Below are 54,645 nucleotides of genomic sequence, written 5' to 3'. Positions count from 1 at the left end.
GCCACCGGGGACGATCTGGCCGAATATCTCAAGCACAACGAGTTCAACACCGACAGCCTGCTGGCCTTTTTCAAGGACGCCTTCGGGGTCGAAACCTACACCGCCTCGGCGGGGACGACCCACAGTTTCGTGCCCGACGTCCTGGGTGGCGGCATCCGGTGGGACAACCGGATCAACTGGGATAGTGAGGTCGTACCGGGCCAGAATGCCCTTGATAGTGTCGATTTGCGCGGCAACTTCGTCAACTATGCGGCCAATTCCACGCTCAAGGACCTTACCTTTGGCGATGGTGGCGAGTTGACCCTGTTCAGTGGCAAACTGACGGTCGAGGGCCAGACCTTTGTCGGCACCGGCATGGCAGAAGTGAACGTCGTGAATGCGGGTCAGTTCTGGACCAATGGCGTGGCCGAGGATGGCAGCCTGGTGGTCGACATCGATGCCGGACGCTTTGCCAATACCGGCGAGATCACGGGCGGTGTGTCCTTTGACGTCTCGGGCGGCGATGCAATTCTCGCCACCGGTGGGGCCTCCACCACGCTGGGAGCCGAAGATACGCTGAACATTGAGGGCACGGACGCCGATGTGGGCTTTGACGGGGACACCGGCGAGACAGCCGTGTTGCGTCTGTCCGAAGGGTCGAACCTGAGCTTTACCGCTGATGAAAACGGGCTTGAGACCATAGAAGAGTTCCGCTCCGGCGCCTTTGGCGATGCACCGAACGTGCAATCGGGGATCAATCTGGGTCTGAGCGATCTGCAGATCGATGTCACGGCCCTGTCGGGTGAGGCCTCTGAACATGTGCTGATCAGCGTGGACGAGCTGATTGGTGGCTTTGGCGGGATCGAGCTGATCGGGCTGGATGCCACACGCGATGCCGAGGTCGTCATCGACTATGAAACAGACACTGTTTCGCTGCGACTGAACGCTGTTGGCGAGGGCACGGGCCTGACCAACGTGACCACGCTGGGCGACGAAAACGACGCCCAGGCCAGTGCCGCCCTGTGGGAAGCGCTGACCAGCGGTCATGGCACCTTTGACGAAACCGCCCCCACCCTGGTCGCGGATGAAGACGAAGTGCTGGAGCTCAACGCGGCCTGAGGCCTGAACATGCTGCTTTAAGGATCGTTTGCAGCACTTCTTGTTCCGTCAGGCGAGGCTTGTTATGCGACGCCCATTGCCAAGCTTATTGATGGGCCGTTTTTGATGAGCGTTATGACGCATTTCTTTCCACCCCCCGCGTCTATGGGAACGGGGCGGGAAAAGGCGGTCACGTGGCGCTTTTTCTGGCCTGTGCTGCTGGTGGGTTTTGCCCTGCGCCTGGTCTTTGCACAGTGGGCCGACCTGCCGCTGCATCCCGACGAGACATATCAGTATCATGAACAGGCCTATCGGCTGGTCCATGGCTATGGGCTGATCCCGTGGGAATACGTGTTTGGCATCCGCTCCTGGCTGATCCCCTTATGTCTGGCAGGGCTGTTGGTGGTGGCCGATGCGCTGGGGCTGGACCAGCCCCATGAATACGCCTTTTTCCTCAAGACGGTCCTGTGCCTGATCAGCCTGTCCCTGCCCATTGCCATGTACCGCCTGACACAAGTGCTGTGGAACGAACAGGCCGCGATCCTGAGCCTGCTGCTGGGCTGTTTCTGGCATCATTTCCTTTATGTCGCACACAAGCCGATGCCGGGCATATTGGCGATGTATGGTCTGCTTTGGCTGGTGTTGTGGATGGTGCGCCCGCAAACGCGCGCGCGCATGTTTGCCTTCGGGCTCATGCTGGGGCTGGTTTTTGCGCTGCGCTACCAGCTGGTGCCGGTGCTGGGACTTTTGTGGTTGATCGCGCTTTACCGACTGCGCGGAGGCGCGCTGGGGCTGATGCTGCTGGGCAACGCGCTGGCATTGATGCTGGCGGGGATGCTCGACTGGGTCTTCTGGGGCGGGTTTTTGTCCTCGTTCATCGACAATTTCCGCCTGAATTTCCTTTATGACATCGCCTCGAACTTCGGCGAGCAGGAGGTGCTGTTCTATGCCAAGCGCCTGATCCTTGAGAGCGGCGGGCTCTTTGCCATCGGTCTGATCGGGGTGGCGCTGCTGTGGGGTCGGATCTGGCCTGTGGCCGTGGCCATGGCGATTGGGGTGCTGGCCTTTCACATCCCGGCCCATAAAGAGCTGCGCTTTGTGCTCTGGATCATGCCGCTGGCGCTGATCGGGGGGGCGGTTCTGGCCAGCTGGCCGGGCCTGCGCGGTGTGCGCGGGTCTGTTGCCGCACCCGTTTTGCTGTGCCTTTGGGCCGGGGTGGTGACGGTCGGGTTTTCGGCGCGCTATCTCGGGGTTGTGCCCTGGCAGACCCCCTTGCGGGATGGGGCGGCGGTGATGCATGCGCTTGGGCGCACGCCGGATGTGACCGGGGTTGCGTTCCAAACGCCGTCTTTGCCGTGGTGGCACACGCCGGGCTATTATGCCCTTGGCAAACCTGTGCCGCTGTACCTTTGGGGCTGGGACCCGGACCTGGCGGAGGCCACGCAGTGGGCGCGATCTTCTCATATCGTCACTGAGGCAGGCGGGGCGGCGCCTGACGGCTACAGCCAGATCAGCCGTCATGGCACCTTTACCTTGTGGCAAAGCGAGACGCCCAAGGACGCAGTCGGCCTTGAGGGTTTCCCGCTCAAAACACCTCTCTACCCGGCCCCGATTCCGTCCGATTACCAGACAATCGGACAACGCACCCCGTTGATGTTAGAGGGTTGGTGACATGAACCTGCCTAGCATCACCTCCAAGCGGCCCTTGTTTCGCCATAAAAATCACGACACAGGCAGCATAGATATTTTGAACTCCACGAGCCTTTCTTCCTTATGACCCAGACCCTGGCCTCTTCCCTTTCTGAATTTGCAGATATCCGGTTTACCACCGGCATTTCGATCATCATCCCGACCTATAAAGAGGTCGAGAATATTCCCCATATTCTGGAGCGTATCGACCAGCTGCGCCGCGCCCATGATCTGACGCTTGAGGTGCTGTTTCTGGATGACAACAGCCAGGATGGCAGTGCCGAAGCGGTGGCAGCGGCGGGCTATGACTGGGCGCGCATCATCGTGCGCACCAAAGACCGCGGGCTGAGCCCGGCGGTGATCGACGGCTTTGCCGCGGCGCAATACCCGGTGCTGGTGTGCATGGATTGCGACCTCAGCCATCCGCCCGAAAAGGTGCCGCAGATGATCCTGGCCCTGAACACTGGCCAGCAGATGGTGATTGGCTCGCGCTATGTGCCGGGGGCCTCGACGGATGACGACTGGGGATTTCTGCGCTGGCTCAATTCGGTGGTGGCCACGCTGCTGGCGCGGCCCCTGACCTCGGTACGCGACCCTATGTCGGGCTTTTTTGCCATGCGCAAAGGCGATTTCGACAGCGTGAACGACCTCAACCCGGTGGGCTACAAGATCGCGCTGGAGCTGGTTGTGAAATGCGGGTTCGAAAACGTCGGCGAGGTGCCGATCCATTTCACCGACCGCATACATGGCGAAAGCAAGCTGACCTTCAAGGAGCAGCTCAAGTATATCAAACACCTGCGCAGGCTCTATCTGCACCGTTTTGCCAATGCGATGTATCTGGCGCAGTTCCTGGTGGTTGGCGCCTCGGGCGTGGTGGTCAACCTTGCGGTGCTCAGCCTGCTGCTCGTGATGGGCCTGCCTGAAACGGTCTGTCTGGCCGGCGGGATCGGGGTCAGCGTGCTGACGAATTTCCTGCTCAATCGCCGCTTTACCTTTTCCTATGCGCGCCATGGGCACTTAGGCAAACAGTTCCTCGGCTTTCTCGGGGCCTCGGCCGTGGGGGCAGGGGTCAGCTTTGTCATGTCGGTCTTTCTGCGCAGCCAGATCACCGACGGGCTCAGCTATGGCTTGCATCTTGCGGCCCTCGGGGGCATCGCGTCGGGCATGATCTTCAACTATCTCGGGAACCGGTTTCTGGTCTTTCGCAAGACGCACATTCGCAAATGACGTGTCTGCGGGGGCCATTGTGCACTGAAGGCGGCTTATGAGGATAACCTTTCTTCATCCCACGGTGAACCTGTCCGGCGGTATCCGGGTGGTGGCAACCCATGCGCAGGCGCTGGCCGCGCGCGGGCACGAGGTGCAGCATTTTTCCGTGGCCCCACGCCGCCCCGGGGCGGTGCATCAGCTCAAGTCCCTGCTGCATGGTCGGGGCCTGATCCCCTGGAGCGGGGATATGCCGCCCTCGCATCTGGATGGAACGGGGGTGGCCCATACCATGCTGGACACCCCCACCATCACCGCCGATCAACTGCCCGATGCGGATGTGGTGGTGGCCACGTGGTGGGAAACCGCGGAATGGGTTGCAGCGCTGCCGGCCTCAAAGGGGGCCAAGGCCTATCTGCTGCAGGATTACGAAATGTTCGACCACCTGCCCCGCGACCGGGTGGCGGCGACCTTTCAGGCCCCTCTGCACCGCATTGCGGTCTCGGATTATATCCGGCGCATGCTGCGGGATCATCACGGAGTAGAAGGCATTGATCTGGTGCCCAATGCGGTCGATCTGGATCATTTCACAGCGCCCGAGCGGTCCAAGACGGACGGGCTGACCGTTGGCGTGGTCTATACCGAACGCCCGCGCAAGAATATCGGGCTGGCCATCGCGGCCCTGAGCGAGGCGCGTACGCGCCTGCCGCATCTGCAGGCCGTCGCCTTTGGCTCGCTTGCCCCGGTAGCGGATCTGGCGCTGCCATCCTGGGTGCGCTATCACCGCGCGCCCTCCGAACAGGACATTCCGGGGATCTATGCCAGCGCGGATGTGTGGCTTTTTACCAGTGATAGTGAAGGTTTCGGCCTGCCGCTGCTGGAAGCCATGGCCTGCCGCACCCCGGTGATCGCCACTGCCGCCGGGGCCGCGCCCGAGCTGATCAACGCCCGCAACGGGATGCTTGTGCCATCGGATGCCACTGCCTTTGCCGATGCCCTGCAGCGGTTCGAGGCGATGCCAAAGGACGCGTGGGCCGGGTTCTCGCAGGCCGCTTATGACACCGTGCACGGTTATACCTGGGAGGATGCCGCGGACCTGTTCGAGGCCGCCTTGCAGCGCGCCGTGACACAGGCCCCATCCCCGTCCGTCACCGCAGGGCCCGTCGCATGATTGACGCCCCTTACACGCTGTTCACGCGCATCCCGCTGTATGCGGATGCGGACGGGGCGGTCCATGCGGATGATCTGTGGGCCAAGGACCTGGCCTGCCATCTGACCTATATTCAGGATTTCCGCATCTGTTGCCCGCTTTTGCCAATGGCTGCGTGCCCGGACAATGCGGTTGTGGTAACCGGGCTCAGTCAGGCTCAGGTCATTCCGGTGGCCCGCGATCGCGGCTGGCTGTCGGTCCTGCGCAACCTCGTGCCGAACTTTCTGCAAGTGCGCCGGGCGGTAAAACACAGCCGGATCGTGCATTCCGGCGGGGCAGGCTGGGCCTTTCCGCTGTCTTATTACGTGTTGTTGCTGCGCCCGTTCCTGACCTTTCAGTGGATCATGGTGATCGAATCTTCGTTCTGGATGAAGCCGGATCGCGGGCCTGTCAGCCTGCGCCAGAGACTGTCGCACATGCTCCACAGCCGTCTGGTGCGGGCCTGCGTGCGGGCGGCGGATGCCCATATCTTTACCCAAAGCTGGTATCGCGACCTGTTTCTGCCCCCCGAAGTGCCGGCCCATGTGGCCCCGGCCGTGTGGATCGATGCCGAGGATATTCTGGACACAGAGGCCCACGCCGCACGACAACCCAAGCGCAGCGACGGTCCCGCCCGGCTGATCTTTCCCGCGCGTCTGGTGCCTGAAAAGGGCGTAGAGACTGTTTTAAAGGCAATTGAGGCGTTCGAACGCCGCCATGAGGGACAGGATATTCCCGCACCGCTGTTGCAGGTCGATCTGATGGGGGCGGGTGCCTTGGCCGCGATGTGCCGCAACTTTGCCGACCAGCCGCGCCGCGCGGTGCAGGTGCGGTTTCTCGAACAGGTGGCCTATGGGCCGCCCTTCTTTGAGTTGATCGGTGAGTACGAGGCCCTGCTGGTGGCCAACCAGCAGCCCGAACAGCCGCGCATCATCTTTGACGCCTTCAGCCAGGCCTTGCCTGTTATTGCCACCCGCACGCCGGGGATCGAAACCTGTCTGGAGCAGGATCGCACCGGGTGGCTCTTTGATGTCGACGACAGTGCAGCATTGGCTGATCTTTTCGAGCGTGCGATTGCGCAGCCCCAGGTTTTGGCGGATATGGGGGCGTGGGCCTGCGACGCGGTGTCGACGTGGACCCATGCCCGTATGCATCAGAACAGAGAAGTCTTTTTGAAAACGCGTCTCAATCTTGCCGCACAGGAAAACTGTTGATCGGATGCCAAGAAATTACCTGATTTTCACTTTAGGCCCCGATGACATCATCACGCCCGACCTGTGCCATGGTCCGGTGTCACGAGGCCCTGAGCACAGAACAATAATGGAAACCCATGTCTAAACCTGTTCGCATCGCTGTTGTCGGTCTTGGCAAAATGGGGCTGTCCCATTTCTCGCTGGTCCACGCCCATCCCGATACCGAAACCCTGGCCTGTGATGCGTCCGGGTTCATGGTCGATGTGCTGTCCAAGAACACGCCCGCGACCTTTCACAAGGATTACGACCGCATGCTGGCCGAAGAGGCGCTGGATGCGGTGGTGATCGCCACGCCCAGCCGGGCCCATGCCCCGATGGTGCGTGCCGCCCTCGAAAAGGGCATCCATGTCTTTTGTGAAAAGCCGTTTTGCCTCGATTGGCAGGACGCCGTGGCGCTGGCGGATCTGGCCGAACAAAAGGGGCTGATCAATCAGGTCGGCTATCACTATCGCCATGTGGGCGCCTTCCAAGAGATGAAGCGCATCATCGACAGCGGCGCGCTTGGGCGCATCACCCATGTGATGGCCGAGGCCTATGGCCCCGTGGTCCTGCGCCCCAAACGTCAAAGCTGGCGCACCACCAAATCCGAAGGCGGCGGGTGCCTTTATGATTATGCCGCCCACCCGCTGAACCTGCTCAACTGGTTCTTTGGGGTGCCTGCACAGGTGACCGGGTCGGTGCTGACCTCGATCTTTTCCGAAGGCACCGATGACGAGGTGATGTCGACCTTGCGGTTTGAAAACGGGCCCACGGCGCAATTGTCGGTGAACTGGTCTGATGAAAGCCACCGCAAGATGTCGACCAAGATTTCGATGATCGGCACCAATGGCCGCATCTTTGCCGACCGGCAGGAATGCCAGTTGTATTTGCGCGCGCCCTCGGAGGCGCTGCCGCAATATTCCAAGGGCTGGAACGTCAAATACACCACCGAACTCACGCAAGAGAGCTGGTTCTATCTGCGCGGCGAGGAATATTCCAACCAGATCGACGATTTCATCTCAGCCGTGCGCGACGCCAAAACCCGCGCAACAGAGAATGATTTCCGCTCGGCGGCGGCCACGGATCAGAGCATCGCGATGATCCTGGAAAACAGCGACACCGGCATTCCCGTGGGCGAGGCCCCCAGGGTCAGCCCCGTTGCCACCCCCCAGAAACGCAGCTGGTTTGGCCGCGCAGGAGCATGACGATGGATAAACTTCTGTTCGGCGACAACCAGTTCTTTGGCATCAACCACATGTCCGAGGAAAAGGCCCGCGCGCAAGCGATGCGGTTTCAGGACACGTCGGCCATCATGGATGTGCTCGACATCGCCTATGATGCGGGCATTCGCAGTTTCATGTGCACCACCCACGATCGCATCGCCGAGATCGCGCAGATCGTGCGTGACAACCCGGACCGCTATGCCGATTTCCAGTTCTACCCCTGCATGCCTTATGCCCACAAATACGCCAATGCCGTGACCGATCACGGCATGATCGGTGCGGTGCAGCATTTCATGCCCGAGGGGGGTTTGCTCAAAACCGCGCTCAAGGGCGGGGCGGCGCTGGCCACCAAGGATGTGGACGGGATCGCCAAGATCCTGATCGATGCCGAGATGAAGATGTTTGCAGGCCTCAAGACGCCGGTGATCTTCATGCAGAACGTGTTCACCGACCTGCTGCTTGGCATGGGGTTCACCGGCGCGCTGAAGGTGTTTCACGACCATATCCTTGAGACCTATGACGCCGAGCCGGCCTTTATCACCATGAACATGCCGATGCTGGTCGAGGCCCTTGAGGCCGAGGGGATCACCAACCCTATCGTGTGTTCCAACATCAACAAGATCGGGTTCCGGATGTGCGGCGGGCTTGAGGCCTATACCGACATGATGGCATCTGGCCGGGTGCGCGCGATTGCGATGTCGGTCTATGCCTCGGGGGCTATCCCTCCGGCCGAGGCCATCGAATGGGTGTCGGGCCTGCCGGGCCTGAAATCCATCGTCTTTGGCGCCTCAAGCCGGGGCAACATCATCGGCACCCGCGATCTGGTGGCCCAGCATATGGGTGGACTGCAACATGCCTGACGGAAGCAACATGACCAAAGCCAACGCCTCGATCAAAACTGCGCCCCGCGTCAGGATGCTCAACGCCTATGTCCACGATATCTCGATGGACGAGCTGGTGGCCGACTTTGACGAAGGGCTGTTGCTGACGCTGCATGTGGACATGGCCATGAAACTGCAGCAGGACCCCGAATTTCACGCCATCATCGACCAGTTCGACGTGATCACCTGTGACAGCCAGATCATGTATTTCGCCACCAAGTTCCTGGGCACTCCGGTGCAGGAGCGGGTGTCGGGGTCGGATTACTTCCCCAGGTTCTACATGCACCACAAGGACAATCCCGACATGACCCTGTTCATGCTGGGCGGCAAGCCGGGGATCGCCGAACGCGCGCAAAAGAACGTCAATGCCAAGGTGGGGCGCGACTTTATCGTGGGCACCTATGCGCCCTCGTTTGATTTCGAAAACACGCCGGGCGAGATCGACGCGATGATCGATGCGGTCAATGCCTCGGGCGCGACGGCCCTGCTGGTGGGGCTCGGCGGCGGGCGGCAGGAAAAGTTCATCATCAAGTACCGCGACCGGATGCCGGGGGTAAAGCTGTGGCTGCCTCTGGGCGGGACCATCGATTACGAAAGCGGTACCTTTGAACGTCCACCCAAGTGGATCACCGAGTCCGGGTTCGAGTGGCTTTATCGCCTAGTCAAGGAACCACGTGCCCGTTTCCATCGCTATGTCGTGCACGAGCCCCCGTTCCTGTGGGCGATACTCAAGCAGCGGCTGGGGTGGTATCGCGACCCGTTCGGGTAGGGCTTCGGCTGTCAGGGTCGGGCGCGGCGTGATGTGGCGCGCGATCTCGGGTGCGATATAGGACGCCCCATAATTCGACAGGTGATCGTCGTCGTAATAGAACGCCTTTTGATCAAGCGCGCCCACGCATCTTCCCGCGATAAAGGTGTCACACAGGATCGCGTCCGGTTTCACCCGGAACAGGTTGGGGTGATCCGGGATCGCATCGAAATTGGCAATCACGCTGTGATTGCGCGCCTTGAAACTGTCATGGCTGACCGACAGGTCGATCTCCTGCCCCGAGAAAAACAGGGTCTTGGCCACAAAGGCAGGCACGTCCCAGCCCTGTTCGGGCACCGGGTACAGCAGGATCACCTTTTTCCCAGCCGCCAGCAGGTCGGTGACTTGCCGCGCATAAAGGCGCAGCACATCTGCGCGCCGCTCGGCCTCGGGGTAGGGGCCGGGGGCGCGGTCGCTCAGCCCTGCGGGGTAGTAGGTGTCATGTTCCACCCCACCTTCGCCATTGTCATAGCCGTCGCCTTCGAAATAGATGGTGAACCGTCCGGTCAGCACGACATATTCAAGGGCCGGGTCCGCATAGACGGCGGCAAAGGCATCCGCGTTGAACCCCGCGCAGCGATAGTCATTCTTGTGGGTCAGCACATGCAGCCCTTCGATGGGCGGGCAGCCATTGTACCACATGTGTTTGAGGCCCACGTTTTGCGCATCAAGTACGGTATGCAGCGGATAGGCCACCGCGTCGGAATGGGAATCCCCCATCAACACGCCGCGTATGTCGTCCCTGTTCCCCAAAATGCAGGCATTATCAGGCTCTACATAGTGGTTTGGACCTGAAAAACACCTCGCCCGGAACGGGTTGTCGTCATGGGTGAAGGCGGCGAGTGCCGCGACCTGATCGGGGATGCGCGGCCCCTTGAAGCCGTCGCTGTGATAGCCCGCCGCGCCCACCAGAATGCAGGCGGCCATGCCGGTTGCGCTCAGGCGGAACACGGCGGCGCGTCCGATCTGCCGGGGCGCGCGAAACGGCGCCTCGATATAGCGCCAGCTGAGCCAGGCCAGACCAATCGTCACCGCACACAGCGCCAGCATCGTGCCCTCGGACAGGGGCGTGAGGTTGCGATAGCGCGCAAAGACAAAGAGCGGCTGGTGCCAGAGATAGGCGCTGTAGCTGATCAGCCCCAGCCCTACGATCCATTTGAAGCTGAGCAGGTGGTGAACCAGCGTGCCCCGCGTGGCAAAAAGGATGATCAGCGCCGTGCCCAGCGTGGGCAGCAGCGCATAAAGGCCCGGCCAGGGCGTTGTGGTGTCATAGGCAAAAACCGCGAATGAGATGCACCCCAGCCCAAGGGCCGCGGCCCCCTGATGCAGCGCCGCAGGCAGGGGGATGCGACCGCGTTGCAGGTAAAAGGCGCAGAAACTGCCCATCAACAGCTCCCAGGCGCGGGTGGGCAAGAGGTAAAAGGCAGAACTGGGCTTGTGATAGGCCCCCCATTGGGCAAGCGCGAGGCTGAGCACAAAGACGGCAATCAGAACCCCCAGCATGTTCCGCCGCCCCCAGCGCCACAGCACGTAAAGGGCGGGGGGGAAGAAGATATAGAACTGCTCCTCAACCGCGAGGCTCCAGGTGTGCAAAAGCGGCTTGAGCTCGGCTGCCGTGTCGAAATAGCCCGCCTCTTTCCAGAACAGGATGTTGGAGGAAAACAGCGCCGTGGCGGCAAGGCTTTCGGAGAAATCGAGCATGTCCTTGGGCATCAGCGTGACCCAGGCGATGGCGGCTGAGACCGCCAGAACCACGAAAAGTGCAGGCAGGATGCGCCGCGCGCGCCGCTCGTAAAACTGCATCAGGCTGAAGCGCCCGGCATCGATGTCGGTGATCAGGATCGTGGTGATCAGATAGCCGCTGATCACAAAGAACACATCGACCCCGACAAAGCCGCCGCTGAAAATGGAAAACCCTGCATGAAACAGGATGACCGGGGCCACGGCAATGGCGCGCAGGCCATCTATTTCAGCACGGTATTTCACGCTTTGCATTCCATCCGATGTCGATGCCCCAGGCGCCGACCCATGGGCGGCAACAGGGCCTTTGCATCGGAAAATGCGGGCTTATGGTTAACTAAGGTTTAAAGACGGGGAAAAGGCGCAGGCCGGCTCAGAACCCAAGGGCGCGGGACAGGCCCCGGCGTTGGGCCAGTGCAAAGACGATCAGTGGCCCCGCGACACCGATGGCAACACTCAGCACCATGTGCAGGGTGATATCCGTCACACCGATCAGCAGCAGCACCTCGCGCAGGGCCGCCGAAAAGAACGTGTGCAGCAAAAAGATCGCCATGGTCGCCCGCCCCATGCGGGACAAAAGGGCATGGAGGGGGCGTGGCAACCGGTGACTGCCCGCACAGAGAAAGACCATCAGCAGACTCATCCCCAGGGAAAACAGGATCGACGGAATATGGCCGGTGATCGAGACCGAGATCACAAGGCCAAAGCCGATCAGCAGGGCGATGCCCGCCACAAGGGGCAGGGGGCCGGTTTGCGGAATGCGGTTGAGATGATCCCCCAGGGCGATCCCGGCAATGAAATAGGGCAGCATCACCATCGCCCCTCCGACCCAGGGCCAGGACCCGTCAGGCAGCATGAAGACAAGCTCCGACAGCCAGATGCTGGCGAGGAAAAGCAGTCCCAAAACAGGGAGTTTCCGCTCTGGCCGGGTGCGCAACGGGCGCAGGGCGTAAAGCGCAAGCTGCATCAGCAGCAAGGCCCACAGGAACCAGAAATGCCACCGGCCCGGGATCGGCAGCACCCACAGATCATCCAGCGTCGCAGGGGTGTTCGCCAAGGGGCCTGCCGCCAGCTTGACCAGCACAAAGACATAGGTCCACAACAGGATCGGATAGAGCAGGCGCATGAGCTTGGTGGTGACAAACACACCCGGCGCTGCACTGAGACCGCGCATGTAGAAAAGCCCGGAAATCATGAAGAACAGCGGCATGTGAAAACTGTAGATGCCGCGATCGAGACCGGAAAACGTGGCCTCGTCCAGCAGATCGGCCCCGAACAACCCGCGCCAGCTGTGCCCGATCACCACCAGCAGAATGGCCGCCCCGCGCAGCACGTCGACCCACTCAAGGCGCGCCGCGGCCGAGCTGTCAGTCTGGAGGGAGGTGGAAACCATGTTCAGTGCATCTGACCGGTGTGGTGTGAAAACAAGTTGGGGCCGCGATCGGCCGGGCGGGCCCGCCTAGAACCCGATGTGGCGCAGCTTGCCCCCGATCTTGCGATAGAGCGCCGGGGGCAACACATCCTGGATAAAGGCGCGCCGCGCGATCACCTTGTCGGCCTGATCCACCGAGCCGGGGCGGGGCTTGAACAGGGTGGTGTGTTCCTTGCGCGTGTCGTCCCATGTGGCGGTGTAGTAATAAAGCGCGATGGACTGGCGCGGCTCGCCCTTGGGGTGATTGACCGGTTCGGGATTGCCATGGAACGTGTCCGACCCGGTCGAGAAACAGACCATGCGATTGAAGGTGGGTACAAAGCTCGCCATTTTCTGCGTCATCTGCTTGTCCCAGATTTCAAAGGACCCGCCCCAGTCTTCCTGCCAGTCGCGGTTGAGATAGATCAGCACGTTCAGGCGCCGCTCGACCCGCATCTGCTTGTGCACGTTGAAATCGGCATGGATGTCCAGATGCCCGCCATTCAGTGTCCGGTGGATGCCCGCCCCGTTGAAATAGGGATCGGGGATCAGGTTATCGATGCCGGTCATCTCCTGCAGGAACAGCAGGAAGGGGCGCGAGTTCAGCGCGTAAAACAGGTTCTTGGTATAGGTCGGCAGACGCTCGGGAATGTAGGAGGATTTGAGGTTCTCCTGCGCGCGGCTGAAGCTGGCCTCGGCGTCCGGCAGGGTCGCAATGTCCTTGATCACGCCGTTGATCACATCCTCGGGCAGAAAGTTGTCGATGCAGATGTGATGATAGGGTTCGCCGCTTTGATATTTTTCCGCATAGCTTGCACCCAGTGACTTGGCCGTGGCCGTGTCGGTCAGCAGCGTTTCGGGATCAATGGTGTAGGCGAAGGAGGTCATCACAATATCCTTTCAGAATGCGTGCCGCACCATACCCGCATTTGCGGCAGGGTGGGGGCGATATGGGGTTCGTCTTCAAAATGCGGTTCAACTGTGCGCCCGGGATCACAGGTCAAGCGCGGCGCGCACCGCAGCCCCTGCATCGCGGGACACCGCCACATAATCATGGGCGGGCAGACCCGCGGACAAGGGTGACAATGCGACCCTGAACAGGCGTTTTGGTAAGGCAAAGAGATCATAGTCCAAATCGAGCAGGGCCTGCAGCGCAGGCGACAGGCCCGTGACGGGATCGGGGCTGTTTTCCTCAAAGACAATGACCTTGGGCCGGGTCCTGCTCAGCAGATCGCGCGCGCCTTCGATCACCTGCGCTTCAAAGCCTTCGACATCCATCTTGATGAAATCGATCCGGGTCAGCCCGATCTCGGCAGCATAGTCATCCAGGGCGCGCACCGGCACCTTGACCAGTTCGACCCCCGGACGGGCAGCCATCTGCTGCGTGAGTGAGGCCGAGCCTGCATTGTGGCCGGGCACGGCCAGTTCCAGCGTCGCCGTTTCGGTGCCCAGACCGATGGGATGCAGCGTGATCGGGGTGCCGGGATTGAGCGCCAGCGTGCGGCGAAAGTAATCCTGCATGCGCGGTTGGGGATCAAAGGCATGGACATGGCCCTGCGCGCCGACACGAGCCGCAAGGCGCAGGCTGACCAGCCCGAGATTGCTGCCGATATCCAGCGTCACGTCGCCAGGCTGGACAACCCGGTCGATGACCCAGGACACCTTGGGGTCCAGATCGCCCACATAGCGCATCGCGCGCCCGACATAATCCCCCGAGGGCACAACGGCCTTGCCTCCCACCAGCGACACTTCGGCATCCGACCCCCCTGCGGGGTCCAGCCAGCGGAAAAAGGCGGCATTGGCCAGCGGTCCGCAGCCCGATTTCAGCGGGTAAAGACGACCCATGCGGCGGGCAAGAGGCTCGATCATGCGCTTTTAGACCTTTGTCACTGTGTCCATCGCCAGCCCGCGGCGGGCGATGGCGTTGCGGGTGTCCACTACCGGGCAGCTAAGCGTCAGCAATTGCGGGTAATCCACCGCGTCATGATCCGTCGCGATCAGCACCGCGTCATACTGACCGGCCTCCAACGTGGCGGGGTCCGTGGCGGGGCGGGCGAGAAACTGTTTGTATTCGCGCATGGGCGGGATTTCAGGCACATGCGGGTCGATGAAATCGACCTGGCTGCCCGCGTCATCGAGCAATTCCAGCAGCTTCATCGACGGGCTTTCGCGCATGTCAGAGACGTTTTTCTTGTAGGCCACCCCCACCAGCAGGATGCGCGCCTGGCTCAGCCCCTTGCCGGAGGTGCGGTCCACGATCTCGCGCAGGCGCGCGACCACATGCTGGGGCATGTCGGTGTTGATCTCACCGGCCAGTTCGATGAACCGCGTCGGCACGCCATGTTCGCGCGCCTTCCAGGTCAAATAAAACGGATCGATCGGAATGCAGTGTCCGCCCAGACCGGGACCGGGATAGAACGGCATGTAGCCAAAGGGCTTGGTGGCAGCCCCGTCGATGACATCCCAGACGTCGATATCCATCTTGTCGTAGATCAGCTTGAGCTCGTTCACGAGGGCGATGTTGACGGCGCGAAAGATGTTTTCGGTGATCTTGACCGCTTCGGCGGTTTGCGTGGTGGGCACACGCACCACCTCGTCCACGATATTGGCATAAAGGGCTTCGACCAGATCACCTGCCATCTCGCCTGAGCCTGCCACGATCTTGGGGATCGAGCGGGTGTTGAAATGGGCGTTGCCCGGGTCTTCGCGCTCGGGTGAAAAGCCAAGGAAGATCTCGCGGCCCAGTTCCAGACCGGAGGAGGCAAGGATCGGGCCCAGCACCTCTTCGGTGGTGCCGGGGAAGGTGGTGGATTCCAGCACCACCAGCGTGTCTGCGGTGATGTATTTGGCAATCTTGGCGGTGGTGTCCTCGACATAAGAGAGGTCCGGTTCGCGTTGTTTGGTCAGCGGGGTCGGCACGCAGATGATGATCACCTGACACTCGGCCATGCGCGCGAAATCCGTGGTCCACTCAAACCGCCCGGTGGGGGCAAGCTCGGCCAGTGCCTCGCTGCTGACCGCGCCGATATAGCTGTCGGCGGCATCGAGGCGATCCATTTTCGAGGTGTCGACGTCAAAGCCCGTCACGGGGAAGCCGCGCTGTGCGGCCGTCACCGCCAGCGGCAGGCCGACATACCCCAGTCCCACGACGCCGATCCGGGCTTTGTAATTGGAAATATCGTCCTTGATCGACATCCGTCTTCCTTCAAAAATTGCTCTTGGCCGCCTTATAGGGTGCGGGATGCCATGGGGCAGCTACTGTTTCAATGCGTCATGTGTGTGATGGAAATCAGGCAGAGTCCGGACGTGTCATTTCTTTCTCGGCGCGCTGGTAAAGTGCCGCGCGTTCGGCCACGTCCAGCTTGTGGGTGGACTGGATCGCCATGGCGCAGTGCTTGGGCTGCAGGCGCGCGCGCAGGGAATCGAAATCCACCGCCTCGCTTTCATCTGACGGCCAGTAGGAATTGCAGAACGACACATCCTCGGGGGCCAGCAGGTCGGGGGCGGCCAGAAAATCGGCAAAGATGCCGTAGATGTAATATTCCGACATGGTGTCGGCGGCAAAGATCACCTCGTGCAGCGGGCGGTCATGCACCTGTTCGATCCGCTCGACCATGGCATGGGTGACCGCACTGCTCCAGAGCACGCAATTCTCGATATAGTGGCCCAGATGGTGATCCGGCACCGGCACGTCGAGAAAGCGGCACGACGAGGCGACCCAGGGCTTGTGCCTGGGGTTCTTGGTTTCGCCCTCGGCCTTGAAGAAACGCACCTTGTCCCCTTTGAACGCGTCCTCGTGCTGCAGGACGCGGAAAAAGCTCACATCGCTGTCGATATGCATGGTCGCGTCCTCTTCGGCGCGGCGCGACATTTCGATCTTGATCAGCTGTTGCAGCATCCAGCCACGCACCACCGCATTTGACGGCGTCAGATAGACCGGGCGGCGCAGCCCGGCCTTGAGAAAGGCGAAATGGCGCAGCCACGTGGGCAGCTTGCGCAGCCGGACCGGCATGATGTCTTCCTGTGCGATGATCTCGCGCTGCGCCGTGCGGTAAGGGGCAAACTGCTTGAGGTCGGCGCCGGGCACGACCACGTAATGGCGGATGTCATCAGCAACATGCTCATCAACCGAGCGCGCCAGCAGCGCAAAAAGGTCGATATCCGTCGCCATCGAACAGGTCAGCAGACCAACACGCCGGCTGGAGGGGGAGGGGGCGTTCAAATCGTTCTCCGTCTGGTACATGGGGGGCGGTTTGAACGAAAAACCGGAGAGTTTTTCCCGCGAATGATCTGTCAGAACTTGTCTGTGCGCTGCATATCGAAGATAGCGATCACATGAAAGAAACAGATGCCAGTCGCGCCTATGTCGTGATTTCCCCCTGCCGCAACGAGGCCGACTTCATGCGTCGCACGCTCGACAGTATGGTCGCGCAAGCCGAACGCCCGCGCCTGTGGGTGATCGTCGATGATGGCTCGACCGATGCGACCCCGGACATTCTGGCTGAGTACATCGCGCAGCATGACTGGATCCGCGTTGTGCCCAAACCCGACCGCGGCCACCGCGCTGTCGGGCCCGGCGTGATCGAGGCGTTTTACGCTGGATTAGAGACGGTATCGCTGTCGGATTACACTTATCTCTGCAAGCTCGACCTCGACCTTGATCTGCCCCCCACCTATTTCGCAGGCCTCATGGACCGGATGGAGGCTGACCCGCGCATGGGCAGCGCCTCGGGCAAGACATGGTATAGCGGGCCGCAGGGGCAGAAGATCTCCGAAGGGATCGGCGATGAGATGTCGATCGGGGCCAGCAAGTTCATGCGCGTGCGCTGTTTTGAACAGATCGGCGGCTTTGCCCGCGAGGTGATGTGGGATGGGCTGGATTGCCACAAGGCGCGCCAACTCGGTTGGAAGGCGGGCAGCTGGGATGCGCCCGAGCTGGAATTCGAGCACCTGCGCCCGATGGGATCGAGCCAGCAAAGCATCTTTGCCGGGCGCCGCCGCCACGGGTTCGGGCAGTATTACATGGGCTCCTCGCCGGTCTATCTGGTGGCCTCAGCCATCAACAAGATGCGCCAGCCGCCCCTGATCACCGGCGGGTTTGCGATCATGCAGGGCTATTTCGGGGCAATGTTGCGCCGCGATGCACAGCACGGCGATGCGGATTTGCGCGCCTTCATCCGCGCCTATCAGCGCCGCGCCCTGCGCGTGGGCAAGGCCCGCGCAGCCGCCGATATCGAGGCCGATCAGGCCGGGGTCTGGCAGGCGGAATAGAGCGCGCTCAGGCCGCCCTGGCCCAACGCGGTTTCAGCCGTGGACGCAGGCCGGTGAACCAGGCCTCAAGCGTGCGAAAGCTGATCTCGGAGACGATCACCGTCAGCGCGTAATAGAAGAAAAACAGCGCCGGGCCGCTGTAAAGACCAAGGGTCTCCAGCACCTTGAACCCCACCACCAGCAGCGGCAGGTGATAGAGGTACATCCCATAGCTGATCTGCCCGATCCGCGTGATCACCCGATTGGTCAGCGCCCATCGCATCATGTGATCCTCGCGCATGACGGCCGTGACCAGCACAAGGCACATCGCCAGATGGATCACAAAGGCAGGCCAGCCGATCACCGACCCCGGCAGCATCTGCAGCGCCCCGATCAGCAGCGCAAAGCTGACAAGGATCGCGCTGCGCTGCGCCAGAACAGGCTCTAACAAAGCGAACATGCGCCCGTTGTGCAGAGCAATCGCCGCGACCGATCCCATCAGGATCGGCGCATAGGGTGGCAGATGAAACTTCAGCGGCCCCAGATGGGTGGCCGTCGGGGCCATCCAGTTCAAAAGGCCCATATGCCCCAGCACGTTGAGCGTGATCAGCGCCAGCAGAACCGGCAGGATCCAGCGCCGCGGCAGCAGCAACAGCAGCAAAGGCCAGATCAGGTAATACTGCTCTTCCACCGCCAGCGACCAGGTGATCGTCAGGTTCGGAATATGCTCGGTCAAAAAGTTGGAGAGGAACAGAAAGTAATAGGGCAGCAGCGACAACAGTTCGGGCTGTCCCAGCACAAGGGCCGCATAGGCCGCATTCAGACCCACCACAAAGAAATAGACCGGCACGATCCTGAGCAACCGGCGCCAGTAGAAATGGCGCAGGTCGAAAAAGCCGTGGCGCTCTTCCTCGCGCAGCAACAGCGTGGTGATCAGATAGCCGCTGAGTACGAAAAAGAAATCGACCCCGAGAAAGCCGCGCGACAGCAGGGTGATCTCGGTGCCCAGATCGCGGAACCACGTGCTGTGATGCCAGATCACCGCCGTGATGCAGATGAAGCGCAAGCCGTCCAGACTGCCGAAATGGCGCGCCGACTGGTAGGACTGGTAGAGCGGCGTGCTCATGTGTTGTCCGTCATGTCGGGGCGAGGCCCCTCGGGCGCGCGGCCCTCAAACAGGGCGGCCAGACGCTGCGCCTCACCGTCGATGTCAAAGGCGCTTTCGACCTTTGCACGTCCGGCCTTGCCCATCTGCGCGCGCCGCGCAGGGTCTTGCGCGAGCGACAGAATGGCCTGTGTTAGAGCCACTTGATCCCCGGGCGGGACAATCAGACCGCTGGTGCCATGCTCGACCAGTTCGGACACACCGGCCACCTGCGTGGCGATCACCGGCACCTGGCTTGCCATGGCCTCCATCAGCACCACGGGCACCCCTTCGGCGAAACTGGGCAGCACCATCATGTCGGCGCGCGCCAGGATGTCGGCCACAGCCTCCTGCGTCTGGTAACCAAGGAACTGCACCGCCTCGCCCAGATCCTGCGCCTCGGCCTCAAGCGCGGCGCGGTCCGGGCCGTCCCCCACCAGCGTCAGGCGCAAGGCAGGGTGGTCAGGCAAGGCGGCGCGCAGGGCGCCCAGCAGGATGCGCACGCCTTTCACGGCAGCCAGCCGCCCGACAAAAACCAGATCGGTGTGATCGCTCGTCGATGGGGCCGGGGCATAGCGCGCAGGCTCGAGCCCACAATGGATGATCCGCAGCTTGTCCCAATGGGCCGGGTCTGATGCCAGCATAGCCTGACTGCGCGCGAAAAAGCTGATGCAGGCCACGAACTGAGCCGCTTCGGTTTTCAGATCCAGCCGCCAGCGCGCAGGGTCCATCAGGTCCGAAGGCCCGTGCAGAGTATAGCTGAACGGGATGTCGGCGATGCGCGCGGCCAGCATCGCAACCGTGGCACTGGCATTGGCAAAGTGGTTGTGCAGATGGGTCGCCTCGATCCGGCGCAGATGGGCGGCCAGCACCGTGGCTTCGACAAAATAGATGATCTGGTAAAGCAGGGCGCGCAGGCCCGGTGCACGCATGGAGAGGGCCTGCCTCAGGGCCGCGAAATAGCGCCCCGGCGCGCGCAGGGCCGCCCCTTGAGCCGCCAGCAGGGCCACCGGTTTGCGCGCGGCCTCAAGGATATAGAACGTGTCCTGCCCGGCCTGTTTCTCGGCCGTCCCTTTGTGATGTGCGGCCCCCGTGGTGCGCACCGAACAGGTCCGCACATCCAGCCCCAACCGGCGCAGAGCCTCGACCTCGCGCAGGATGAACGTATGGGACACCGCGGGATATTCGGCTGCAAGATAGGCCACGCGGTGGGCTGTGGGCGGGCGAGACATGTTGGGCGCTGCTCTTTGACCTCAATGCCGTGACTTATGCGTATGGCACATCTTGAAGTAAACCCGCCGTCACATCTGCCTAGCCTGCAACCTCGAAGGCCCCGATAGAGGGATATTGCGGCCGCTCCTGCCCGTAAAAGTCATCCAGCGCGCGCAAGCCCGAAAGGGCAGCCCCGATCGCGGGCGAGCCGGGCAGGGGGGCGGCAGCGATGACGCTGTCGGGTGGCGTGCCGTATTCGGGCCGGATGTTGAGCGATGTGCCGATGACCCCGACACGCACGCTGGCCCCGCTTGTCCAGGGTCCACCGCTGTCATTCGCCACGGTGACGCCGCTTGGATCAAAGGAGAACAGCGCCTCTTGCGGGCCATTGTTGACAAGCATCTCGTGGGATCGGCGCGGGTTGGACGGCGTTTCGTCCGCCGCACTCTGGTCTGTCAGACTGTCAAACTCGGCATAGTCAAAAAACACCGTCTCCCCATGCGCCACATCCGCGGCCAGCGTCTTGATGTCGCTCGGATAGGTCCAGTCGCGGTAATCTGCATATCGGGGCAGGAACAGCACAGTATCGGCCAGCGGTGCATAGGGGGTATCCGGTGCGCCCAGATTGGGCTGATGCAGGATATTGTTCTGTTCGGTGAAGTTCGTGTAGTAGGCGCCGCCGGAATTCCGCAGACGGCAAACCTCCACCGCGGCATTTCCGTCCAGATCCGATTCATCCGCGACCAGATTCAAACAGGTGTTGGAATAGACCCGTGCGGGCGTTGCAAGATAATCCGCATCACTTTCCACCGCGTTGAGATCAAGGAAGGGAGAGAGGCCAAATGCGCCCTCGTTGCCATCCCGGTGGCCGGTATGGACCAGAAGACAGTTGCGCACGGTCAGACCCGAGTGTTCCGTGGCAATGTGCGATCCGGTGAACACCCCGCCGACCACAGATGTCTTGTCGATCAGCATATTGTTGATCGCGCCGTCCCTGGCCGCATCCTGACGGGTCAGAGCCAGAACCGTCGACCCGCCTTCCATCGCGCTGCGCTGCATGTTCAGCTTGCCGCGCGGATCCCCCTCCTGGTTCCAGCGGAACGCAGGCTGGGGCGTGTGGATCAGCCGTGAGTTTTCAAACCAGCCATTGCGGCTGAACATGTCGCTGGCATCCACAGCGCAGCGCCCGGCATGCTGGATGCGGACGGGCCCGTGTTCGACACCATGCACGCTTTTGCTGTTGCCGCTGACTGACAGCTCATCCTGCAAAAGGGCGACGCCGACATAGGCTGAAAACCCCTGCCCCTGTTCGTAAATCGCGAAATTTGCCCAGTTGGTGACGGTCGTGTTGTTGAAGATCGTATTGATGCTGTCTGGATCGACCTGAGCGTGCGTTGCAAGGCTTGTATAAAGCGCGTTGAGCCCCGTCGCATGCACGTTGTGAAACAGCGCATAGGTGCCAAAATTGCCGCCCCGAATGGACAGAAACACATCCCCGCCGGGGTTGCTGTCCGCATACGGCCCGCCCATCGTTTCGGTGCGGGTGTCGTAATATCCCTGCAGACGCAGATCGTGGAACGCGAAATCGGTGCGCTTGCCCGGTTCGGAGTTGGATGTGTTGTCTTGGATAAAGCCTTTGTCCGTGTTGCCTCCGCACGTCAGCAGCGGGTCTTGCCCCGTCCCCGGAGAGCTGCACCACCAAAGGTTTTTGAATTGGTTGCGCAGCTGCCCGATGGGACCCAGAACATGATCAACCTCCCGGTCGAACATGACCCGGTACATTTTTGTGCCATCCGCGCTTTGCAACGAACTTTGCAAAAGCATTGCCTCATTGCCGGTTGTCACTGTTCGGGCTCCGGACGGCGCACGTGCAAAGGTGGGATCGGTGCTGACAAAGATCGTCTGATCGTCCGCGAACAGAACCTCCGCGTCCCCCACCACGACCTCCAGCGAGGCCAGGCGGGTCTTGCCCGAGGACGGCTCGATCACAAGGCAGGTGACGGTATAGGGGCCGGGGGCTGAAAACGTGTGCGAGGCAATCGGCCCATAGGCCTTGTTTGCGTCCTTGTGCACGTCCGGGATGTTTTGCGGCGCGGTAAAGACGCTGCCCGGATCACCGAAGTCCCAGAAGTAATAGATGTTGTGAAAGCGCGGATCATAGGTGTTGACCGCGTCCACGGGGCCGGGATTGTCGAACCCGTCCAGCACCACCTCGAAATTGATGCCCTCGGGTGCCACTTGCAACTCGCCGCGCCGCGCAACCAGATCGGCTGTGTGGTCGCCCGCTTGCGACGTCACCCCCCAGCCACTCGGACCTGTTGCAACGGCTGCTGCATCCGTGGCCAACATGACGTCAACCCCCGCCGCAAAACCCTGAAATCCGATACGCGTGGCCATGCCATTGCTCCTGCTGGAAAAAGTTGTGCCCGTTTGGACAGGTCAGGTCAAAGAGATGGATCGATCCGCCATGCGCGTGATGCTGCGCTGATAGATCTCGCCCATCTGGGTGGCGTTCGTGAAACTGGTGGACACCATGAACTCGGCACATTTGAAATCATTGTTGAACAGGGTGTTGTAATGCACCCCGCCCAGGGCCTGCGGCAAAGCGGCCAGGGCCCCGCGGGCCTCACTCAGCGTGCTCACCTGCGATCCGTCCTGACCGCCCCGGAAATAGACGCAGTCCCCGGCGGCACTGATCGAGGCGCCGAAAAAGAAATAGCCCGACGGCAGGTTGGCATCCACGGTGGGCGACGAGCCGCCATTGCGGGTGATGTTCAGATCGTTGTCCGAGATGGTGAAAGCCGTCCAGCCGGCTGAGCCGTTTGCCGGAACCCGCGTGCCGCCCAGAATGCTGGGCACATTCGTGCGCTGCATCACCATGCACAGGGTGAAATCCGCCGTTTCGTCAAATTCAGACACGTACCCGGCCCCAAGGCCCTGAATGCGCACCGCGTTGGGTTCAAAGGTTGCACCAGCCCCCGCAGGGCCGGGTGTCAAAAGCGAGCCGGTCTTGAGATCGCTCAGCGATCCCGCATCGGTCCCCAGCAGCCAATGGGCATCCATATCCGCTTCGGCCACCGACGGCGTGGCCGTTTCGATTACCAGCTGCGTCGGGGCCGCATCCGACAATGCGCTGACCGTATAGGTGCCATTCGGCAGCAGGCCCTCGACATCGAAAGGCGGGGTGCCTGTCAATTCGAACGTGTCGCCCGAGACCGTGTTTTCAAAGTAGAACCGTGCCATATCAAATTCCTTCCAGAACCACTGTGCCCGCAACAGAGGGTGCCGCTGGTGTGAGCGCGGACTGGATTACAGTCCCGTCGATGTCCCATGCCGGGTCAGGATCGACCGGCGGCGACGACGCATCGTCCAGCACGTTGAATGCGGTGAAATAGCGGCTGCCCAGACTGCGCAGCGCGGCCGCGTCGAAATGGATCCCGTCGGGCAGGGGGCTCAGACCCGCACTGTCGGCAAAGCCTGCCCGGCTGACCCGGTTGGGGGTATCGCTCAGCGCGGCCTGCACCGTCTGGCGGTTGGCGTCCGCCGCCACCCAGTCCGGCACCATGCCACCTGCAATGAACGGCGTGTCCGCGTCTGCGCCCGTGATGTCGGTGCGCATGTCCGCGATCATCGTATCAAGGCGGGTCGCATAGGCCGCCGCGTCCCCGGCACTGCCTGCATCGCTTTCGCCCTGATGCCACAGGATGCCGCAGAACTCGAAGGTCGGGTTGTCTGCCAGCACCGCGTTCACCCGCGCCACTGCCGTGTCGTAATAGAACCCGCCCTTGGTCCACTGACCCGCCGCAAGGCCCGTCGCACCCTTGGCATCGGGCACCAGCAGCAATGTGTCATTGGGGTGCGCTGCGGCATAGTCGATCGCAAATTGCAGGGCAGGACCCATAAAGGAGGGATCGCCGTCGTAGTGATCCAGCAGGGTCTGTGCCGCTACGATATCGCCACTGTTTCCGCCCGAGGCGCGCCCGGACCGGGCCACCTGCAGCACACCTCCAGGATAGGCAGCACCACCATCAAAGGGGGCAAAGCCGACCATGTTGGATTGACCCATCAGGGCCAGAACCCGGGTCCGCGACACGATCCCGACCGCGTCCGAGGCCTGCACTTGCGTGCCCCCACCGGCTTGGGTCGCGGTCTCGCGCAGGCTCAGGGATGTGCCCAGATCGCCCGATGTCAGGACGTAAGAAGGGGCAGTTTCGCCAGCGATATCCACTCCGTCGCGCTGCCATTGCACCGTGATGACCGCCGCCGGCAGGGCCGCATCGAACACCCACAGACCGGGCATATGCCCGATGGGCTGGCCAATGGCGGGCACCGCATCCAGACGGGCCGGCACCAGATTGACCGGGCCTGCGGCAAGGGCGGCCTGGGTCACGGAATAGGTCCCGGCATAATCCGCTGGTGCAGAGACTGTTATTTCGACCGGATCAAGGTTGCTGAGCACTTCCAGCACGCCGCCGGGTGTCAGAACAACCTCGCTGACCGGATCAGGTGCCTCGATTGACCCTGCATCCGGATTGAGCCCCCCCAGAGCCAGGGAAATCGATAGCATCAGTACATGGCCACGATGTTGGTCGCTGTCGTGCCTGTCTGCCAGACCCGTTGCGCCCGGACCGGAAACGCGCCGCCCGCCGCGACAAAGACAGTCGCCTCGTCACCGCCCACGGTGGTGACACGGACAAAGCCGCTCTGGGCCACGTTGAGCGCACGACTTGCAACCGCAAGGTCTGTCGCATCATCCGGAACAACGGCCGTGAGATAAGACGCCGGGCTTTCAAGGCCAGGTGTGTATTCCTGAAAGGTATCGGCCAATGTAACATCTCCTTGAATGGGGGCAGGCCCCGGTGCAGGGCGCAGCGCCGGAAAAGATGTTACAAACTGATTAACGCAATCTTCAGCCACCGCACGGTCCCCGTGCACGGCAATATTGTGACGCGACAAGATGTTGTTTTTTCACGAGCATTTGTAGTAATGAAGCGGCAAGACCATCGGCCTATCATCATGTGCAAAACAAACCAGGACAGGGCGGTCCAAGGGTAAGGGTCAAAGGCATGTTCCCGACAATTGCAATTCTCAGCTGGCCGGTTGTCGTCACCATCCTGTTTCAAAAGCTGAAACGGCCCGCCGCCGTGGCCATCAGCATCATCGCAGCCTACCTGTTGCTGCCCGTGGAAGGGGGCATCGACCTCCCGCTGCTGCCCCCCATCGACAAGAACACGGTCGCCGTGGTCGCCGCCCTGTTCATCGCCTGGCAGATGAGCCGGACCGACATCAAGGCCCAGGTGCTGGACGGCTGGCTGCCGCGCCATCCCGGCCTGCGGCTCCTGATCATCATCGCGGTGGCAAGTGCGATGATGACCGTCGTGCTCAACGGCGATCAGGTGACCTACGGCACTGTCGTCCTGCCGGGTTTGCGGCTCTATGATGCGTTTTCGGCCATGATGGGCGCAGCCCTGATGCTGCTGCCGCTGATCCTGGCGCGTAAATATCTCGCCCATCCCGAACAGCACATCCTGCTGCTCAGCATCCTGTGCATCGCCGGGCTGTGCTATTCCCTGCTCGCGCTTTACGAGGTGCGCATGTCGCCGCAGCTCAACCGCATGGTCTATGGGTTCTTTCCCCATTCCTGGGCGCAGCACCTGCGCGGCGGCGGCTTTCGCCCCATCGTGTTCCTGTCGCACGGGCTGCAACTGGCGATCTTCTTTACCGGCACGATCATCGCAGCCTGCGCCCTGATGCGCATCTATGCCGAAAAGCAGCGCATACTTTATCTGTGCGCAGCCCTCTGGCTGTTCATGACGCTGGTGCTGGCCAAATCCATCGGAGCGCTGGCCATCGCGCTCTTGCTGGTGCCCATCGCCGCCCTGCTCAGCGTCAGGCTGCAGATCCTGGCGGCCGCAATCCTGGCCATCCTTGTGGTGTCCTATCCGCTCAGCCGGGGGGCGGGCTGGGTGCCGATCGACCGGATACAATCCATCGCCACACAGATCGACCCCCAACGCGGCTCCTCGCTGGGCACGCGTCTCTACCACGAAGAGGCGATGCTGGAAAAAGCCTCCGCCAGACCGCTGTTCGGCTGGGGCCGGTGGGGACGCTCGCGGATCTATGACGAGAACGGGCGCGATGTCAGTATCGCTGATGGCTATTGGGCGATCTCCATCGGGGTGGGGGGCTGGGTCAAGTTCCTGTCCGAATTCCTGATCCTGGGCGGCGCGGTTGTGCTCTTGGCCATACGACAACGCACATACAATATCGGGATAGAGACCTCGGCTCTGGCCCTGATCGTGGCGGGCTGGATGGTTGACCTGCTGCCCAACAGCGCCCTGACACCGCTGCTCTGGCTGGTGGCGGGGGCGCTCTGGGGGCGGGTCGAGTTGGGCAAGATCGCCCAGACCGCGGACGAACCAGAGACACAAGAGGTCACACCCCGGGTCAGATATTCCCGCCAGTCACATAAAAACCCTGTACCGGACCGACAACTGACATATGCACGGGCCAAGCCAGAGCCGCAGTCCCGCAAACACTGACCCTTCCGGGTCCACAAGGCAGCCCCATGTCCGCCAGGATTTCCGTTTCCATCATCAATTACCGTACAGGCCAGCTGACCATCGACTGCGTACAATCGGTGATCGATGCCGCCCGCGCTGATCCAGAGATCGCGGTCAAAACGATCGTCGTGGACAATGCCTCGGGCGATGGCTCAGCTGATCAGATCGCGGCGTGGATCGACGCCCATGACCTTGGCGACCAGGTGCAACTGGTGCGCTCGCCTACCAACACCGGCTTTTCGGGCGGGCACAATCAGGGGATTGCGGCACAGGACAGTGACTTCGTGCTGGTGCTGAACTCGGATGCGGCGGTGCGCCCCGGCGTGTTCTCGGCCCTGATGCACGCTGCCGAGGCCCACCCCGATGCCGGATTCTTTGGTCCCCGCCTCGAAGATCCCGACGGCACGCCGCAGGTCAGTTGCTTTCGCGCCCACTCGCCCCAAAGCGAGCTGATCCGCGCCGCAGGCACAGGCCCCGTCACCCGGCTGCTGCGCAAGCGCGAAGTGGCCCTGGGCCTGCATCCAAGCCCCGAAAACATCGAATGGGTCAGCTTTGCCTGCGTGCTGCTGCGCCGCGAGATGATCCAGGATGTGGGCCTGATGGACGAAGGCTATTTCCTCTATTTCGAGGATGCCGAATACGGTCTGCGCGCGCGCCGCGCTAGGTGGGGCTGTGCCTTTGTGCCCGAGGCCCGCGTGATCCACTATCGCGGCGGCAGCGGCCCGGTCAAAGCCCTGCAAAAGGCCAGGAAACGCCTGCCGCACTATTACTACTGCGCCCGCACCCGCTTCTTTTACCAGCTTTACGGGCGCAGCGGGCTGCTGGCCGCCAATCTCGCCTGGCATCTGGGGCGCGGTATCGCGCAACTGCGCCGCCTGACCGGGCGTGCACCCAGCCCCGCCGCTGCGCAGGAGGCGCGCGACATCTGGACCAATTTCACGCACCCTTTGGGTCCGCGCGGCGCACCGGGAGAGTAACATGGCACAGCCTGATTTCCTGATCATCGGTGCAATGAAATGCGGCACCTCGACCCTGCAGGCCCAACTGGCCGCCCAAGATGGCGTCTTCATGACCACGCCGAAAGAGCCCAATTTCTTTTCCGACGATCCGGTCTATGCCCAAGGCATGGACTGGTACAGCGCCCTTTATGACGGTGCCGCGCCGGGTGATCTCAAGGGCGAGGCCAGCACACATTACACCAAACTGCCCACTTGGCCCCAGACCGTCGCGCGCCTGCAGGCGGCTGTGCCCGACCCACGGCTGATCTACATGATCCGCAACCCGGTGCAGCGCTGCGTGTCGCACTATATCCATGAATGGAGCGAAGGGCGGCTGACCCTGCCGCTGGATGACGCGACCCGCGACGTGCCCGAAATCGTCGCCTACAGCCAATACGCCATGCAGATCGCCCCGTTCGTCGAGGCGTTCGGGTCCGAGCGGATCCTGCTCACCAGCCTTGAGGCCCTCAAACGGGACGGGGCGGGCGAGCTGGCGCGGATCGGGGCCTTTATCGGCCTCAAACAGCCCGCCACATGGCAAGAGACGATCAAGGCGCAGAATGTCTCGGCCCGGCGGATGCGCAAACTGCCTTTGCAGGGTCTGTTAATCGACAATCCCGTGGCGCGCACCCTGCGGCGCACGCTGGTGCCCAAGGCGCTGCGCACCCGCATCCGGCAGGCCCGCACCATGGATGCGCGCCCCACTCTGGGCGACGCCGCACGCGCGCACCTTGAGGCGACATTCCTGCAGGACCGCGCCGCACTGGCCGACATTTTCCCCGATCACCCCGCATTGACGGATTGCTATCCGTTTGCCCCGGCATGAGCGGGGCGCCGGTCATCGGGGCCGTCACCATCGGGCGCAATGAGGGCGCGCGGCTGGTGGCCTGCCTGCAGGCGCTGCAAGGGGCGGTCGATCACATCGTCTATGTGGATTCCGGCTCAGGCGATGACAGCGTGAATGCTGCCCGCAGCCTTGGTGCACATGTGGTCGAGCTGGACACCGACATCCCCTTTACCGCTGCGCGCGCGCGCAATGCCGGTCTCGCCGCCCTGCGCGCGCAGGTGCCCGATCTGACCCATGTGCAGTTCCTTGACGGGGACTGCGTGCTGCAACCGGGCTGGATCGACACCGCCCGCCAGTTTTTGCAGGACCATGCGGACGTCGCCGTGGCCTGCGGGCGACGGCGCGAGAAATTCCCCGAGGCCAGTCTCTATAACCGCCTGATCGATGCCGAATGGAACACCCCCATCGGGCAGGCCAAGGCTTGCGGGGGGGATGCGCTGATGCGGGTCGATGCGCTCGCCGAGGTCGGGGGATATGATGACAGCCTGATCGCCGGGGAAGAGCCCGAGATGTGTGTGCGCCTGCGCGCAAAGGGTTGGAAAATCTGGCGGCTCGACGCCGAAATGACCCTGCATGACGCCAACCTCACCCGCTTCGGGCAATGGTGGCGACGCGCCCAGCGGGGGGGGCACGCCTATGCCGAAGGGGCCGCGATGCATGGGCGTCCGCCCGAATTTCACAAACGGCGCGAACTGCGCAGTGCCTTGCTTTGGGGGGCGGCCTTGCCACTGCTGGCCGTGGCCGGGGCAATACTGATCAGCCCTTGGTGCCTTGCCCTGCTCGGGGCCTTTCCCGCCCAAATCCTGCGCCAGCGGGCCAAGGGCACCCCCTGGCTTCAAGCCAGTTTCACCACGCTTGCCAAACTGCCCGAAGCGCAAGGCGCGCTGCAATACTGGGGCAAACGGCTGAGCGGGCGCCAAAGCCGGCTGATCGAATACAAGTGAACAGGCACGACGGTCGGTCTGCCTGAAAACCCGATGCGCCCTGAAAAAGCTTTGCCGGGACCCCCATTTATCGGGGTGGCCTAGGGCGCTCTGAAGCATGGCCCAAATAGAAGAGAGCAGCGGGTTTTTGAGCGCAAATCCTATCTTCACACCCAAATCCGATAATCCCCTTGGAAAAAAGCAGCTTTGCGAACGGATAAGGGGGTGAACATACACGCCCTATTTCCTGCCAACTTCACCCCAAGGCTTTGAACCCACAGGCAGGACACCCAAAACCCTTGGTTTCAGACAGCGTCACATGATGCGGGGGTTTTTCCAAAAAGCCCTAGGTCGGCAAGAAGGCCAGTAACTGGGCGTAGACGTCCGGTTTCATCCACAGGATCAGCGCGCCCGCCACCAGCGACAGCGCGGCAAAGCCCAGATCATGGCGCAGGTCCCAGGCCTCGTAGGGACGCAACAGCCAGACCAGCAGCGGATAGGCACAGATCGCCGCCGCACCGGAGGCGAACACCGCCCCCAGCACCCCGATCTGCTGCGCCCCCACAATCAGGAACCCGGTCTGCAGCACCGCCGTGGCCAGCAGAATGATCGCAAAGCCACGGGAATTTCCCTGTGACACCAGAAGGTTGGCATAGGATGTCGTGATCAGCACCGGCAGGGACCCCAGCGCCAGCGCCACCAGCAAGGGGGCGGCCATGTGATAGTCCGGCGTATAAAGAAAGCGCACCAGCCAATCCCCGATGATGGCCAGTGCCAGCGCCGAGGCAATCATCGCCCCGGTCAAAAGGCTGCGCGCGCGCGAGATCGCCCGACGGTTCTGCACAGAGCCGCGCGTGGGCTTTTCGCGATAGAGCGGCAGCATGATCTTTTGCACGAATTGATGGGTCAGCATCAGCGGCACGGTCGCAAAGAAAAAGGCGATATTGTAAAAGGCCAGATCGCTGAGCGAGACAAACTTGCCCAGGATCGCGCGGTCTCCGTAATTGATAAAAAAGCCGCAGATCGAGCTGAAGAAGATGTATTTGCCAAAGTGGAACAGCTCGAAAAAGGCGGGGCGCTCAAAGGCAAAGCGGTTGCGCGGTCCGGGCAGGTAGAGATGGGACATCGCCACTTTGAACAGGGTGCCCACAACGGTGCCCAGCACCAGCGCCCAGACCGATTTCAACACCACTGCCAAGGCGATCATGGTCAGGATACCGACCAGTTGGGAACTCAGCTCAAGCACGGTCAGACGGCCCAGCACCAGTTGGCGGTTGGCACTGGCGATCTTGGTCGACACAAACCCGTTCACCAGCGCGTTTATGGCCACCACCGGCAGCAATTGCGTCAGCATCGGCTGGCCATAGAACTGCGCCGCCGGGATCGCCAGCGCCACAGCCACAAGGGCAAGGCCTGCCCCGCGCACCACCTGCATGGTCCAGCCGGTATTCAGAAAGGCCGGGTCATCCCCGCGCTTGCTCTGGATGATCGCCGACACAAGGCCGATGTCGGAAAACATCTGCAAGCCGGTCACAAACACCTGCACCAGCGCCATCAGACCGAAGGCTTCGGGAAACAGCAGCCGGGTCAGGATCAGGTTCGAGATCAGGCGCATCAGCTGCCCGCCGCCAAAGGCCAGGAAGGTCAGGGCAAAGCCACGCAGCGCGCGCGCCTTGAGGCCGGTGCCGGAAAAGAGCTGTTGCAGACGGCCAATCACGGGGCAGGTCTGCTCAGGTCATAGACATCAAGACGGATACGCTGCGTGGCAAAGCTGCGCAGCAGCGGACGGTCCCCGATCACCGCCTCCAGCGCGTCGCTGACAAGGTCCTCGGGCCCCGCCTTGCGTCCGGCCGGCACCGGGTCTTCATAGACGACAAACAACCTCTCCCCTTGCGGGTCGATCCCACCCGCCTCGGCCCGCGGCACAAAGACCGAACGCAGGGCCGCATCGATCACGTTGCGATTGCGATCGCCGTAGATAAACCCATAGGCCGCCCCGTCAAAAGCCTGTGGGGCATGCCAGCGCAGGGCGGGCTCCATCATCTGATAGCCCAGAACCAGCACATCTGCTGCCGGGTCGAAATCCTGCATCTGGTCGGCGATGTCGCGTTCGGGCACGCGCTCTGGCTCCGGTGGCAGGAAATCGCGAAAGGCAAACAGCTGGGCAATGACCAGAAACGCGACCCCGCCCCAGCGCAGCGGCGCACGCAAAGGGGCGAGCCCCGCGGCCAGCACCAGCACCGACACGATACTGCCCCAGGCAATCACCCGCGCCAGATAAAGCGGTTTGAAAAAGCTCACGATCAGCACCAGCGTCGGCAGCCCGATCACCATCATCCCCAGCAGCCAGGCGATGTGGGGACGCCCCCGCAAGGACCACAGCCCCCACAGGATCATCAGGGCGACAATCGGCTTGGTCCATTTGGGATAAGGATAGGCCGCCGCCGTCTGGGTATAGATAAAGCGTGGGGTCGGCTCGGGCACCCAGAAACTGCCGCCCACGGTGCCTGTCAGATGCTCAAAAAACGGCACAAGGGCAGGAATTATAAGGATAAAATACAAGATCAGAGCGGCAAGGGATTGCCACAGAAAGCGCGATGGCAGGACCCTGAGCGCCACACAGATCAGGATCCAGAATCCGAACAGGGCCGCCACGAACAGCCCCATGGCCTGGGCATAAAAGGCCGCCGCCAAAGCCGCCGCAAAGCCCGCCCACAGCCCGACCGGGGCAGGGGTGTGGGCGCCCTCCTGCATCCCGGCGCGGGCGCGGGAGGCCAGAATGACAGCCAGCCAAAGCGCGACGGCCAGCGCCAGATTGGCCAGGCAATACATGCGCACTTCGCGCCCCTGATCGACAAACATCGGTGCCGAAATCAGCAGGATCACCGTGATGGCCGCCAGTGGCCCTGCCGCAATCCGGCGCGCCGTCAGGAAAAAGAACGGGACGATCAGCACCGTGATCGCGATGGGCAGGCTGCGCACGGCCGCCGTGCTTTCGCCAAAAGCGCCGTTCCAGAGCTTTTGCAGACCGTAATAGACCGGGCGGTGGGTGTCGGTGCCCCAATGCTGGATCATCAGCTCATGCCAGCCCGCGCGGGTGAACATCAGCGTGACATGCTCGTCCCACCAATAGTCCTGCCAGCCCAGCCGAAACGACAACAGCGCCGCCCCAAGACCCATCATCAACGCGACCAGGGCCCATTCAAACCCGGAAACATGTGTTCTGTAAGACGTCATCCAAAATCCCTGGCATCACATGACACGCCACATGTGGCAGGCATGGCCTATGAGCCTGCGTCTTAACAGCCTGTATCCGGTGGCAAAAGCGGCAGATGCAGAGGCATGTTTGAAAAGCCACACCCGACCTCAGCCTTCCCCTGATGCGCGCCCTGCGCGCCGCGGCGGGGTCAACAGGTTGGTGCGAGGGATAAGCGACGTATGGCAATCGGCGGGTTTCTGCACAAATCAGGGGGGTCCGCCAATTGACTTCTCCCTCTTAGGTAGAATTCTGATAAGCGCCGAATCAGGCCTTTTATGTGACCCCTTCGTTTCCGAACCGCGGACAAAGCCGCCAAATCCCGCCCAGCGTGCGCGAAACCGATTCATAAAAGTTAAAAAAAGGCGAAAGGATGGCGAAAATCCGGCCATCAGCAGTTTATTGCCACCCGGGCGTGTTGTATAAAGGCATCAAGTCTCTTGTATGTTCAGGTAGCAATCAAAGGTAGAAATTGTGAAAAAGTCATTTTTCCTCGCAGGCGCTCTTATTGTCGCGCTGAGCACAGCAGCAAGCGCTGCAACATTCTCCGTCATCGGCGGAACCGCCGGGACCATCCCCGAAGCTGGCCAGACAAACGAAGTGCTGATCAACGTCTTCGGCACACCAAGTGCTGCCGGGTATTTCGGCGGGCAGATTTCCCTGGATATGGACGCCGATATCGAAGTGGCCTTCTTCGGCTATGAAGCCGGGTTCACCAACACATTCGAGATCACCGGCACCGGTGGCACCGAAACGTTCTCGACGACAAGTGGTCTGGGCGCACTTTATGCCGCCAATGCTGCCACACCAATTTCGACAGCGACCGTCAGCGCCACATCCGGCCTGCTGAACTTCCGGTTCACATCCAACGGTGTCATCGGCGGCAACCCTGTTGCTGACGCGATCAACGGGTTCAACCCCGACAACGTCGTAGGCGGTGCATCGAACTTCTTCGCGTCCTTCGCCCGCGGCGACAAGGGCTCCGTGTTCCTGTTCTTTGATGACACAGGCGCCGGTGACGATGACAACCACGATGATTTCGTTGTTCGTCTGAGCGTGAAAGCCGGTGGGGACGGGGAACCATCGCCCGTGCCGCTGCCTGCCGGTGGCCTGCTGCTGGTCGGTGGACTGGGCGTGCTGGCTGCCGCACGCCGCCGCAAGACCAAGTCGTAATCACACACACCAGATCGTGTGACTGCAGGGGCCTTCGGGCCCCTGTTTTCGTTTTACAGAGCCTGATCCGAGACACATCCCGCCCGATCTGCAGGGGCATATACGGGCCTGCACAGACCGAACTTGTAATCATCGTTATGTTATTTACGCGCCAAAGAAAGACTACTCATCCCGGAGTTCTTGGGATATGCGCCCTCGCAAACGGTTGTAACGAGAGTATCCCATGAAAATCCTGATCACCGGCGGTGCCGGCTATGTGGGCAGTGCCTGCCTGCGCTATGTGGCTGAGCAAGGGCACGAGGTCATGGCCTATGACAACCTGATGATGGGACACCGGCAGGCCGTGGACGGACACCAGCTGGTGGTTGGGGATATCGCCGATACCGACCTGCTGACCCGGACCCTCAAGGAGTTTGGCGCCGATGCGGTGATGCATTTCGCCGCCGCCACCTATGTGGGCGAAAGCGTCGTGAACCCCGAACTGCACTACCGCAACAATATCGTCGGCTCGCTCAGCCTGCTCAATGCGATGCGCGGCGCGGATGTCAGCCGACTGCTGTTTTCCTCGACCTGTGCGACCTATGGCATGACGGCAGCCGACACCATGTCCGAAACCACGCCGCTGGATCCGTTCTCGCCCTATGCGCGCACCAAACTGGCGGTGGAATGGATGATCCGGGATTTTGCGCAGGCCTATGACATGGGCTTTACCCTGCTGCGCTATTTCAATGCGGCGGGCGCCGACCCCGACGGGCGCCACGGCGAGGATCACGAGCCAGAAAGCCACCTGATCCCGCTGGTGCTGCAGGTCCCATTGGGTCAGCGCGACCAGATCAGCATCTTCGGCACCGATTACGACACCGCCGATGGTACCTGCATCCGGGACTATGTGCACACGCGCGACCTGGCCGCCGCCCACCTGCTGGCGATCGAAGCGACCCGCCCGGGCACTGACGAGACTTTCAATATCGGCACCGGCAACGGGCAGTCGGTGATGGATATCGTTGCCGCTTGCGAGGCGGTCACGGGTCAAAGCATTGCGCGCGCATTGCAGGCGCGCCGCCCCGGCGATCCGCCCCGCCTCGTGGCAGATGCCACCAAACTGAAAACCCAACTGGGCTGGGTGCCGGAATATACCGATATCAAGGATATCGTCGCCACCGCCTGGGCCTGGCACCGCGCCCATCCGCAGGGCTACAGGAACAAGAACACACCCGGCTGATCCACAGCGCCCGCGGATCGGATCGACACCACACGCACCGCGGGAAACCCGCGAAAATGTCATCTGCGGAGCATACAGTTTTCCTGTCTTTGCCATATTTGTTGGTGTAAACCGACATCAGTTCAAATTGGCGCGATCTCGCGGCCAATACTCGTGTATTTGCAAGGTCCGTTCTGACCCATGACGTATTTAAACCCAGAAAAACGTGCGCTTTCCGCCTTTCTCAATCCGGGACTGTTCTGGCTGATCATCGCGACGATTTCGGCCATCATCTTTTACTGGGAAGGGCTCGAAGCCCTGCTGGTGGCCTGGCAACTGCCTGAATACAGCCACGGCCCCCTGATCCCGATCCTGTCGGCCTTTTTGTTCCTGCGCCAGCTCAAGGAAGTCCCCGTCCAGTACGGCGAAGTGCCCGACCGCACACCCGGTCTGTGGCTGCTGGCCTTCTCGCTGGTCTTTGCGCTCATGGGCAAGCTCAGCAAGATCGACGACATCGTCGCCTATGCGCTGATCCTGTGGGTGGGCGCGGTGCTGCTGATCTCGTTTGGCTGGCGCGTGGGCAAGCATTTCTGGCCACCCGTGCTGCACCTGGTCTACATGCTGCCGCTGCCGGGGGTGTTTTACTACAAGCTGTCGACCTGGCTGCAAAAGGTCTCCTCGGAATTCGGCGTCTGGCTGCTGCAGCAGATCAACGTGCCTGTCTATCTTGAGGGCAACATCATCGATCTCGGCGCGCTCAAGCTGCACGTGGCCGAGGCCTGTTCGGGGCTGAACTACCTGTTCCCGATCCTGTCGTTTTCCTACATCTTCGCGGTGCTCTATCGCGGGCCCATGTGGCACAAGGCCGTGCTGCTGCTGGCCGCGGCCCCGATCACCGTGGCGATGAACTCGGTCCGGATCGCCATTGCGGGCTGGATCGCGCAGAACTGGGGCGTCGAACACCTCGAAGGGTTCACCCACTTCTTTGAAGGCTGGGTGATCTTCATGATCTGCATCATCCTGCTGTTCATGCTGGCCTGGATCATGCTGCGTTTTCACCCTGATCGTCCGTCCCTGCCCAATGCGCTGGATCTGGACACCTCCGGTCTGGGCACACAAGCCATGCGCCTGACATTGGTGCAGCCCTCGCGCGCGCTGATCATCTGCGCGCTGGTGACAGTGGGCAGTGTCGCGGCCTGGCATGCCAAGCCCGACGTCGCACAGGTCGACGTGGCCCGCGACCCCTTTGCCATCTTCCCGCGCACCTTGGGCGAATGGAAATCCTCACCCAACATTCCGCTCGATGAAAGCGTCGAAGTGGTTCTGGGCGCGGATGATTATCACTCGGTGCAGCTGGTCAGCGCCACGGCCGCCGCCCCCGTGGGCATGTTCATGGCCTGGTATGATGATCAGGCCGATGGCGGCACCCACTCTCCCGAAGTCTGCCTGCCCGGCGCAGGCTGGGAGATCGCATGGCTGGAACGCGTTGATATTTCTGAGGAATTTGGCCTGTCAGAGGAATTCGAACTGAACCGTGCCGTGATCCAGAAGGGGCAGACCCGCATGGTCGGCTATTACTGGTTCGAACAGCAGGGCCGCCATATCGCATGGGACTTCGAGGCCAAGTTCTGGCTGCTCTGGAACGGCGTCACAAAGGGGCGAACCGATGGTGCGCTGGTGCGCCTGCTGACCACCGTTCAACCCGATGAGACCGAGAAAGAGGCCGAAGCGCGCCTCAAATCCGTCTTCCTCGAAATGAACAGCGTCCTGCCGCGGTTTATCCCGGACTGATCCGGCGCCCGCGCCCGGATCAGCCGTAATATTCGTATTGGCTGTCCACCGACTCGTAGCGGCATTTGTTGAGCACAACGCCCAGCACGTTGGTCACATTGGCGATCTCGCGCTCGCAGGCGTCAAGCTCCGGCATCTTGGTCTTTTCGGCGGCCGCCACGATCATCACGCAATCCACCTTGTCGGCAAAGGCCATCATGTCATCGCTGATCTGGAAGGGCGGCATGTCAAACATCATCACCGTCGGATCATAGGTGGCTTCCATGTCGTTCAGGATCGCGCCCAGCTTGGCATCCTGCAGCAACTCGGCAGGCATCATCACCGGGCTTTGGGCAGCCCCAATGGCGAGGTTCGGGCGCAGGCGCAGCCCATGATCGACAAAGGGCGCATTGCCATTCACCACCTCGACGAAATCCCGCTCGGTCTTGAGCCCGCAGATCTTCTTCAGGGACGGGCGGCGCAGGTCCATCTCGCAAATGACGGTGCGGCTGCGGCTTTGCCGTGACAGGCTGAAACCGAGGTTGAGCACGATGGTGCTTTTGCCGCTGGTGGGCCCGGGCGAGGTGATGGCGACGCGGCGCCAGTTGTTGGCCTGCATCTGCTGCAGCATCCGGGTGCGCAGCTTGTCGAATTCGGCAGCCTCGCGGTTGCGATCCAGGGTCACGATGCGCTGCGCGCGCAAGCGGCGCAGGGACACATCCGCCGAAGGCAGCGCATCCCAGGCCGCATCGCTGGCCTGCGGTGTTGCGGCAAGGGGTGCAGCCTGTTCGACCGTGCGCTGCGCGGCGGCGGCGGGGGCCGCGGTCTGGCTGTCGCGCTGTGCGCGGGCCTTGGCGATGGCGGATTGAATTTTTTCCATGGGGGCGCCTTTTGGTCCTTGTTACACTAGCCAAGCAGGTCCGTGACCGAGCTTGGCAACCTGTCCATGATCTTCTTGAGCAGCAGATCAAGCGGCATCACATAGGTGTCGATGGCCCAGAGCCCCCCCACAATCACCCCGGCCACGGCCAGCAGCACAACGATCAGCGCGAAGCGACGGCGGATCCGGTCACGCCGCGTGCGGATATAGGGCAGCACCCCGAATGGGGTGATCTCAAGCTTCTGGACGATGTCCTTGGGACGGCGGATCGAGGTGTTCAGCAGTTCCAGCAGCACGATGAACCCAAAGCCCGCCATGATCCCGCCGCCCATGCCGGCAATGGCCAGTTTGGGACGGTTGGGGCTGGTCGGCTCCGCCGGGGGCACGGCCTGTTCGATCACCGAAATCCGCTCGCCCTTCGACAGGGCCTCGATGATGTCGCCGGTCTCGGCGCGGCCCTTGTTGATGACGGCCTGATCATATTGCAGACGGGCGGCCGCGAAATCGCGTTCCAGCGTGTTGAGGGCAATGGTGTTGGCCGGGGTCGCATCGATGCTGACCCGCAGCCCGGCCATTTCCTCTTCAATCTCGGCGCGGCGGCTGGCGATGAACTCCAGCTGGTTGTCCAGATCAGCAATCTGGATGTCATAGATCGACAGCACCGCCCCGGTCTCGGAATTGATCTCGCCGCCGGTCTGGGCCTCCAGAAAGGCCTTCTGTTCCTCGGCCACGATCTTTTCCAGCGCGTCGATCTGCTGTTTCAGCACCCGGTTGCGCGGGTTGTCCAGCGACAGGACCGCCACGGACGAGGAATAGCGCTCGCGCAGTTGGCGCAGCCGCGCCTCGGACGGGCTGACCCCGGCCTGGGCGGTCTGCTGGTTCAGGCCCACGACATTGCCGGTGGCCTCGTAAAACGCCACCAGCCCGGCGCGGCGGTCGTTCAGGGCCGCCTCTTCGCGGGTCAGTTGCAGCAGGCGCTCCTGTGCGGCGGCCAACTGGCCACGGCGGAATTCGAGACTGTCGGGCAGCGCCTCCTTGTTGGCCTCCTGAAAGGCGATGATCTCGGAGCCGCGGCGGGCCAGTTCCTGATCCAGCCGGGCGACCTCCTGTTCAAAGAACTCAAGGGTCTGGCCCGACACCCCGGTGCGCATGCGCACGTTTTCTTCCAGCATCGCGGTCACCACCTCGTTGGTGACCTGAGAGGCGAGGTTGGCCGAGGGCGCGCTGAAGCTGATATTGACCAGGGTGGCCGCCCCCCGCCCCCCGGTGGTGCGGATGCGGATACGCGAGCGCAGATCCGACACCATCTCATCGGGGCGCAGCCGTTCGCCCGGGCCCCGTCCGGCATAGATGTTGAGCCGGTTGGCCATGTCCAGAAGGGTGTCGCGGGTCAGGATGCGCTGCTGGATGATCTGCAACTGCTCGCTGGCCTCGGTGCGCACGGTCGAGGCGGCCAGCTCATCCGGGATCTGTTCGGATTCGACCACCAGCCGGGCCTGTGCCTCGTAGCTGGGCGGCAGGGTCAGCGCCAGCGCCACCCCTATGGCGGTGCCGGCAACAACGAAGATCAGAAAATAGGGCAGTCGGCGCAGAAACAGCGCAAAATAGAAAGCAACATCGAGCATCTAAGGTTTCCCCGTAACCGGACTGACCAGACGCAGCGCATCCCCTGCGAGGCTGCCTGCGAAAAACACGCCGTCATCCAGCACCTGCTGCACCGTGTCAGCCGTCACATTCTGATCGCCATTGGCAAAGGCATATACCATGCACAGGTCTGCCAACTGGTTTACGACACGCGGAATACCGCCCGAATGATCGTGGACCATGGTGCAGGCCTCGGGCTCGAAAATATCGCTGCGCCCGCCGGCCTTGACGACCCGGTGCTGGATATAGGCCTGCACGGTGTGCGTATCCATCGGACCCAGATGGAAATGGGCTGACACCCGCTGGGCAAACTGGGACAGGTCCGGGCGCATCACGATGTCGCGCAGCTCGGGCTGACCGACCAGAATGATCTGGAACAGCTCGTCCTTGTTGGAATTGATATTGGTGAACATGCGCAGCTCTTCGAGGTTCTCACGGCTCATGTTCTGGGCCTCGTCGATGATCGCGATGGCGCGTTTTCCGGCGGCATACTGGTGGATCAGAAAGGCCTGGAACCGGGCAAACAGATCGACGTAATCCGTGGCCCCTTCGGTCTTCTGGCCAAAGGCGGACATCACCCAGCGCAACAACTCGCCCCGGTCGCCCTGGGCATTGGACACAAGGCCGATGCTCACGCTTTCCTCGATGGACTGCAGCAGATGGTGCACCAGCGTCGTCTTGCCCGCACCCACCTCGCCGGTGATCAGGGTGATGGGCGCGCGGGTCACGATGCCATATTCCAGCACCGCAAAGGCGCGTTTGTGGGCCGCACTCCAGAACAGGAAATCAGGATCAGGGACAAGCGTGAACGGACGCTCGCGCATTTGAAAGTGATTGGTATATATCTCTAGCGTATTCATTAAACCTGCTGTCCGTATCCGACACACTTTACACCATCACAGATGCCGTACCCCCAGCCACCAAGCGCACTGTCTCAATATAGGATGCATGACACCTCGCCTATAGCCCGCACCTGTTATTTCAACAACCTGCGCCCAGAATCGCACGGTCCGGCCCGCGCCACAGCGCATTTTTTGAGACCCCTGCCCATCCTCGCTTGGGACAATTTCGAAGCTGTGATATGCTTTGATTACAATTTTAGCACAATGCGTTATCCAAACCTCAACCCACGGCTGAATCTACGTAAAAATTATCCAAAATTTCAGTTAAACCTCACGTCAGACACGAAAGCGCCATAGAAACTACACACCATCTCTGGTATCGAAAACTTATCTACTATTTATCTTAAACCACGGATTTACCCGTAGAACTGTGACCTCACGAGTGCCCATTGAACCAAATAATTTGCTTTTCAAGCATCGCCCGACGCCCGCCATGCTTTCCCGATCTGCCGGGGCTGCGCGGACACAGAAATCGAAGCGAACGGATCTTTTAATGACTGCCCACGATGTATATTTAACTGACACCCTGAAATCCGCGAACGTCCTTTACAAGGAACCAGCAGGTGCTGCCGCCCCTCAAAGCGGCCCATATCGCAGCCTGCTCAAGCGGGCTCTGGACATTACCCTTATCCTGCTGAGCGCCCCGGTGATCCTTCCGGTCATCCTGGCCCTCGCGCTGATTGTCGCCCTGAATGGCGGCAAACCGTTTTACGCCCAGCAACGCATCGGCAAGAACGGACGTATCTTCCGCATGTGGAAACTGCGCTCCATGGTGTGCGACGCCGAAGAGGAACTGCAATCCCATCTGGATGCAGACCCCGACATGCGCGCCGAGTGGGACCGCAACCAGAAACTGCTGAACGACCCGCGCGTCACCCCGATCGGGCGTTTCCTGCGCAAGACCTCCATCGACGAGCTGCCGCAGCTGTTCAACGTGCTGCGCGGCGACATGAGCCTTGTGGGCCCGCGTCCGATGATGGTCGAGCAACAGCTGCTCTATCCGGGCCGTGACTATTACGACCTGCGCCCCGGCATCACCGGGCTGTGGCAGATTTCGGACCGGCACCGGACCTCGTTCAAGGAACGCGCGTTCTACGACACCCGCTACAATGCGCGTGTGTCGCTGATGACGGATGTCCGTATCCTGTGGTCGACCGTGCGTGTGGTTCTGTCCGGCACTGGGTGCTGAACGTCCCATCTGCGCTTTTGTTGACGCTGATGTGAAATTTGCACCGTTTTGCCTTTGTTTTGATCACCCGTGCAATGTAACAGGTTGCTCATGTTCAAACGTATTCTGACCGCATGCGCCGTTTCGGCTTTGGTTCTTCTGGCTGCCTGTGACAGCCCGGAAGAAAAAGCCGAGGCATTCTATCAATCCGGCCTTGAGCTGCTGGCCGCCGGAGACCCGGACCGGGCCGCCGTCGAGTTCCGCAACGTGTTCAACTACAACGAAGAACACCAGGACGCCCGCCGCCAACTGGCCGAGATCATGCGCGCGCAGGGCAATGTGTCCGCCGCCTTTGGCCAGTACCTGCGTCTGGCCGAACAATATCCCGACCTTGCCGATGCGCGCCTTGCGCTGGCCCAGATGGCCATCGAAGGACAGCAATGGGATGAGGCCGAACGCCATGGACGCCGTGCCCTTGAACTGGACCCCACCGCCGAAGGCACGGATCCCGTGCGTGTCTCGCTTGATTTCCGTCAGGCCAGCATCGACGAGGATGAACAGGCCCTGGGCAAGCTCGCCCTCGAGGCCCGCGCCCTGGCCGATGCCGACCCCGACGACATCCTCAGCCGCCGCGTCCTGATCGCCTATGCGCTGACCCAGAACACCCCGGCCGCGGCCATTGATGACATCGATGCGGCCATCGCCTATGCGCCGGATGACCTGTCCTATTACATCATCAAGATCCAGGCCCTGAACGCCCTTGGCGAACAGGAAGAGATCGGTGAATTGCTGCGCCAGATGTACACGCAGTTCCCCGAAAACACCGAAGTCCAGCAATCGCTGATCACCTTTTACATCCAGCGTCAGGACTATGACGGGGCCGAAGCGTTCCTGCGCGATCTGGCCGGGGATGACACCTCTGACCCGGCTGGGTTTGTGCCCATCATCCAGCTGCTGGAGCGGACAGCCGGGCGCGATGCGGCCCGCGCCGAACTTAAGCGACTGGCAGAAGTCAACGCGGAAGTTACTGAAAACAATGGTTTTTATCGGGCCCTTCTGGCCGGATACGACTTTGACGAGGGCAACCGCGACGCCGCCATTGCCGAAATGCAGGCCATCATCGAGGCCTCTGAACCCAGCGACCAGACCCGCCGGATCAAGGGCACATTGGCCACGATGCTACTGGCCACCGGCAATCAGGTCGGTGCCCGCGCGCTGGCCGAAGAGATCCTGACCGAGGACGAAACCAACGTCACCGCCCTCAAGCTGCGCGCCCAGATGCTGATCAGTGCCGACCAGCCCGGGGATGCCATTCTCGACCTGCGCCGCGCGCTGGACCAAAGCCCGCGCGACACCTCCATCATCCTGCTGCTGGCCGCCGCGCACGAGCGCAACGGCAGCACCCAGTTGCAGGGCGAACGGCTGGCCACGGCGGTCGAAGTGTCCGGCTCGGGCGTGCGTGAATCGCTGCTCTATGCCGATTTCCTTGTCCGGCAGGGCCGGGACAGTGCCGCCCGTTCGGTGCTGGCGGATGCGCGCAACGCCCACCCGCGGGACCTCGACATTCTGGCCCAGACCGCGCGTCTGGCGATGGCCGACAATGCCATCGGCGTCGTGCGCGGCGTCATTGCGGATGTTGAAAAGCTGCAGGACCAGCCCCGCGCGCCCGAATTGCTGAAATCCCTGCGCACCGCGCTGTTGCTCAGCGAAGACCGGCTGGACGAGGGTCTTGCCCTGCTCCAGCAGCAGGCGGAGGAGGCAGGCACAGCCAATGCGGTCTTTGCCGTGCTGCAGACCCAGTTGCGCGCCGGCAAGCTGGACGAGGCCCGCACCTATCTGGACAGCCAGATGGAAGAAGCCCCCGATGATCCCGACCTGCGCCTGATGAATGCGGCCCTGCTGCTGTCCGAAGGCGATGCAGGGGCCTCGGAAGTCGAGCTGCGCAAGCTGGTCGACGAGAGCCCGACGAACATCAACGCGGTCAACCAGCTTTACGTGCTGCTGCGCCGCACCGGCCAGCCTGACGCGGCCAAGGAGGTCCTGACCAAGGCCCTTGCCGACAACCCCGAGTCCCCTCGCCTGCTGCTGTACGAAGCGGGTGATCTGGAACAGGCCGGAGATGTCGAAGGCGCGATTGCGATCTATGAAAAGCTCTATGCGGTCAACACCGGCAACGTGACCATCGCCAACAACCTCGCCAGCCTGCTGTCGACCTTCCGCGACGACGAAGAGACGCTGGAACGGGCCGCTGCCGTGGCACGGCGCCTGCGCGACACCGATATCCCGCCCTTCCAGGACACCTATGGCTGGATCGCCTACCGGCAGGGCAACTTTGACGAGGCGCTGACCTATCTCGAACCGGCCGCTGCAGGCCTGCCAGAGAACGCGCTGGTGCAATACCATCTGGGCATGACCTATGTCGCACTTGAGCGGCCCGAGGACGCCAAGGTGGCCCTGACCCGCGCCCTTGAGGTCGCCGGAGAGAACAGCACCCTGCCCCAGATGGAAATCGCCCGCGAGACGCTGGCCACGCTGGACGGCGGCTAGGTCCGGGCCCTGCCCGGCCCCAAGGCGTTGCCCATTCGCAGCATGGGGGCGAAACTCGCCCCCTCGCGGGCCAAGACCGCTGTGCCTGTGACATCAACCTGTGCTATGCATCCTCAAAAAAGTGGCTCAATTTGTGGTTGGCCACATGCGGCATACTAAAAGGGCGATGATATGATACAGCGCAAACGCATTCTCACCTGGCTTCTGTCGATGCTGGTGCTGCTGCCCGTCGCAGCGGCGGCGCAAGGCTACAGGATCTCTCCCGGGGACGTCCTGCGCATCGAGGTGATCGAGGATGAGGCCCTGAACCGCTCGGTTCTGGTCGACCCGCAAGGGCGCATCAGCTTTCCGCTGGCCGGCACGATCCTGGTGCGGGGCAAGACCGTCACCGCCGTGCAGGCGACACTGGTGGCCAACCTGACCCCCAACTTTGCCGCCCCGCCCAGCGTCTTTGTGGCCCTGGAACGGCTGGCCCCGACCGAACCCCGCATCCCGGATGAGCCCGAAACGATTTCGATCTATGTGCTGGGCGAGGTCGAACGCCCCGGCAAGGTCGATATGGAGCCCGGAACGACCCTGTTACAGGCCTTTGCGGCCATGGGCGGGTTTTCGAACTTTGCCGCCACCAAGCGGGTGCAGCTGCGCCGCACCGACCCCAAGACCGGCGTCGAAAGCGTAACAACCCTGAACTACAAGGCCATGTCCCAGGGGCTGAGCACCAATGCGACCCTGAAACTGCATGATGGGGATGTCATTCTGGTCCCCACACGCCGCCTGTTCGAATAGGCGCGCCTTGTGCCGCCCCTGACCCGCCTTTTTGACGCACGCCGCCACAGGCCGCTCTGTGCGGCGGCCATGGCGTGCGTTCTCACCCTGCCCACAGGCCTTCTGGCCCAGCAGGGTGGCGAGCCCCCTGCCCTGCGCCTTGGGCTCTCCACCGAGGCGATCTACAGCAGCAACCGCGGGCTCGATGGGACCAGCGAGGGCGGCACCTTTGAATATATCGCCCGGCTGGATTTCGGGACCACCTTTGCGACCCCGACCCAGCAACTGGACATCTCGGGTGATGTGGGCCTGCGCCATGTCACCGGCGCCGAAAGCAATGTGCTCGACAGAGGGCTGGTCGAACCCAACCTCGAAATCCGCTATGGGCGCCAGTCGCGCGATGCGGCCCTGTCCGCGTCCTTCCGCATCAACGAACTGGACATCGCCTCCAGCAGCCTCGAAGAGGTGATCGGCGTGCCCGACCCGATCCTGGTGACCGAAGAAGGCACGCGCCGCACCACCGTGTTTGACACCGAACTGGAACTGCGCCGCCGGGCGCCCTTTGGGCTCACCCTGTCGGCCGGGTTCACCGGCCTGAACTACCGCGACACCGCCTCTCCGACCCTGACCGATCAGGACCGGTTCCGCCTTGGCGCGCTGTTGCGCTTTGATCTGACACCCACGATGCGGGCCACGCTCGATCTGGACTATTCCACCTTCGAGGATTTCGGCACGCCGGAAGGCGTGCGCGAGACCTACAGCCTCAACAGCACATTGCGCCAGGATCTGCGCAACGGGGACATCACGTTCCGGCTGGGGGCCACAGAGACGGAAAACGGGGAGCGCTATACCTTCAGCACCGGGCGCAGCCTCTCGACCCCTCTGTGGGACCTGAGCGGCTCTGTGGGGCTGACCAGGGACACAGGCGGTGACGTCTCACCCGATATCAGCCTCGATGTGACCAGAGCCTTGCCCGACGGCTCACTGGGCGCCAGCTTTAGCCAGCGCATCGCATCGGGGGTCGATGATGACGAGGAACAGATCACCTCGCTGAGCGTGAGCTATGACAAGCAACTCAACGCCCTCACAAGCTTCAACGCCAGCCTGTCCTACAGTGAAACCGACCCCACCGCCGCAGGCAGCAACACCAGCAGCTTTGGCTCGGTCGGCGTCAGCCTGCAACGCAACCTGACCGAAGACCTGCAACTGGATCTCGGCTTTCAGCACCGCGTCAGCGAGAACGTGTCCGGCATCCGCGCCCGCGACAACCGCCTGTCCGTCAGCCTGCGCCGCGACCTCTCTGCGCGCCGCTAGAGGCACATGGGCGCAATTTGCTTGCAGCCCTCGGGGTGGTCCGCCACTCATGACCTATGACACCCCCTGCCCCATCTGATGCCCCTCGGCAGGCCACCCTCTGGCCAGGCACCGTGATCGGTGTCCTGATGATCCTCACCTGCGGGCTGGAACTGGCTGTGGTTGCCGCGGATATGGGCCTGATCGGCTCGGTGCGCTGGCGCTCGCTTATCCTGCAATACGGCGCCTGCTGGCCCGGCCTCGTGCGCAACTGGCAGCCCAACTATGCCGCCCAGCCCTGGACGATGTTTTTCAGCTATTCGCTGCTGCATTCGGGCCTTCTGCACCTGCTGGGCAATATGGCGATGCTGCTCTGGGTCGGGCCGGGACTGGCGGCGCGGGTGGGCCAGCTTGGGTTTTTGCTGCTGTGGGTCGGCTCGGTGCTGGGGGGCGGCCTTGTGTTTGTGGCCATGGCGAGTGCGACCACGCCCATGGTCGGCGCCTCGGGGGCCGTGTTCGGGCTGATCGGGGCCCTCGTGATGTATGACTACGTCCTAAAGGGTCGATACGCCAAGGCCCTTGGCATCAGCGCCGCCCTGGCCGTGCTGAACGTGGTGATGCTGATCGCGGAAAACGGGTTATTGGCCTGGCAGACCCACCTGGGCGGCTACCTGGCCGGGGGCCTGATTGCGCTGTGCCTCACGGACCGGCAACCGGAGCCTGCCGCACCAGACTGAGCGATCCACGAACAAAGATCGGGCAATTGCGTCCATTGTCGCGTCACTCCCCGGCCGGGCAGGCAGAGTTCCGCCTAAATCCCTGTCCAGAGGGGCATTGGATTGCCGGATAACTCTCCCCACTTAAAGTAGAATTGAGTGTAAACAGTTGTGCCCGATAACCCGATTGTTAGTGGCTGTTAACGAATTGAACCCCATGTTGGACAGGTAAGATCTGTCACCGCCACGCTTAAAGGGATCCCGTTCTTGGCCATTGTCCTGCTTCTCGTCAGTTTCGTGTTTGGCCTTGCAGGCGCGACCCTCGCGTCCTTTGCAGGGTTTGGTCTGGTGATGGCCATTCTCAGCTATATCGCAAGCGGCATGATCGGCGCGGTGGGGGTCACCTATTTCTCGGTCCGGCGCTGCGCCTCTGACCGGCGCATGGCCCACAGCCCTGCGGTGCCCCAGGCCCAGCAGGCCAGCGGCGCCTGAGCGGCCCATTTCCTATCTCTATCTGCGATGTGAAGGGTAAAGCCCGCATTGTTTCGCGTGCGAAACATGCGTGCTACAGCGATCAGGGCCTGATTTAGAGTCGATCAAGCAGCCAGGCACGCAGATCAGCCATCAATGCGGCATCGACACGGGGCCCCGCCAGGGTCACTTTCCCCGCCTGTCCGCGCAGCTCCAGCCCCTCGGCCAGCTGTTCTTTTGGTGTGCCCTGCGTGTCCTTGCCGGGGCTGCGCAGGCTCTGTTCCAGCACTTTGCGCTCCTCCGCAGAGCCAGCCACGGGGGCCGCCTGATCAAGGGTGCGGATCAACCCTTGCGCAAAACCCGGCGTGCTGCGCATCTCGGCCACCAGCGCGAGGCCCAGCTTTTCGGGAATGGCGGTCGGGAACGACAGGTGATCATCCAGCACCACCAGATCGGTAAAGCTGAGAATTTTTGAGCGTTTGGCACGGCGCACAGAGGAAAACAGGCTCTGTACCGCATGTTTGGGGCTGTCATAGACCCCTTCCTCGGCGGCCTTCACCGCAATCCGCGCGCGCTCGTAAAAGCTGAGGTTGGCGCGCAGCTCGTTTTCCTCGACCATGGCGCGATAGGCATCGGGCGCACTGTCCGGTGCGCGCACCAGCGCCTGTATCGTGGCAAAGCGGGGTTCATCCGGCGCCTCGCCCTGCAGGGCCTGCAGCGCCATCAGCCGCCGCCAGCCCGAGATCAGCCCATAGCGTCCGCCTGACAGCTCGACCACCTCGACCGGGGTTTGCTGACCACGATCGCGCAGTGAGTCCATCAGGCTGTCCATCTCGTCGCCGTCCACGGCCACGCGGTCGCGTACCAGATGATCGGCCTCGATCACATCCAGCGGCAGGCGCAGCACCATGCGCCCCTCGGCCCGCGCGCTTTGCAATTCGGCGCTGACCTCTTCAAAGGCGGCGTGGCGGGCCGTATCGCCGGCCACATCGGCAATGGGCGCGCGGGTGCCGACCCAGCCGTTCATCGCCTTGGTTTCCAACCCAGGACCGGATCCGGCCAGCGGATCAGGGATTTCAAAGGCCGGGGCAGGGCTCAACCGTTTGCGTTTGGCCATGATCAGGCTCCTTTCCTGGGGTGTGGCGGGGCAAAAACAGTCACTATCAAGGCAAATCGGCTCATTCTGCCGCCGCCGCATCGGCCTGCATCTCGTCGCGCCGCCAGATGCCGTAAAGCAGGCGTTTGAAGCCTGCATAGGTCTCGTCAAAGGTCGCGCGTCCACGGGCATAGGTGTCGCGGTTGAAGTCGCGGTAATCGGCCTCGTAGATGCCATTCACGCTCTCGCCCGCCTGCCCGATCAGCGCGGTAAAATCCTGCCGGTAAGGGCTGAGCGTGCGGCCCATATAGGCCTGCATGAGGCTGGCCAGTTCGGTCTGCTGGCTGGCGTCAAAGCGGGTGATGATGGTCTGCACTGCGTCCCATTCAAAGCCGATCTCGGGACGCCCCAAGGCGCGCGCGGCCACGTTCTCGCCCTCTTCAATCGAGGAAAACGTGGCGTGCAGCATGTCGAAAAACCGCCCCGTGGAGTCAAATTCCATGAAGGACGCGCCCACAGGCACCAAGAGGATATCGGCCGCTGTCAGCCCGTTGATCGTGAGGTAGCCAAGGGCAGGGGGAGTGTCGAGAAAGATCAGATCATACTCATCCAGCACCCCGCCTTCGTCGAGCGCGTCCCCCAGCGCATCCCACAGCTTCCAGCTGCGCGCGGCCATGCGCCAGACCGGGATCTGGAATTCGGACCAGTAAAGGTTCAGCTGCGCCCCAATCAGGTCGATATTGGGCCAGTGGGTTTTCTTGATCACGTCCGTCGCGCTGATGTTGAGCGCCTCGCTGAGCGAGTCGTCAAAGGGCAAAGGCGGATCGCCCCGGTCGATGCGGCGCTGGTTTTCGCCCCGCAAATGCTGGGCATAATGGCGCGCAATCAGCGGAAAGGCCGTGTCCCATTCATCCTCGATCCGCGCGCCAAAGATCGAACTCATGGAGCCCTGACTGTCCAGATCCACCACCAGCACCTTGTAGCCGTCCAGAGCGGCGGACATGGCCAGATGAGCGCAGGTGGAGGTCTTGCCGACCCCACCCTTGAAATTGGCGACAGCGACGACCTTGGCGGGCAGCCCCTTGGGACGGTAGGGCAGGTATTCCTTGGTCTTTGAGCCTTCCTGCCCGAAATGGGCGCGCAGACGCAGCACTTCGTCCAGTGTGAACCACTTGGCCCCGCCTTCGGTTTCGCTGACGCCCTGGGGCAGATCGGGGTTCTGGCGCAGCACGCGACGGAAATGGGCGGAGGCGATAGGGATCAGGTATTTGGTGATTTCCCAGGTCGAAAAGGGGCGCAGTTTGCGTTGGCCCGCCTCGTCCAGCCCGCGGCTTTTGAGGTCCTGACAGCCGCTTGCGCAGGCCCGCGCGATGGCGCGCAGATCGTCAGCGCCCACGGGCGGGGCCAGTTCAGCCTGCGCACGGTCCGGGGAAATGTTGAAATAGGGGGGAAGGTTATCCACAATCTGGCCTCATGCTCGGGACACGTCTTGTTTTGGTGATGTGACGCGTTTTGACCACCCTGCCACGAATCGTGATACATGGGAAGATTTTTATCTATTCTCAGCATAAACGGCAGGTGTGGCGCAGGTTTTGCCCTGTAAATCCGGGGTTTTGGCCCTGCTGGCCCAATGATTCCAGTTAAATCTGTGTTATATGATTAGTTACAAGACCCGTCACTTTTCAACTCTTCTTTTTTTATAAGGGGTTGTGGGTCAAATTCCTGAAGGTGGTGACTCTGAAACCCCGATAGGGCGACTCTGAACCCACGCTCGCCTGACTCTGAAACCCCGATGCGCGCGGCCTTTTGCTGGACGGAGTTATCCACAGCTTCTATGGTCGGTGTAAATGAAACCCCGAAGCCGGATTCGGTGCGCAGGCACGGTGATCCTGGACAAAAACGGGGGGCGATGAGGACAGGCAGATGATCACATCATGGCGGCTCTTGTGAGCGGGTCCATGACCGCGCAAGGCGGTCCGGGGGCATTGGGATCTCAGGGCGACTTTTTCGTCTGCGATTTCTTTGCGGCTGTGCCCAAGCATGATCTGGCCGCGATGGAACATCCGCTGTTTTCGCTCTCGACCCGGCCCGACCGGCGTATCCTCGATTACGAGCACAATGGCACCGACATCCGCATCACCCCCAGCGTGAAGGGGCGGGCGACGATTTTTGACGCCGACATCTTGATCTTTTGCATCAGCCAGCTGATGGCGGCGATCAATGCAGGGCGCCCCACCTCGCGCCACCTGACGCTGACAGCCCATGATCTGCTGCTGGCCACGGGGCGCGAGACGTCGGGCGATGGCTACAAGCGCCTGCGTGATGCGTTCGAACGTCTGGTGGGCACGCGCATCACCACCAATATTGTGACGGGCGAGACCGAGACCACCAGCGGCTTTGGCCTGATTGAGGCCTGGGAAATCGTGCGCCGCACGCGGGCAGGGCGCATGGTGCGCGTGAGCGTGACCCTGTCGGATTGGCTCTATCGCGCTGTGCTGAGCAAGTCGGTTTTGACCCTGAACAGGGACTATTTTTCCCTGCGCCGCCCACTGGAACGTCGGATTTACGAGCTGGCGCGCAAGCATTGCGGACGCCAGCCGGTGTGGCGGGTGTCGGTGGACACCCTTCTGAAGAAGTCCGGCTCCACCAGCCCGCGCCGCGTATTCCGTGCCATGCTGCGCGACATCATCGCGCGTGATGGCCTGCCCGATTATACCGCCAGTGAAGTGCCCGGCGATCTGATCGAGATCCGCCCGCGTGACGTGATCGAGCGGCCCACCCGTGTGCCGCAACTGAGTGCGGAGGCGCTGGAACAGGCCCGCCGCGCGGCGCCGGGCATGGACATCTACGCCCTGCAGGCGTCCTGGATCGAGGTCTGGACCGCTTCGGGTCAACCCTCCCTGCGCAGCCCGGACAAGGCGTTTCTGGGCTGGGTGAAAAAGCACCACGGGGACTGAAAACCCCTCAGGTTAGAGACGATCCGGCACTTCGCGGCGTCGCGCGCCCCAAAGGCGCAAAGCAACCCCAAGCCCGGCCAAGGCAATCCCGCTTGCCTCGATCAGATCATCGGTGCGGAACGGCCCCCATGTCCCGCTCATGAGGTCGCGCAACTGGTGCAGGCTGATCGCCACCACCAGCGCGCAGCCGATGGACAGCGCCACACCCGCAATGATCAGCAGATTGCTGATCAGGTGCCTGCGGAAATAGATCAGCAGCACCACAAACAGCAGAGCAAAGAATACCACCGTCAGCATCAGCGCGCCCACCTGCACGCTGCGCCGCGCCTCGTACCAGCCCTGTGCGTGGGACAGGCAGCGCCCGAAGGTCCAGACAAAGGCGTGCATGTCCAGCGGCGTGTTGAGCATCTGCACCCCCACCAGCACGGCACAGAGCAGGATCAGCTGCCGCTCGCGCCCTGCAGCCGTTCGCGCCACCCGCACAAGGCCCCAGCCCAGCAGGGCGTAGCCCGCCATCAGCGGCCCCGCGATCAGCGCCGGGTCGCCCCAGATGCCGGCCCAGTCACGCAGCCCGCATTGCGCAGCGCCGCCGATGGTGGCGAGCTCGTCGCCAAGCCAGCTCATGGGCGGACATCAAGGCGCAGACGGCCGGTCACGGTCTGCCCGGAGGCATATGCCGTCAGCGCGATGTCGACGGGGCCTGCAAAGCCCTCCTCGGGCAGGTAGTGCCAGCCGGAGGCCAGCAGCCGCAGCTTGCCTGCCTCGGGTGGGCTGAGCGGGGCCAACAGCACGCCGTCCTGTTCCAGCGCCAGCCTGTGTGGGCCCGGGCCGGTCACGGCCTGTTGCAGATCGGGGGCAGGGGGCAGGGGTGTGCCTGCATGCGCAAAAATGCCCTGCGAGGCGGTAAAGAACGAGCCTGCATAGACCTCTTGCTTGCCCAGGGCGCGCAGTTGATAGCGCGCGCCTGCAACGGGGGCCTCATCGACAAAGCGTTTTGCGTCACTGATCATGGCCAGATGGGCAAAGCTGCCTGCATCGGTGGCGCGCAGCAGCTGATAACGCTCTGCATCGCCGTCCCACTCCAGCACGACCTGATCGCCCGTCCGGGTGGCCCGCAAGGCGCGCGGCGGGGCCAGCGGAAAGGCCGCCAGTGTCGGATCGCCCAGCAGGTTGATCCAGATCGGTGTGCGCCACGGATAAGAGCCTGTCGGGGCATAATCCATGCCGTCGGGATAGGACCGCGCGCCTGCGCCATTGTTGGCGGTGATCTGCTGCACCTCGCCGATCGAGCGCCCCAGCGCCATCGGATGCAGCCGCCAGGCGGGCCGCGCGCCCCAGCCGACGGCGACGGTGTAAAAGGGCTGGGCCAGCAGGGCCGTCATCGCATTGCCGCGCCGGTTGATCTTTTGCTTGCCGCTGCCAAAGTTGATCGCAAAGACCGGCTTGATCTCGTAATCGACATATCTGTGGCCCTGATGCTGGCCGAAATCCACACCCCAGAGCCAGGGCTGGGTTTCGCCCACATCGTGATGCCCGCCGGGGGTGATGGCCTTTGGGCCGACGATATTGCGCAGATCGAACTGTTCGACCCGCAGGTGGTCGGACTGGCCATAGGCCACGCGCAGATCCCCCAGCAGCCCGTGGCGCCAGTGATGGGTCTTGTCGAGATAGGCCCGCAGATAGGTCCGCTCCAGCTCGGTATCCCCTTCCGAGATCAGCGCGAAATCGACCCGGCCCACGGGCAGTTCGATGGTGCCGTCCGGCAGGGCGCTGTGGATCAGCTGCCCTGCGCCATCATCTGCCCAGTCCCCTGTCAGATCACCGTAAAACAAGTCACTAATATGGGGTTCTGGGTCATGTCCGTCCGGCGCCACGCGCCCGCTTGTGACCATCGGCACATGGCCCAGGAGCAGGATCATGTGGCGCAGACCCTTGGGCTCTGCGGCCACGGCGGCGCGCAATTGCGCCTTGAGGGCGCGCGCCGGGGGCAGGTTGGCAGCCGGGTCCAGATAGGCATGGCGCGGGGTTTTGAGCCAGCGCACCTGCCAGCCCGCCCCCACCAGATCGTCCTCGAGCCGGGCCAGACGCGGCTGCAACGCGGCACTCAGGCTGTCCTCCAGCGCGATAAAGACGGTGCCGTGATCCTGGCGCGCCGGGATGTCCGTGCCCGTCGCCCAGTAGCCTGCGGAAAAGAACGTGCCGTGATTGCGCAGCAGGCGGTATTCGTAAGGCACGCCGGGGGTCAGGGTTTCGTCCCGGGTCTTGATGTAACGGCCCGCGCGCACTTCCAGCTCGACCCAGCTCTCTGCCCCAGTGGCCCCCAGCACCCGGCGCGCGAGCCGTATGTCGCGCCCGCGCAAGGGCTGCGCCTCTTGCCAGATCAGTTCGAGGCTGCGCCCGTCGGCCGACAGCGTGCCATCCAGCGGCACCGGCTCTCCGCCCGGGGCCTGGGCATGGGCCTGGAGTGCCATGGCCAGCAAAAGCGCAATCGTCCGGACAGGTTTGATCTGCTTGATCATGCATCTTCTCTCAAAAGGCCCGAACATGTTGTGAGCCTAGTGCACTTTCGCAAAGACCTGAATCACTTAACGCCGCCTGATATCAATGCATTCAACGCGTTAAGCGAGATGCAATATTTTCGCAGGCGCGGCCGCCATAAACCCATTTGGGTTGGCCTCGGACTGCTTTGGCCTGCGCAAATGGGTGGCAGATGATGACGGGGTGATGCGCTTTGGGGATGCAAAATTGCGACACTAAAGGCGCTCTTTTACAGGGAAAACGGCCCGCATAAGCGAAAGGCCGCTGCTTTGGGAGGGTCTGCGACGGTCGCATTGTTTTTTTTTGAAAACTCCAGTCTTTCGAACCTCGGCAGTTTCGGCACGTGACTTTGAGAGGACACAAAACGGCCTTCAAATGATCGAAAAATGAACCGGATTCGAAGTTAGTTAATATTTCGTAAAGATAAAAAATAAGCCGAAAACCAACATAGAGTGGCAGCGGGAACAGAGCAGATGGCAGCGACAACACGGTCGAGAATGACCCTTTTCATATCATTTGAAAGGGACCACTCATGAATCCCCTTGCAGCACTCCTTGCGATATTCGGTGTCGCCGCCGGAATGGGCGGCGGTGGCGGTTCCAAGGATGATCCCGCAGCACCTCCTGTGCCTGAACCTGTTGATCCCCCGGCACCTGAACCCGAAGATCCGCCGGCCCCAGAACCGGAAGATCCCCCGGCCCCTGAGCCAGAGGACCCGCCAGCCCCGGAACCAGAGGATCCGCCCGCGCCAGAGCCAGAAGACCCTCCGGCACCTGAACCCGAGGACCCCCCCGCACCCGGGCCGGTTGATCCCCCGGCCACCGGCATAGAGCCCGCTGATCTGGGCAACGGTCCCGTGACTGTCACGGCCGGCC

General features: G+C 62.2%; 43 protein-coding genes and 2 pseudogenes. 24 read left to right on the top strand and 21 right to left on the bottom strand.

Going from position 1 to position 54,645, the window contains the following annotated elements:
* The 8 genes and pseudogenes from Q1A89_RS22395 to Q1A89_RS22360 form a co-directional block, all read left to right on the top strand.
* Positions 1–1,098: pseudogene (locus tag Q1A89_RS22395) on the top strand (hypothetical protein); the annotation flags it as partial.
* A 105-nt stretch (positions 1,099–1,203) separates the two neighbouring features.
* Positions 1,204–2,748 carry a hypothetical protein gene (locus tag Q1A89_RS22390; protein ID WP_299733807.1) on the top strand — a complete coding sequence of 515 codons (1,545 nt, stop codon included), beginning with the start codon at positions 1,204–1,206 and terminating at the stop codon, positions 2,746–2,748.
* Positions 2,749–2,850: 102 nt separating this feature from the next.
* Complete coding sequence (locus Q1A89_RS22385) at positions 2,851–3,993, top strand: glycosyltransferase family 2 protein (RefSeq protein WP_299733806.1); 1,143 nt, start codon at positions 2,851–2,853, stop codon at positions 3,991–3,993.
* 37 nt (positions 3,994–4,030) lie between these two features.
* Positions 4,031–5,143, top strand: coding sequence for a glycosyltransferase family 4 protein (locus Q1A89_RS22380; protein ID WP_299733805.1), 1,113 nt, complete (start codon positions 4,031–4,033; stop codon positions 5,141–5,143).
* The gene (locus tag Q1A89_RS22375; protein WP_299733804.1) at positions 5,140–6,375 is read left to right on the top strand and encodes a glycosyltransferase; all 1,236 of its coding nucleotides are present in this window, start codon (positions 5,140–5,142) and stop codon (positions 6,373–6,375) included. The genes Q1A89_RS22380 and Q1A89_RS22375 overlap by 4 nt, the downstream gene beginning before the upstream one ends.
* A gap of 116 nt (positions 6,376–6,491) precedes the next feature.
* Complete coding sequence (locus Q1A89_RS22370) at positions 6,492–7,598, top strand: Gfo/Idh/MocA family oxidoreductase (protein WP_299733803.1); 1,107 nt, start codon at positions 6,492–6,494, stop codon at positions 7,596–7,598.
* A gap of 2 nt (positions 7,599–7,600) precedes the next feature.
* On the top strand, positions 7,601–8,476 hold the full coding sequence (locus Q1A89_RS22365; protein WP_299733801.1) for a hypothetical protein: 876 nt from the start codon (positions 7,601–7,603) through the stop codon (positions 8,474–8,476).
* Positions 8,477–8,486: 10 nt separating this feature from the next.
* A complete protein-coding gene (locus Q1A89_RS22360; RefSeq protein WP_299733799.1) occupies positions 8,487–9,266 on the top strand; it encodes a WecB/TagA/CpsF family glycosyltransferase in 780 nt (259 codons plus the stop codon).
* Here the strand turns inward: Q1A89_RS22360 and Q1A89_RS22355 are convergent.
* The 6 genes from Q1A89_RS22355 to Q1A89_RS22330 form a co-directional block, all read right to left on the bottom strand.
* Positions 9,156–11,291, bottom strand: coding sequence for an acyltransferase family protein (locus tag Q1A89_RS22355; protein WP_299733797.1), 2,136 nt, complete (start codon positions 11,289–11,291; stop codon positions 9,156–9,158). The genes Q1A89_RS22360 and Q1A89_RS22355 overlap by 111 nt on opposite strands.
* Positions 11,292–11,418: 127 nt before the next feature.
* A complete protein-coding gene (locus Q1A89_RS22350; RefSeq protein ID WP_299733795.1) occupies positions 11,419–12,438 on the bottom strand; it encodes an acyltransferase in 1,020 nt (339 codons plus the stop codon).
* 66 nt (positions 12,439–12,504) lie between these two features.
* Complete coding sequence (locus tag Q1A89_RS22345) at positions 12,505–13,344, bottom strand: 2OG-Fe(II) oxygenase (protein WP_299733793.1); 840 nt, start codon at positions 13,342–13,344, stop codon at positions 12,505–12,507.
* A gap of 105 nt (positions 13,345–13,449) precedes the next feature.
* On the bottom strand, positions 13,450–14,325 hold the full coding sequence (locus tag Q1A89_RS22340; protein WP_299733791.1) for an FkbM family methyltransferase: 876 nt from the start codon (positions 14,323–14,325) through the stop codon (positions 13,450–13,452).
* A 6-nt stretch (positions 14,326–14,331) separates the two neighbouring features.
* Positions 14,332–15,651: a nucleotide sugar dehydrogenase gene (locus Q1A89_RS22335; protein ID WP_299733788.1), complete on the bottom strand. Its 1,320-nt coding sequence runs from the start codon at positions 15,649–15,651 to the stop codon at positions 14,332–14,334.
* A gap of 94 nt (positions 15,652–15,745) precedes the next feature.
* Positions 15,746–16,678 (bottom strand): DUF6492 family protein, encoded by a 933-nt coding sequence (locus Q1A89_RS22330; RefSeq protein WP_299733786.1) that lies wholly within the window; start codon positions 16,676–16,678, stop codon positions 15,746–15,748.
* Between the two features lie 113 nt (positions 16,679–16,791).
* On the opposite strand from Q1A89_RS22330, the gene Q1A89_RS22325 reads away from it, so the two are divergent.
* Positions 16,792–17,727, top strand: a complete 936-nt coding sequence (locus Q1A89_RS22325) for a glycosyltransferase (protein ID WP_299733784.1) — start codon at positions 16,792–16,794, stop codon at positions 17,725–17,727.
* A 7-nt stretch (positions 17,728–17,734) separates the two neighbouring features.
* Here Q1A89_RS22325 and Q1A89_RS22320 read toward each other — a convergent pair whose 3' ends face one another.
* The 6 genes from Q1A89_RS22320 to Q1A89_RS22295 all read right to left on the bottom strand — a co-directional run bounded on the left by Q1A89_RS22320 (position 17,735) and on the right by Q1A89_RS22295 (position 24,889).
* Positions 17,735–18,832: an acyltransferase gene (locus tag Q1A89_RS22320; protein WP_299733782.1), complete on the bottom strand. Its 1,098-nt coding sequence runs from the start codon at positions 18,830–18,832 to the stop codon at positions 17,735–17,737.
* Positions 18,829–20,082 (bottom strand): glycosyltransferase family 4 protein, encoded by a 1,254-nt coding sequence (locus tag Q1A89_RS22315; protein ID WP_299733780.1) that lies wholly within the window; start codon positions 20,080–20,082, stop codon positions 18,829–18,831. Before Q1A89_RS22315 ends, Q1A89_RS22320 begins: the two co-directional genes overlap by 4 nt.
* Before the next feature lie 79 nt (positions 20,083–20,161).
* Positions 20,162–22,459 carry a PKD domain-containing protein gene (locus Q1A89_RS22310; RefSeq protein ID WP_299733778.1) on the bottom strand — a complete coding sequence of 766 codons (2,298 nt, stop codon included), beginning with the start codon at positions 22,457–22,459 and terminating at the stop codon, positions 20,162–20,164.
* A 42-nt stretch (positions 22,460–22,501) separates the two neighbouring features.
* Positions 22,502–23,305, bottom strand: a complete 804-nt coding sequence (locus Q1A89_RS22305; protein ID WP_299733776.1) for a hypothetical protein — start codon at positions 23,303–23,305, stop codon at positions 22,502–22,504.
* Position 23,306: 1 nt separating this feature from the next.
* A complete protein-coding gene (locus Q1A89_RS22300) occupies positions 23,307–24,629 on the bottom strand; it encodes a sialate O-acetylesterase (RefSeq protein WP_299733775.1) in 1,323 nt (440 codons plus the stop codon).
* The gene (locus tag Q1A89_RS22295; RefSeq protein ID WP_299733773.1) at positions 24,629–24,889 is read right to left on the bottom strand and encodes a hypothetical protein; all 261 of its coding nucleotides are present in this window, start codon (positions 24,887–24,889) and stop codon (positions 24,629–24,631) included. The genes Q1A89_RS22300 and Q1A89_RS22295 overlap by 1 nt, the downstream gene beginning before the upstream one ends.
* A gap of 239 nt (positions 24,890–25,128) precedes the next feature.
* Here Q1A89_RS22295 and Q1A89_RS22290 point away from each other — a divergent pair, with 239 nt between their 5' ends.
* Genes Q1A89_RS22290 through Q1A89_RS22275 form a run of 4 tightly spaced genes read left to right on the top strand, consistent with a single transcriptional unit; the run spans position 25,129 to position 29,414 of the window.
* A complete protein-coding gene (locus tag Q1A89_RS22290; RefSeq protein ID WP_299733772.1) occupies positions 25,129–26,604 on the top strand; it encodes a hypothetical protein in 1,476 nt (491 codons plus the stop codon).
* 26 nt (positions 26,605–26,630) lie between these two features.
* Positions 26,631–27,602 carry a glycosyltransferase family 2 protein gene (locus Q1A89_RS22285; RefSeq protein WP_299733770.1) on the top strand — a complete coding sequence of 324 codons (972 nt, stop codon included), beginning with the start codon at positions 26,631–26,633 and terminating at the stop codon, positions 27,600–27,602.
* A 1-nt stretch (position 27,603) separates the two neighbouring features.
* Positions 27,604–28,449 carry a sulfotransferase gene (locus Q1A89_RS22280; protein WP_299733768.1) on the top strand — a complete coding sequence of 282 codons (846 nt, stop codon included), beginning with the start codon at positions 27,604–27,606 and terminating at the stop codon, positions 28,447–28,449.
* Positions 28,446–29,414, top strand: a complete 969-nt coding sequence (locus tag Q1A89_RS22275) for a glycosyltransferase (protein ID WP_299733766.1) — start codon at positions 28,446–28,448, stop codon at positions 29,412–29,414. Before Q1A89_RS22280 ends, Q1A89_RS22275 begins: the two co-directional genes overlap by 4 nt.
* Before the next feature lie 325 nt (positions 29,415–29,739).
* Here Q1A89_RS22275 and Q1A89_RS22270 read toward each other — a convergent pair whose 3' ends face one another.
* Complete coding sequence (locus tag Q1A89_RS22270; protein ID WP_299733764.1) at positions 29,740–31,110, bottom strand: oligosaccharide flippase family protein; 1,371 nt, start codon at positions 31,108–31,110, stop codon at positions 29,740–29,742.
* A complete protein-coding gene (locus tag Q1A89_RS22265; RefSeq protein ID WP_299733762.1) occupies positions 31,107–32,630 on the bottom strand; it encodes a hypothetical protein in 1,524 nt (507 codons plus the stop codon). Before Q1A89_RS22265 ends, Q1A89_RS22270 begins: the two co-directional genes overlap by 4 nt.
* Positions 32,631–33,123: 493 nt before the next feature.
* Between Q1A89_RS22265 and Q1A89_RS22260 the strand changes: the two genes are divergently transcribed.
* The 3 genes from Q1A89_RS22260 (at position 33,124) to xrtD (ending at position 36,814) form a co-directional block, all read left to right on the top strand.
* Entirely contained in the window at positions 33,124–33,822 is a 699-nt protein-coding gene (locus Q1A89_RS22260; protein ID WP_299733760.1) for a VPLPA-CTERM sorting domain-containing protein, read from the top strand.
* 223 nt (positions 33,823–34,045) lie between these two features.
* Positions 34,046–35,044 carry a UDP-glucose 4-epimerase GalE gene (gene galE / locus Q1A89_RS22255; RefSeq protein ID WP_299733758.1) on the top strand — a complete coding sequence of 333 codons (999 nt, stop codon included), beginning with the start codon at positions 34,046–34,048 and terminating at the stop codon, positions 35,042–35,044.
* A 180-nt stretch (positions 35,045–35,224) separates the two neighbouring features.
* Positions 35,225–36,814 carry a VPLPA-CTERM-specific exosortase XrtD gene (gene xrtD, locus Q1A89_RS22250; protein WP_299733756.1) on the top strand — a complete coding sequence of 530 codons (1,590 nt, stop codon included), beginning with the start codon at positions 35,225–35,227 and terminating at the stop codon, positions 36,812–36,814.
* 19 nt (positions 36,815–36,833) lie between these two features.
* Here xrtD and Q1A89_RS22245 read toward each other — a convergent pair whose 3' ends face one another.
* Genes Q1A89_RS22245 through Q1A89_RS22235 form a run of 3 tightly spaced genes read right to left on the bottom strand, consistent with a single transcriptional unit; the run spans position 36,834 to position 40,177 of the window.
* Entirely contained in the window at positions 36,834–37,673 is an 840-nt protein-coding gene (locus Q1A89_RS22245) for a CpsD/CapB family tyrosine-protein kinase (protein ID WP_299733754.1), read from the bottom strand.
* Between the two features lie 26 nt (positions 37,674–37,699).
* Complete coding sequence (locus Q1A89_RS22240; protein WP_299733752.1) at positions 37,700–39,298, bottom strand: Wzz/FepE/Etk N-terminal domain-containing protein; 1,599 nt, start codon at positions 39,296–39,298, stop codon at positions 37,700–37,702.
* Positions 39,299–40,177 carry an AAA family ATPase gene (locus tag Q1A89_RS22235; protein ID WP_299733750.1) on the bottom strand — a complete coding sequence of 293 codons (879 nt, stop codon included), beginning with the start codon at positions 40,175–40,177 and terminating at the stop codon, positions 39,299–39,301.
* A 535-nt stretch (positions 40,178–40,712) separates the two neighbouring features.
* Here Q1A89_RS22235 and Q1A89_RS22230 point away from each other — a divergent pair.
* The 6 genes from Q1A89_RS22230 (at position 40,713) to Q1A89_RS22205 (ending at position 47,200) form a co-directional block, all read left to right on the top strand.
* Positions 40,713–41,408, top strand: a complete 696-nt coding sequence (locus tag Q1A89_RS22230; protein ID WP_299733748.1) for a sugar transferase — start codon at positions 40,713–40,715, stop codon at positions 41,406–41,408.
* A 90-nt stretch (positions 41,409–41,498) separates the two neighbouring features.
* Positions 41,499–43,934 carry a tetratricopeptide repeat protein gene (locus Q1A89_RS22225; protein ID WP_299733746.1) on the top strand — a complete coding sequence of 812 codons (2,436 nt, stop codon included), beginning with the start codon at positions 41,499–41,501 and terminating at the stop codon, positions 43,932–43,934.
* A gap of 171 nt (positions 43,935–44,105) precedes the next feature.
* Positions 44,106–44,720, top strand: a complete 615-nt coding sequence (locus Q1A89_RS22220; protein ID WP_299733744.1) for a polysaccharide biosynthesis/export family protein — start codon at positions 44,106–44,108, stop codon at positions 44,718–44,720.
* Positions 44,721–44,789: 69 nt separating this feature from the next.
* Positions 44,790–46,013: a hypothetical protein gene (locus Q1A89_RS22215; RefSeq protein WP_299733742.1), complete on the top strand. Its 1,224-nt coding sequence runs from the start codon at positions 44,790–44,792 to the stop codon at positions 46,011–46,013.
* Between the two features lie 56 nt (positions 46,014–46,069).
* Positions 46,070–46,729, top strand: a complete 660-nt coding sequence (locus tag Q1A89_RS22210) for a rhomboid family intramembrane serine protease (RefSeq protein ID WP_299733740.1) — start codon at positions 46,070–46,072, stop codon at positions 46,727–46,729.
* A 246-nt stretch (positions 46,730–46,975) separates the two neighbouring features.
* The gene (locus tag Q1A89_RS22205; RefSeq protein WP_299733738.1) at positions 46,976–47,200 is read left to right on the top strand and encodes a hypothetical protein; all 225 of its coding nucleotides are present in this window, start codon (positions 46,976–46,978) and stop codon (positions 47,198–47,200) included.
* A gap of 94 nt (positions 47,201–47,294) precedes the next feature.
* Here Q1A89_RS22205 and Q1A89_RS22200 read toward each other — a convergent pair whose 3' ends face one another.
* Together Q1A89_RS22200 and Q1A89_RS22195 are read right to left on the bottom strand one after the other, a co-directional pair.
* Positions 47,295–48,296, bottom strand: a complete 1,002-nt coding sequence (locus tag Q1A89_RS22200; RefSeq protein WP_299733736.1) for a ParB N-terminal domain-containing protein — start codon at positions 48,294–48,296, stop codon at positions 47,295–47,297.
* Between the two features lie 61 nt (positions 48,297–48,357).
* Positions 48,358–49,737, bottom strand: coding sequence for an AAA family ATPase (locus Q1A89_RS22195; RefSeq protein WP_299733735.1), 1,380 nt, complete (start codon positions 49,735–49,737; stop codon positions 48,358–48,360).
* 496 nt (positions 49,738–50,233) lie between these two features.
* On the opposite strand from Q1A89_RS22195, the gene Q1A89_RS22190 reads away from it, so the two are divergent.
* The gene (locus Q1A89_RS22190; protein WP_299733733.1) at positions 50,234–51,232 is read left to right on the top strand and encodes a replication initiator protein A; all 999 of its coding nucleotides are present in this window, start codon (positions 50,234–50,236) and stop codon (positions 51,230–51,232) included.
* A gap of 12 nt (positions 51,233–51,244) precedes the next feature.
* On the opposite strand, the gene Q1A89_RS22185 is transcribed toward Q1A89_RS22190, so the two are convergent.
* Positions 51,245–51,856, bottom strand: coding sequence for a hypothetical protein (locus Q1A89_RS22185; RefSeq protein WP_299733731.1), 612 nt, complete (start codon positions 51,854–51,856; stop codon positions 51,245–51,247).
* Positions 51,853–53,751: a hypothetical protein gene (locus Q1A89_RS22180; protein ID WP_299733729.1), complete on the bottom strand. Its 1,899-nt coding sequence runs from the start codon at positions 53,749–53,751 to the stop codon at positions 51,853–51,855. Before Q1A89_RS22180 ends, Q1A89_RS22185 begins: the two co-directional genes overlap by 4 nt.
* 551 nt (positions 53,752–54,302) lie before the next feature.
* On the opposite strand from Q1A89_RS22180, the pseudogene Q1A89_RS22175 reads away from it, so the two are divergent.
* Positions 54,303–54,645: pseudogene (locus tag Q1A89_RS22175) on the top strand (hypothetical protein); the annotation flags it as partial.

It is taken from the genome of uncultured Tateyamaria sp., assembly GCF_947503045.1.
Classification (GTDB): Bacteria; Pseudomonadota; Alphaproteobacteria; order Rhodobacterales; family Rhodobacteraceae; genus Tateyamaria.
This window is presented reverse-complemented; position numbering and strand designations above follow the sequence as displayed.

Coding starts and splice junctions, on each gene's coding strand:
- Q1A89_RS22350 (WP_299733795.1), bottom strand. CDS start 12,438: ATGGTTTCCACCTCCCTCCAGACTGACAGCTCGGCCGCGGCGCGCCTT.
- Q1A89_RS22310 (WP_299733778.1), bottom strand. CDS start 22,459: ATGGCCACGCGTATCGGATTTCAGGGTTTTGCGGCGGGGGTTGACGTC.
- Q1A89_RS22225 (WP_299733746.1), top strand. CDS start 41,499: ATGTTCAAACGTATTCTGACCGCATGCGCCGTTTCGGCTTTGGTTCTT.
- Q1A89_RS22300 (WP_299733775.1), bottom strand. CDS start 24,629: ATGCTATCGATTTCCCTGGCTCTGGGGGGGCTCAATCCGGATGCAGGG.
- Q1A89_RS22345 (WP_299733793.1), bottom strand. CDS start 13,344: ATGACCTCCTTCGCCTACACCATTGATCCCGAAACGCTGCTGACCGAC.
- Q1A89_RS22285 (WP_299733770.1), top strand. CDS start 26,631: ATGTCCGCCAGGATTTCCGTTTCCATCATCAATTACCGTACAGGCCAG.
- Q1A89_RS22305 (WP_299733776.1), bottom strand. CDS start 23,305: ATGGCACGGTTCTACTTTGAAAACACGGTCTCGGGCGACACGTTCGAA.
- xrtD (WP_299733756.1), top strand. CDS start 35,225: ATGACGTATTTAAACCCAGAAAAACGTGCGCTTTCCGCCTTTCTCAAT.
- Q1A89_RS22380 (WP_299733805.1), top strand. CDS start 4,031: ATGAGGATAACCTTTCTTCATCCCACGGTGAACCTGTCCGGCGGTATC.
- Q1A89_RS22230 (WP_299733748.1), top strand. CDS start 40,713: ATGACTGCCCACGATGTATATTTAACTGACACCCTGAAATCCGCGAAC.
- Q1A89_RS22315 (WP_299733780.1), bottom strand. CDS start 20,082: ATGTCTCGCCCGCCCACAGCCCACCGCGTGGCCTATCTTGCAGCCGAA.
- Q1A89_RS22365 (WP_299733801.1), top strand. CDS start 7,601: ATGGATAAACTTCTGTTCGGCGACAACCAGTTCTTTGGCATCAACCAC.
- Q1A89_RS22335 (WP_299733788.1), bottom strand. CDS start 15,651: ATGTCGATCAAGGACGATATTTCCAATTACAAAGCCCGGATCGGCGTC.
- Q1A89_RS22340 (WP_299733791.1), bottom strand. CDS start 14,325: ATGATCGAGCCTCTTGCCCGCCGCATGGGTCGTCTTTACCCGCTGAAA.
- Q1A89_RS22240 (WP_299733752.1), bottom strand. CDS start 39,298: ATGCTCGATGTTGCTTTCTATTTTGCGCTGTTTCTGCGCCGACTGCCC.
- galE (WP_299733758.1), top strand. CDS start 34,046: ATGAAAATCCTGATCACCGGCGGTGCCGGCTATGTGGGCAGTGCCTGC.
- Q1A89_RS22320 (WP_299733782.1), bottom strand. CDS start 18,832: ATGAGCACGCCGCTCTACCAGTCCTACCAGTCGGCGCGCCATTTCGGC.
- Q1A89_RS22210 (WP_299733740.1), top strand. CDS start 46,070: ATGACACCCCCTGCCCCATCTGATGCCCCTCGGCAGGCCACCCTCTGG.
- Q1A89_RS22180 (WP_299733729.1), bottom strand. CDS start 53,751: ATGATCAAGCAGATCAAACCTGTCCGGACGATTGCGCTTTTGCTGGCC.
- Q1A89_RS22265 (WP_299733762.1), bottom strand. CDS start 32,630: ATGACGTCTTACAGAACACATGTTTCCGGGTTTGAATGGGCCCTGGTC.
- Q1A89_RS22200 (WP_299733736.1), bottom strand. CDS start 48,296: ATGGCCAAACGCAAACGGTTGAGCCCTGCCCCGGCCTTTGAAATCCCT.
- Q1A89_RS22325 (WP_299733784.1), top strand. CDS start 16,792: ATGAAAGAAACAGATGCCAGTCGCGCCTATGTCGTGATTTCCCCCTGC.
- Q1A89_RS22190 (WP_299733733.1), top strand. CDS start 50,234: ATGACCGCGCAAGGCGGTCCGGGGGCATTGGGATCTCAGGGCGACTTT.
- Q1A89_RS22245 (WP_299733754.1), bottom strand. CDS start 37,673: ATGGAAAAAATTCAATCCGCCATCGCCAAGGCCCGCGCACAGCGCGAC.
- Q1A89_RS22185 (WP_299733731.1), bottom strand. CDS start 51,856: ATGAGCTGGCTTGGCGACGAGCTCGCCACCATCGGCGGCGCTGCGCAA.
- Q1A89_RS22215 (WP_299733742.1), top strand. CDS start 44,790: ATGGCGTGCGTTCTCACCCTGCCCACAGGCCTTCTGGCCCAGCAGGGT.
- Q1A89_RS22370 (WP_299733803.1), top strand. CDS start 6,492: ATGTCTAAACCTGTTCGCATCGCTGTTGTCGGTCTTGGCAAAATGGGG.
- Q1A89_RS22375 (WP_299733804.1), top strand. CDS start 5,140: ATGATTGACGCCCCTTACACGCTGTTCACGCGCATCCCGCTGTATGCG.
- Q1A89_RS22290 (WP_299733772.1), top strand. CDS start 25,129: ATGTTCCCGACAATTGCAATTCTCAGCTGGCCGGTTGTCGTCACCATC.
- Q1A89_RS22385 (WP_299733806.1), top strand. CDS start 2,851: ATGACCCAGACCCTGGCCTCTTCCCTTTCTGAATTTGCAGATATCCGG.
- Q1A89_RS22280 (WP_299733768.1), top strand. CDS start 27,604: ATGGCACAGCCTGATTTCCTGATCATCGGTGCAATGAAATGCGGCACC.
- Q1A89_RS22275 (WP_299733766.1), top strand. CDS start 28,446: ATGAGCGGGGCGCCGGTCATCGGGGCCGTCACCATCGGGCGCAATGAG.
- Q1A89_RS22360 (WP_299733799.1), top strand. CDS start 8,487: ATGACCAAAGCCAACGCCTCGATCAAAACTGCGCCCCGCGTCAGGATG.
- Q1A89_RS22235 (WP_299733750.1), bottom strand. CDS start 40,177: ATGAATACGCTAGAGATATATACCAATCACTTTCAAATGCGCGAGCGT.
- Q1A89_RS22220 (WP_299733744.1), top strand. CDS start 44,106: ATGATACAGCGCAAACGCATTCTCACCTGGCTTCTGTCGATGCTGGTG.
- Q1A89_RS22390 (WP_299733807.1), top strand. CDS start 1,204: ATGAGCGTTATGACGCATTTCTTTCCACCCCCCGCGTCTATGGGAACG.